This is a genomic window from Streptomyces sp. NPDC059524, assembly GCF_042749255.1.
GTDB lineage: Bacteria > Actinomycetota > Actinomycetes > Streptomycetales > Streptomycetaceae > Streptomyces > Streptomyces xanthii.
In genome coordinates this window covers 1-53,843 of the sequence record NZ_JBHYTK010000041.1, presented here as the reverse complement: position 1 = coordinate 53,843, position 53,843 = coordinate 1, and the positions used below count along the sequence as shown (strand labels likewise).

Genomic DNA, 53,843 nt, shown 5'->3' with positions numbered 1-53,843 from the left:
GATGCTGCCCAACCATCAGCCGCTGGTGGTCGCCGAGCAGTTCGGGGTCCTCGAGTCGCGGGTTGCGGGGGGGGTCGACAATGGGGGCGGGCGGGGCCGGCGGGTTACCCCCCGGGGGGGCCCCCCGCGCCGGCGGGGGGGGGAAGGGGGTGACGCCCCGGGCCGCCCCGACGGGGGCGACGGGGGCCTTCGGCGCGCCGTGGTCGGGGGCGCGCGGTGTTCAGGTGCCGAGGACGCTCAGGGGCGGGCGCGGCGTTCCGTGCCGCGTCCGTCCCTCCCCCCTTGGCCGCTCAGCTCTGGCCGGCCACCGGGTCGCCGGCCGGTACGGGCTCGGCGGGCGCGGTGGGCTTTGCGGGCCGCGCCTCGGGCTCCGGCCGCTGCTGCGGCTTCTTCTTGCCGAGGTGGTTGAAGGCGATGTTGAGGAGCACCGCCGTGATCGCGCCGGCGCAGATGCCCGTGCCGAGAATCGTCTGCGCCCAGTCCGGGAACGCGTGGTAGATGCCCGGCTGCACGACCTTGCCGTTCGCGACGACCTCGGGGGCCGCGAGCGGGATGAGGCCGACGCCGAGGGAGACCGCGGCGATCACGATGTTGGCGCCCTCGTCGAGGTGGGCGCGGGACAGGGTCCGCACGCCGCTGATCGCGATGGTGCCGAACAGCACCAGGCCCGCGCCGCCGAGCACCGGCATCGGGACGAGCGAGACGACCGCGCCGAGCACCGGGAAGACACCGAGGACGAGCAGGACGGCGCCGGCCGTGGCGACGACGAACCGGCTGCGCACCTTCGTGAGCGAGACGACGCCGATGTTCTGGGCGAACGCGCTGATGGCGAAGCCGCCGAAGAGCGAGCCGATCATCGTGCCGAGGCCGTCGATGCGCAGCCCGCTGCTGATCGTGCGGCCGTCGACGGGACGGTCGCAGATCTCGCCGACGGCGAGCATGCCGGCGGCGCTCTCCGTCATCAGGACCAGCATCATGATCGTCATCGAGATGATCCCGGCGATCTGGAACTCCGGCATGCCGAAGTGGAAAGGCGTCGGGATCGAGACCAGCGGCGCGGACTCGAACGTCTTCGTGTTCAGCATCCCGAACGGCACCGCGGCGAGCGTGCCGATCACCATTCCGAGGATCAGCGAGATCTGCCGCAGGAACCCGGTGAACAGGCGCTGCATGGCCACGATGATGACGAGGGTGAACGCGGCGAGCGCCAGGTTGGACGTGGAGCCGAAGTTCTCGGCGCCCGCCCCGCCCTGCGCCCAGCGCACCGGCACCGGCATCAGCGAGACGCCGATGAGGGTGATGACGACGCCGGTCACCAGGTGCGGGAAGAAGCGCATCAGCTTGCCGAAGAACGGGCCGATGACCAGACACACGGCACCGGCCACGAGCAGCGAGCCGAGCATCGTCTGGAGTTCGTGCCCCTTGGCCGTGTTCTGGCCGATCGCGAGGAGCGGCGCGATGCCGCCGGACGCGGCGGCGTTCACGAACGGCAGCCGGTTGCCGAGGACCTTGCCGACGCCGAGCGTCTGGGTGAGCGTGCACAGACCGGCGATGAACAGGCTCACCGAGATGAGCAGCACCTGGTTGCCCGCACTGAGACCGACCGTCGGGCCGATCACGAGAGGCGCGGCGACCACCCCGGAGTACATCGCGGCGATGTGCTGGAGCGCCGACGGAATGAGCTTTCGTGCGGGGAGTTTCTCATCCACCGGGTGACAGGGAACGTCAGCCACTTGTGGGTTAGTCATGGGGATGGCCCTTCGAACTCGTTCGCCGCCCGCCGCGACCCCGCCCGCGTCCCTGAACGCTCACGGCATCGGCCACGACAGCGGGTTGACGCCGGGACCACCCGCGGCTCGCCCGGGCGGAACCGGCAGACCTGGTTGTCCTGCACGCCTCTAACCGGCCATCTTTGAGCCACCGGAGCGACGGGGGAGCGGCCGGGCGGGGGACAGGGTTGTCGGCCGATCGGCTCTTGTGCGCAGGTGAGAGCGGTGCTAGCGCGCGCGTGTGTCCGAAGTGCGGAGGGGTCTTGACCCCTCGCGGCCCGAGCGATTAGCGTCCGGGTGCCATCGGCCCGCGCGTGACGGAACGCGCGCGGCGAACGCGCGGCAGGACGAAGGGAGGCGACCGGCGGATGAACACCTGCTCCGATCTCGGTCGTCTCGCCCAGCGCACCGCCTGGGCGCCGGGCCGCATCGCGCACGGCTGCTGACCGCCCTTCCGGCCTCCCGGGGTGCCCCTCGCGGTCCCACCCCACCCCCTCACTCCTTCCGGGTCTCCCGTCTCCACCGCCTTTCGGCACGCCGCACCCGCGTGCCCTCCCGCGCCCTTCCCTGACATCCGGCGCGCACACAGAAAGCTGCCTGGACCTTGGCGAACCACGTTCAACTCACGGTCAACGGGGCCGACATCCCGCTCGCACCGGCCCCGCCCCACACCACCGCCCTCGACCTGCTGCGCGAGCGCGGCCTCACCGGCACCAAGGAGGGCTGCGCCGAAGGAGAATGCGGCGCCTGCTCCGTGCTCGTGGCCCGCCCCGGCACCGACCGGCCCACCGACTGGGTCGCCGTCAACGCCTGCCTGATCCCGGCCGCCGCGCTCGACGGCCAGGAGATCGTCACCGCGGAAGGCCTCGCCGCGGGCGCGGCCGACGGCGAACTCCACCCGGTGCAGGAGGAGATGGCGGTCCGCGGCGGCTCCCAGTGCGGATACTGCACCCCCGGGTTCGTGTGCAGCATGGCCGCCGAGTACTACCGGCCCGACCGCTGCGCCCACCCCGCCGGGGACACCGACGCCGAGCACGGGCCGAACGGCTTCGACCTGCACGCCCTGAGCGGCAACCTGTGCCGCTGCACCGGCTACCGGCCCATCCGCGACGCCGCGTTCGCCGTCGGCGCGCCGGGCGAGGACGACACCCTGGCCCGCCGCCGCGACGAGGCGCCGCCCGCCCCCGTCGCCACCTCCTACACGCAGGGCGAGCGGACGTTCGTACGGAAGGACACGCTGGCCGACACGCTGCGGCTGCTGCGCGAACGGCCCGACGCGACGGTCGTCGCGGGATCCACCGACTGGGGCGTCGAGGTCAACATCCGCTCCCGCAGGGCCGATTACGTGATCGCCGTCGACCGGCTGCCCGAACTGCGGGAACTGCGCACCGGGTCAGGGCACGTCGAGATCGGCGCCGCCCTCACCCTCAGCGAGATCGAGCGCGGGCTCGACGGCTCCGTGCCGCTCCTCGCCGACCTGTTCCCGCAGTTCGCGTCGCGCCTCATCCGCAACGGCGCCACCCTCGGCGGCAACCTCGGCACCGGCTCGCCCATCGGCGACAGCCCGCCCGCGCTGCTCGCCCTGGAGGCGTCGGTCGTCCTCGCCGGCGCCGACGGCGAGCGCGTCGTGCCGCTCGCCGAGTACTTCACCGGCTACCGGCAGAGCGTGCGCCGCCCCGGCGAGCTGATCCGCGCCGTGCGCGTGCCGCTGCCGCTGTCGCCCGTCACCGCCTTCCACAAGATCGCCAAGCGGCGCTTCGACGACATCTCCAGCGTGGCCGTCGCCTTCGCGCTCGACGTCCGGGACGGCACCGTGCGCAAGGCCCGCATCGGCCTCGGCGGTGTGGCCGCCACCCCGATCAGGGCGCTCGCCACCGAGGCCGCCCTGGAGGGCGAGCCCTGGACGGAAGCGACCGTCGAGGCCGCCGCCCGCGTGCTGCGCGGCGAGGGCACCCCGATGAGCGACCACCGGGCCAGCGCCCTCTACCGCTCCGCGATGCTCGGCCAGAGCCTGAAGAAGCTGTACGCACAGACCACCGCGGAGGTGTCGGCATGAGCCAGTTGTCCGAGCGCCCGGAGAAGGCCGTCGTCGGGCAGTCGATGCCGCACGAGAGCGCCGTCCAGCACGTCACCGGCACCGCCCTCTACACCGACGACCTCGTCGCCCGCACCAAGGACGTGCTGCACGCCCACCCCGTCCAGGTGATGCACGCCCACGGCCGGATCACCGCCCTGCGCACCGAGCCCGCGCTCGCCGTGCCCGGCGTGGTCCGCGTCCTGACCGGGGCCGACGTGCCCGGCGTCAACGACGCCGGAATGAAGCACGACGAGCCGCTCTTCCCCGACGAGGTCATGTTCCACGGCCACGCCGTCGCCTGGGTGCTCGGCGAGACCCTGGAAGCGGCCCGGCTCGGCGCCGAGGCCGTCGAGGCCCACCTCGACGAACTGCCCTCCGTGATCACGCTGGAGGAGGCGATCGCCGCCGACAGCTTCCACGGCGCCCGGCCCGTCATGGAGACCGGCGACATCGACGCCGGATTCGCCGACTCCGCCCACGTGTTCAGCGGCGAGTTCCAGTTCTCCGACCAGGAGCACTTCTACCTGGAGACCCACGCCGCGCTCGCCCAGATCGACGAGGCCGGCCAGGTCTTCGTGCAGAGCAGCACCCAGCACCCCTCGGAGACCCAGGAGATCGTCGCGCACGTCCTCGGGCTCAGCAGCCACGAGGTGACCGTGCAGTGCCTGCGCATGGGCGGCGGCTTCGGCGGCAAGGAGATGCAGCCGCACGGCTTCGCGGCCGTCGCCGCGCTCGGCGCGAAGCTCACCGGCCGCCCCGTCCGGCTGCGCCTGACCCGCACCCAGGACCTGACCATGTCCGGCAAGCGGCACGGCTTCCACGCCCGCTGGCGCATCGGCTTCGACGCCGAGGGCCGCATCCAGGCCCTGGACGCGGGCCTCACCGCGGACGGCGGCTGGAGCCTCGACCTGTCCGAGCCGGTCGTCGCCCGCGCCCTGTGCCACATCGACAACACGTACTGGATCCCCAACGCCCGCGTCACCGGCCGCATCGCCCGTACCCACAAGGTCTCCAACACCGCCTTCCGCGGCTTCGGCGGACCCCAGGGCATGCTCGTCATCGAGGACATCATGGGCCGGTGCGCGCCGCTGCTCGGCCTCGACCCGATGGAGCTGCGCGAACGCAACTTCTACCGGCGCGGCCACACCACCCCCTACGGGCAGCCGCTCACCCAGCCCGAACGGATCGGCGCCGTCTGGGACAAGGTGCGGGAGAACGGCGCCGTCGCCGAACGGCGGCGCGAGATCGAGGCGTTCAACGCCGCGCACCCGCACACCAAGCGGGCCCTCGCCGTCACCGGGATCAAGTTCGGCATCTCCTTCAACCTCACCGCCTTCAACCAGGGCGGCGCCCTCGTGCTGATCTACAAGGACGGCTCCGTCCTGATCAACCACGGCGGCACCGAGATGGGCCAGGGCCTGCACACCAAGATGCTCCAGGTGGCCGCGACCACCCTCGGCATCCCGCTGCACAAGGTCCGGCTCGCCCCCACCCGCACCGACAAGGTGCCCAACACCTCGGCCACCGCCGCCAGCGCCGGCGCCGACCTCAACGGCGCCGCCGTCAAGAACGCCTGCGAGCAGCTGCGCGAACGCCTCCTCCAGGTGGCCGGCACCCAGCTCGGCGCGCCCGCCGCCGACGTCCGCGTCGTCGAGGGCGTCGCCCGCGCCCTCGGCAGCGACCGCGAGCTCGCCTGGGACGACCTCGTGCGCACCGCGTACCTCCAGCGGGTGCAGCTGTCGGCCGCCGGCTTCTACCGCACCGAGGGCCTGCACTGGGACGCGAAGTCGTTCCACGGCTCGCCGTTCAAGTACTTCTCGCACGGCGCGGCCGCCGCCGAGGTGGAGGTCGACGGCTTCACCGGCGCGTACCGCGTGCGGCGCGTCGACATCGTGCACGACGTCGGCGACAGCCTCTCGCCGATGATCGACATCGGGCAGGTCGAGGGCGGCTTCGTGCAGGGCGCCGGCTGGCTGACCCTCGAGGACCTGCGCTGGGACGCCGGCGACGGGCCGCACCGGGGCCGGCTCCAGACCCAGGCCGCCAGCACCTACAAGCTGCCGAGCTTCTCCGAGATGCCCGAGGAGTTCCACGTGGAGCTGCTGGAGAACGCGACCGAGGAGGGCGCCGTCTACGGCTCCAAGGCGGTCGGCGAGCCGCCGCTGATGCTCGCGTTCTCGGTGCGGGAGGCGCTGCGTGAGGCGGCCGCCGCGTTCGGTCCGCCCGGCACGCCTGTCGAACTGGCCTCGCCCGCCACGCCGGAGGCCGTGTTCTGGGCGATCGAGGCGGCCCGCGCGAGTGCGCCCCGGGCCGACCGGGCCGGCCGGGCCGAGACGGAAGCGCCGGTCGGTGCCTGACACGGCCTGGATCGCCGCGGTCGCGCGGCTGCGGGCACGCCGGGAGCCCGGCGTGCTCGTGACCGTCACGGCCGTGCGCGGTCACGCCCCGCGCGACGCCGGCGCGAAGCTCGTCGTGGGCGCCGGCGTCACCTGGGGGTCGATCGGCGGCGGCAACGTCGAGGCCGTCTCCATCGACCGGGCCCGGGAGATGATCGCCGGGGCCGCGACCGCGCCCGAACTGATCGACTTCGCCCTGAACGACAAGGTCACCAACCGGCACGGCGTCCAGTGCTGCGGCGGCACCGTGCAGGTCCTTCTCGAACCGCTGCCCGTGGTGCGGGCCGTGGCCGTCTTCGGCGTCGGCCATGTCGGCTTCGAACTGGCCAGGATCCTGGCCCGCCAGGACCTGGACCTCCACCTCGTCGACAGCCGGGCCGAACTCCTCACCGGGGAACGGCTCGCCGTGCTCACCTCCGACGCGGTCGCCCAGGTCCACACCCACCACACGCCGCTGCTGCCCGAGGAGGTCCTGGACGGACTGCCGCACGGCACACACGTCCTGATCATGACGCACGACCACGCCGAGGACGCCGCGCTGTGCGACGCCGCCCTGCGCACCGGTCACCTCGGCTCGATCGGGCTGATCGGCTCGGCCGCCAAGTGGACCCGCTTCCGCCGCCGTCTCGCCGACGAGGGCGGGCACGACGACGAGGTCATCGCCCGCATCAAGACCCCGATCGGGCTGACCGAGATCACCGGCAAGGAACCGGCGACGATCGCGGTGAGCGTCGCCGCCGATCTGCTGCGCGCCTTCGAGAACGAGGACGCGCGCACGGGGTAGGGGCCGGGGCTAGGAGCGGGTGGCGGTGCCGCACTCGCCGTCGCGCTCGGGGGAGACCACCGGCGCGCTGCGGTCGTACGGGTCCGCGGTCGGCCCGTCCGACGCCCCGGGCCCGTCGAACGTCGGGGTGAGGAAGCCGTTGTGAGTGCGGCAGCCCGCGTTCGTGGTGTGGATCATGTTGCTGTGCACGGAGAAGGTGCCGGCCTTCGTGACGACCTTCTCCGGGTTCTGCCAGTCCATGACCACCTGGCGCCGCACGATGACCCGGGTGACCTCGTCCGGGTCGCCGGCCGCGGCCACGACCGGGTACACGTACGTCACGTCCGTGGTCACCCGCAGCGCGTGGTGCGGGCCCGGCCCCTCCTCGTACGAGAGCCGGCCGCGGACTTTGACCACGTCCCCGACCAGCGACGTCCTGTCGGGGTCGAAGCGGCTGAACAGCACCAGCGGGTCGTACTTCTCGCTGGGGGAGCGCAGGGACGTCTCGATGAACTCCTGCTCCCGCGGCTGCTTCGGATTGATGTACGCGATGGCCTCGCTCGGGCGTGCGCCGCGCAGGACCTCTCGGTCGAGGCTGGAGGCGACGAGGAAGTCACGGCTGCGGTCCAGGGCCTTCGCGACCTGCGCCTCGTCCATCCAAGCCGTCGCGCGGGGCGCGGGCACCGAGATGCCGGCCGCGCCGTCGGCCCAGCGGGCGGCGGGCGAACCGCGGAACGGTTCGGCGCGCGTGCCGCGGAGGGTTCCGGTCGAGGGCGGCGGGCCCGTCGGGGGCGCCGTCTCCGCGCCGAGCGGGGTGGCGTCCGGCGCGCTTCCCGCGCCTCCCGCGCCGAACAGGTGCGTCACCCGGTCCGGGGCCAGGACCCAGAGCACCACGGCGAGCGCCGCGAGGATCCCGGCGACGTACCAGCCGGTGCGCCGTCGGGGGCGGGCCGGGCTGTACGTCCGCCAGCCCCTGCCGTTGCCGTCCTGCGCGTCCTCCTCATGGAGACGGCGGGTGACCATCCGGGCCCGCGCCGACGGCTCCTGCGGGGCGTCGCGCACGCCCTCCTCGGACTCCCTGAGGAAGCGCTCCCATTCCTCGTCCGAAACGGACGAACCACCCTGTTCCCCACCCGAGTTCACGCACTCCTCCAGTCCTTCGGCGAGGCATGATGATCGCACGGGCGCTCTGGATGCGGGTGCTCTGAGCGGGCTCGATACTGGAACCGTCGTCCCTGACCAGGGCGACGGACACGACAGCGGTACGGCACGACAGGGGGCATGTCGGTGGGGGAGACCGGGCGGGACCGTGCGGTGGAGGAGCGGGCGCTGCTGCCCGCGGCGCTGCGGGGGGTGTCGGTGCCGATCGGGGTGGTGGCCGTGCTGGTCGTCGCGGTGGTCGGCGTGCTGTACGCCGGGCACGGGCAGCCGGGGCGGGTGGACCGGTGGTTCGTGGATCCGACGGACGACACGGTGGGGCAGCCGTGGCGGGGGGTCGCGCTGGCGCTGGACTCTCTGGGGGAGCCGGTGGCGGCCGTGCTGCTGGTGGGTGCCGTCGCGGTCGGCTGCCTGGTGCGGCGGCGCCCGCGGGCGGCGGTCTTCATGGTCGCCGCGACGGTGGGTGCCGTCGTGATGGCGACGCTGCTCAAGCATGTGGTGGGCCGCACGATTCACGGGGACAGCAACCTGTCGTACCCGAGCGGGCACACGGCCTTCTTCACGGCGCTGGCGGTCGGGGTGGCGCTGGTCGTCGACGGGCGACGGGGGGTGGTCCTCGGTGCGGCGCTCGTGGCCGGCGCCGCGATGGGGTGGGCGCAGGTCGCGCTGGGGGCGCACTATCCGACGGATGTGCTGGGCGGCTGGTGCGTGGCGCTGGCGCTCACCTTCGCGCTGGCCCGCCTCATCGATGTGACCGCACGCCGTGCCTCCCGGGACGCGTCGTTCCCGGCCCCGAAGTAGGGCGGCCCTGCGGGGAGGGGCGGCGGTGGCCGGGTGCGCGTTTCGTCGTGGCCGGTCGCGCAGTTCCCCGCGCCCCTGACAACACCCGCCTCCCTCACCCCACCGTCCTCCGGTCAGCCCCCATCACCTCTGACCTCCGGCCGGTTTGGCCCACCCCAGGCTGTCCGGCCTCCGGCCGGGTCTCGCCGGCGCAGGCCCCTGGCCCGCCCCCTGCTCCCACCCACCCGCCCCCTCCGGGGGCGTCGGCCCGGCGCCCGGCCTCGGGCACGTGTTCCCGTCGTCCCGGGCTGGGATGCGCCGCAGCCCGTTGGTGCGGGACGCCTGCGCTCAGGGCCCAGCCTCTGACACAACTCCAGTGCCGGGTACGCACTCCATCCGCCCTGCATGGGCAGCACTTTGGTTTGGGGCAAGCGCTCCAGCTGCCTTGGCTCTTGGGCAGCATTCAGGCCCCGGGTACGTACCCGGTCGCGTCGACCTAGCCTTGGGCACTCTGCCGCCTGGGGCGGCACGGGGTGGGCAAGGCGGCACCCAGGTGCCGGGTGCGCGAATCGGTCGGCTTCAACTACAGCGTCGGCGCCGTAGGGGCTGAGCATCGTCGCCGACCGCTGCGCCGTCGTGGTTGCTCGCGCAGTTCCCCGCGCCCCTGACGGGGCCGAGGCCGCTGGAGCGCCCGGTGGCGGGGGCGGGTTGCAGTGCCGCGCCGTACGGGTCTAGCGCCGTCGCCGGGTGCTGCGCCGTCGTGGTTGCTCGCGCAGTTCCCCGGGCCCCTGGCGGGGCGGCTCTGCTCGGCGCCGAATCAGCGTCGCCGCAGTCCGGGACGACAGGAACTCGTGCCTGAGGCTGGGCGCCGGGCCGACGCCCCCGGAGGGGGCGGGTGGGTGGGAGAAGGGGCCAGGCAAAGGCGGGAGGCGACGGGCGCCGGGGTCGTGTCTTCGCCCCGGCGCCCGGGAGTTGTCCCGGCCGCCGCGATCAGGCCCGGCGACGGAAGACCGGTTTGACGGGGCGGCCGCCCTGCCAGGGGGTGGGGTCGCCCGCGTCCAGGGCCTTGCGATAGACCCCGCACGCGTCGGCCACGACCTCCACCGTGCGGTCGATGTCCGTCTCGTCGAGCGCGCCGCTCACCACGAAGGAGGGAGCGAGGACCCCGCCCGCCAGCAACTGACGGAGGAACAGGGTGCGGTAGGGCTGGGACGGCTGCCCGTACTCGTCGAGCGTGGCGAACACCAGGTTGCTGGCCCGGCCCCGGACGACGACGTGCTCCCCGACGCCCCGGCTCGCCGCGGCCTCCCGCACGCCGGAGGCCAGCCGCTCCCCGAGCGCGTGCAGCCGGGCCGTGACGCCCTCCTCGACGTACGTGTCCAGCACCGCCATCGCCGCCGCCAGCGCATGCGTCTCCGCGCCGTGCGTCGTGGACAGCAGGAACACCCGGTCGTGCGTGTCCCGCAGCCCGCCCCGCTCCATGAACTCCCGCCGCCCGGCGAGCGCCGACACCGCGAACCCGTTGCCCAGCGCCTTCCCGAACGTGGAGAGATCGGGCACGACCCCGTACAGGCCCTGCGCCCCCGCCTCGGACCAGCGCAACCCGGTGATCATCTCGTCGAACACCAGGAGACAGCCGTGCCGGTGGGCCAGTTCGCGCAGGCCCTCCAGGTAGCCGGGCGGCGGCTCGGCATGGCCGGCCGGTTCCAGGATCAGGCAGGCGACGTCGCCCGCGTACCGGGCGAGCACCTCTTCCGTAGCGGCCAGGTCCCCGTAGGGGAACGAGACGGTCAGGTCGGTGATCGCGGCCGGGATGCCGGCGGACATCGGCGTCGTGGCGATGAACCAGTCGTCCACGGAGAAGAAGGGGTGGTCGGCGCAGACCGCCACGCGGGTGCGGCCGGTGACGGCGCGGGCGAGGCGCACCGCCGCGGTGGTGACGTCCGAGCCGTTCTTGGCGAACTTCACCATCTCGGCCGTCGGCACGGTCGCGAGGAACCGCTCGGCGGCCTCCACCTCCAGCACGGACGGCCGGACGAAGTTGCTGCCGCGGTCCAGTTCACGGCGCACCGCCTCGGTGACCCGCGGGTGGGCGTGCCCGAGGCTCACCGAGCGCAGCCCGGACCCGTACTCGACGTACCGGTTCCCGTCGACGTCCCACACGTGCGCGCCCTTGCCGTGGCTGATCACCGGCGCGAGGTGCTCGGGGTACTGGTCGTCGCCCTTGGCGTAGGTGTGCGCGCCCCCGGGGATCAGCGCGTGCAGCCGCTCGTTCACCGCGCGCGAGCGGGGCAGTTCGAAGTCTTCGGCGTCCACGGCCCGTGTCACCGTTCCTTCCGCTGCTCGAGGACCTCGGCGAGGCCGGGCGCCTCCCGGTCACGGCGGGACATCGACGTGGCGGGCAGCGGCCAGGGGATCGCGAGTTCGGGGTCGTCGAAGGCGATCGTCACGTCCTCGGACGGATCGTGCGGACGGTCGATCCGGTACGAGGTGTCGGCGCTCTCGCTGAGCGCCTGGAAGCCGTGCGCGCAGCCCGCCGGGATGTACAGCGTCGTCTGTGTCTCGCCGGACAGTTCGAAGAACGCCCGGCCCAGGAAGGTCGGGGAGTCCTCGCGCAGGTCGACGACCACGTCGAAGATCCGCCCCGACGAGCACCGCACCAGCTTGGCCTCGCCGGCGCCCGAACGCAGGTGCATCCCGCGCAGCACGCCCCGCACCGAACGGGACACGCTGTCCTGGACGAAGGCGTGCGGGTCGAGGCCCACCGAGCGGATCACGTCCGCGTCGAAGGTGCGGCAGAAGAAGCCGCGCTCGTCGGCGTAGGGGGTGGACTCGAAGAGGAACGCGCCGGAGATCTCCGGGACTTCGGTCGCTTTCATGGAACCTCTCGCAATGTGGGGGTGGTGGTGCCGGTGGGTGAGGGCAGCAGCGCGGTCAGGGCGTCGAACTGGTCGCGCAGGTCCCGGGCGGCCGCCTCGCCCCGCTCGGCGATGGTGCGCCGCACGTCCGCCGCGTTCCTCTCCAGCTCCCGGAACTGTTCGAGCAGCCGGTCCGCGTCGACCGCGCGCGCCGGATGGCAGTACGCGCCGAGGCCCATCCGGTCCATGAGCGCCTCGCTCTTGGCCGCGTAGCTGACGGCGAGGACGGGTGTTCCGGTCTTCAGGGCGCAGATCAGGTTGTGGTAGCGGACCGCGACCACCGTGTCGGCGGCCGTCATCTCGTCCATCAGGTCGGCGAGGGAGGCCGGTTCGGCGGCCGTGACCAGTGACGAGTCCACCGCGTCGAGGATCGCGGCGACCACCGACGCGTCGCAGGTGTCGCCGGTCAGCAGCCGCACCGGCCGGCCCTCGTCGACCAGCGCGCGCACGAAGCGGATCGTGCCGTCGAGATAGCGCCGGTGGATCTCGCCGGCCCGCGCGCGGTCGTCGTCCCCGCCGTGGAAGTCCATGACGCCGAGGCAGACCGGCCCCGGCAGATCCGAGGGCGGTTTCGGCTCCGGGGCGGGCAGGGCGAACGCGAGGTCCGGGTAGACCCGGTCCCGCGCGGTGTCCACGCCCATCGCCCGCAGCGCGTCCCGGGACCGCTCGTCCCGGTACGAGCGGTAGGCGGCGAGCCGTGCCGACCAGCGCACGAGGGTCCGCGTCGACGGATTGCCGATCGGGGCGGCGCCCACGCTGACGAAGGCGACCTTCGTGCCGAGCAGCCGCCCGCTCGCGCTCAGCAGGAACAGCGCGTACGGGAATCCCCACGGCCGCAGCGGCAGAGTGGCCTCCAGGACGCCCATGCCCGGCACGATCACCACGTCGTGCCGGCGCACCCAGGCGGCGGTGCGGAACGCGTCGACGAGCTTGCCGAGTCCCTTCCCCACGATCGCCCCGGCGCGGGACGCCGTCCGGTACTCCCCGCGGTACCAGTGCAGCCGCGTCGCGGGGATCCCGAAGCGGGCCGTGACCGCCTCGGGCCCCCCGCACAGCGCGTCCACGACCGCGCCCGGATGCTCCGCGCGCAGATGTCCGAGCAGGGCCTCCAGGGACCCGTCGTTGCCGAGGTTGCCGGAGCCGAGCAGGCCGAACACCCCGACGCGCACCGGCGTCACGCCCGCCCCCCGGCCCGGCCCTCGCGCCCGGCGACCAGCTCGTCGACGGAGACGGTGAGCAGGTCGGGGTCGACCGGCGCGCGGTCCTCGACCCGCTCACCGGCACCCGGCCTGGCCCGGCTGCTCATCCAGTCGGCGAGATGGCCGTAGCAGGCCCGCCGGTCGGCCGGGGACAGCGGCGCCCGCCGGATCGCCGCGACGAACCCCCACAGGTACTCGGCGAGCAGCCGCGGCGTCGGATGCAGCGGCCCGGCCCGGCGCGGGTCCAGATTGACGCAGCGGGCCCGCTTGCCGGGGTTGGCCCGCTCGGCGCGGTGGGGATGGTCGCGGCGGAAGTACAGCAGCTCCGGCACCTGGTGGAAGCGCCCGTGCAGGGTGATCTCGGCGACGAACGTGCGGTCCGCGTGGTGGTAGCTGTCCAGCGGCTTCACCCGGCGCAGCACGTCGGCCCGGATCACCCCGTAGAAGTCGTCGCCGCCCGGCTCGAACAGCAGACTGCGGAAACGGTCCGGGGCGCTCGGCGAGCCGGTGTCGAGCGTGTACGCGTACGGCACCTTGACCCGGCCGTCGGCGTCGACGACGGCCTGGTCGGTGTGCGCGAGGATCACGTCGGGCCGCTCGTCCAGCGCGTCCACACACCGCCGCAGCAGGTCCCGCCCGTACAGGTCGTCGTGCGAGGCCCACTTGAACAGTTCGCCGCGGCACTCGGCGAACACCCGGTTGTGGTTGGGGGTCGCCCCGACGTTGCGGGGCAGCCGGAGGTAGCGGATGCGGGAGTCCTGCGCCGCGTACTTGCGGCAGATCTCCTGGGTGGCGTCGGTCGAGGCGTTGTCGGAGACGACCAGTTCGAAGTCCTCGTAGGTCTGGCCGAGCAGCGCGTCGAACGACTCGGCGAGGTACTCCTCGCCGTTGTACACGGGCAGGCCGATGCTCAGCCTGGGGTGGGGGGTCATGACGTCCTCGCTTCATGGATCTCGTGGTTCCGGTGGTGCTCGCGCAGGGCGGACCGCAGGTGCAGCCACCACACGGCCGAGCCGCTCAGCGTCGCGGCGGCGACGCCCCAGGCCGAGCCGACCGTGCCGCCGGCGGCCGCGCCGCCGAGCCCGCCGGTGACGTAACAGAGGGAGGCGAACAGCTGGCAGCGCAGGCTGCGCCGGGCCGCGCCGAGCGCGCGCAGTCCGGCCGCCGCGCCCGTGCCGAGGCCCGCGCCGGCGACGGCGAGGGTCACCGGCACGACGAGCGGGGAGGCCGACTCCCACACGTGGCCGAGGACCAGTTCGCCGAGCCGGTCCGGCATCAGCAGCAGCGCCCCGCCCCACAGGAGGGCGGCGCCGGCCTGCCCGCCGCCCAGCAGGAGGCAGAACCGGCCGAGCCGGTGCGGGGCACCGCGCAGCACCCGCGCCGCCTCGGGGACCGTGACGAGGGACAGGCCCATCAGCACGGCGAGGAACGGGCCGAGCAGCAGTTCGGCGCCGCGCACCGCGCCGACCGCGCCGACGCCGACGATCACGCCGAGCCCGTAGGCGCGCAGCTGGCTCGCGCCGCTGAGGCTCACGTTCTCGACGAGGTAGCGGTAGCCGAGGTCGCGCTGCTCGCGCAGCCAGGCGCGGGCCCGGCCGGGCCGGGGCCGGATGCCGGACTGGACGACGCCGTACGCGGCGGCCACCGCGGCGGAGGCGCCCCAGGCCACCACGAACGCGCCCACGCCGCCCACACGGTCGGCGACGACCATGGCCGGGACGAGCGCGGCGCCCCACACCAGGTCGTTGACGAACGCCTTGCGGCCCGCTCCCGCGGCGAAGAACGAGAACCGCCAGGCGTCCTGGAGCAGCAGCCCCGGCATGACGACACCGAGGCAGGCGAAGGCGGTCCCCACCCGGCCGCCGAGCGCGAGCCCGACGGCCAGGCAGGCCGCGCCGATGATGACCCCGACGCCGAGCGCCGTGCCGGTGGACCGGGCGACGGCCCCGCGCCAGGCCGCCTGAGGCACCGCGCTGAACCGCACCACGAGCGGGTCGGTGGCCAGGCCCCGGGAGACGTTCAGGACCACGCCGTACGTCACCCAGGCCAGGCTGAACACGCCGAACGCGGTGACGCCCAGCGAGCGGGCCACGTACACGCCCACCACGAAGTTGGACAGGCTGGAGGCCGCCTGGTCGGCGAGCCCCCAGGACAGCCGGCCGACGAGGGCCCGCCGCGCGGACCCGGCCCGCGGCGTCGCCCGCACCTCCTCGGCCTCCTTCTCGGCGGTCACCGGCGTCACGCCTTGAGCAGGCCGGCCGCGGCGAGCGCGTCGGCCGCGTCCGCGACGGTGGCGAAGGGCAGCCCGGACCGCTCGGCGACGTCGAGCAGATCGTGCTCGCCGTCGGAGAGGTTGAGCACCCAGAGCATCGCCATCTGGGCCTCCTTGGTGTCGCTGCGCCCGCCCAGCGCGTCGTACAGCCCGCGCCGTCCCAACTGCGGCTCGCCGTACGGGCTGAGATTGAGGTAGCGCCGGTTGCGGTCCAGGACGGCGAACGCCTCGCGGCACACGGCGAGGGTGTCCGCCATCGCCGCCGGGGACACGAAGTCCAGGTCGTCCGCCGAGGTGTGGTACTCGGGATAGCCCGCGTACGGGGTGCGGGTGAGCGAGCCGACCCCGAGGTCGAAGCCGGGCGAGCAGTACTGCCGCTCGTCGTAGCCGTACGGGGTGAACTCCCTGATCTCGTGCGGCCGTTCCGAGGCGGTCAGCACGTGCCGCAGCACCCGGTCGATCTCCGCGTCGCCGCGCCGGCTCCGCTTGTACGTGAGGTTCCCCGGGTCGCCCGCGCACGCGAGCACGAGCCCGTGCCTCACCCGCCCCACCCGCTCCCGGTTGCGGGCCAGCCAGGTGATCGCCCCGATCGTGCCGGGCGCGTACACGAACCGGTACGTGTAGTAGGGCTCGCGCTCGGCCAACTCCCGCGCCAGGAACGTCGCGACGGCGATCCCGGCCAGGTTGTCGTTGGCCAGCGACGGGTGGCAGACGTGGCAGGAGACGAGCACCTCGTCGGGGACCCGACCGGGGACCACGTGCTCGGCGTAGCTGAGATGCCCGTCCGCGAGCGTGGAGTCGATCACCACCTCGTACTCGCCGTCCGGGAGCGTGTCCAGGGTCTCCTGGGCCAGACAGAACCCCCACTCCGGCTTGTAGTAACTCGTCCGGTACGGCACCCACGTCGGGTGCTCCGGCAGGGTGTGCAGGTGCTGCTTCAGCTCGGCCAGCGGCATCCGCGCGGACACCGGCACGCTGTACCCGAGCACGTGCAGACTCGACGCGGCGAAGTCGACGACCCGTGCGCCGGTGGCGTCCGCGACGTACGCGTCACGGATGTTCCACTCCTGCGGCACCGTCCAGTCGAGCACCTGCGTCCCGGTCGGCACCTCGTGCCGGGTGAGCGGGACGTGCTCGCCGACGATGTCCAGGGTGGCGCGCACCCCGTCGCCCGTGATGCTCCGGCACAGCGGGTACATCCGCTCCACCAGCGCGTGCATCTCCTCGCCGACAGAGGTCATCCGCGCCGCCGCAGGGTGTCGTCGACGGTGCCGGCCTCGGACGCCGCGCGGAGCACGGCGAGCCGGGTGAAGCGCTCCTTGAACGCGGCCATGGTCAGCCCGTGCGTCCGGTAGGCGTCGGCCAGTTCGAGCGCGCCCCGCTTCACCGTCCACTCGCAGTCGAAGCCGGGCAGCGCGCCGCGGATCCGGGAGAAGTCCACCCGGTACGAGCGCGGGTCGGCACCGCTCTCGCCGGTGATCCGCACCTTCGCCCCGTCGACCGCCTCGGCGACCTGAGCGGCGATCTCGGCGACCGTCACGTTGTTGACCTCGCTGCCGACGTTGAACGCCCGGTCGTGCACCGCCTCGCGCGGCGCGTCCAGCGCGGCCGCGAAGGCGCGGGCGATGTCGGCGGCGTGCACCAGCGGCCGCCACGGCGTGCCGTCGGACAGGACGAGCACCTCCCCGGTCAGCAGGGCGTGGCCGACCAGGTTGTTGAGCACGATGTCGGCGCGCAGCCTGGGGGAGAACCCGAACGCGGTGGCGTTGCGCATGTAGACCGGTGTGAAGTCGGCGTCGGCCAGCGCGTGCAGGTCGTCCTCCACCCGCACCTTGGACTCCGCGTACGGGGTCACCGGACGCAGCGGCGCCTCCTCGGCGACCAGCTCGTCGCCCCCGGCGGCGCCGTAGACGGAGCAGGTCGACGCGTACAGGAAGCGCCGCACGCCCGCGTCGCGGGCCAGGCGGGCGAGCCGGACCGACGCGTGGTGGTTGATGTCGTAGGTGAGTTCGGGGGCCAGCGAGCCCAGCGGGTCGTTGGAGAGCGCGGCGAGGTGGATCACGGCGTCCACCCCGGCCACGTGCTCGGCCGTGACGTCGCGCAGGTCCACGCGGTGCCCGCGCGGGTCGGCCGGCGCCGGGCCGAGCACGCAGTCGGCGAACAGGCCGGAGTCGAGGCCGACGACCTCGTGTCCGGCGGCGGCGAGGACCGGGGCCATCACGGTGCCCAGATAGCCCTGGTGTCCGGTCAGCAGTACGCGCAAGGTGGTTCAACCCCCCAGGTTGAGAGTGAGTTTGGTGACGGCGAAGGCCTCGGCGTAGCGCGCGTGGCATTCGATGCCGCGGATCCGGGCCAGGCCCAGGAAGGCCTCCCGGTCGTACCAGGGACGGTGCCGCTGCGAGGGGTAGTGCTCCTGGAGCAGCCGGACCTTGTCCTCGGCCGTCTCCGGTGACAGCGGCTGGTACGCGGCCATGCGGCCGAGATCGCCGTCCCACTTGACGATCTCGTAGCCGAGGACCAGGTGGTCGCGGAAGGCGGTGGGGACCAGCCGGGCCAGGCCCCGGTGGTCCTGGTGCGCGTCGTCCGTGCGCGGGGCGAGGACCAGGTCCGGGTCGCCCTGCGCGCGCAGCTCCTCGACGGCGCGCTTCGCCTCGTCCCAGTGCACGGGCAGCCGGCCGTCCGGCAGCTTGTGCACGGTCAGCCGCAGGTCGGCGCCCGGGCAGAACGCGGCGAGCGCGGCCTCCTCCTCCTGCTCGCGCTCGGTGCCGCCGCCGGTGAGCACCAGTGCGTCGACCCGCAGGCCGGGGTGCGCCCGGCACAGCGTGAGGAGGGTGCCGCCGGCGCCGATCGCGAGGTCGTCGCAGTGCGCGCCGACCGCGACGATCCGCTCCAGGCGTCCGGCGCCCAGCCCGATCACGCGCCCACCCCCGCGCCGTCCCGCTCCCACACGGCCCACGGGCGCTCGCCGCGGGTGTAGGCGGCGTCGAGCGCGGCCCGCTCCTTCACGGTGTCGGTCGGCTTCCAGAACCCGCGGTGCCGGTGCGCCAGCAGACGCCCCTGCTTGGCGAGCTGGGCGCAGCCGTCGGCGACCAGGTCCCCGTTCTCCGGTATGTGGTCGAAGACCTCCTGGCGGAGCACGAAGTAGCCGCCGTTCTCCCACAGCGGCATGTCGCTGACCGCGGTGATCCCGCCGACCAGGCCGTCCTCGCCGAGGTCCACGCAGTGGAACGAGGACTGCGGCGGCACGACCATCATCGACGCGCCCGCGTCGCGCCGCTCGAAGTTCTCGATCATCCGCGGCAGCGGGGCGTCGGTGAGCACGTCCGCGTAGTTGGCGAGGAACATCTCGTCGCCGTCCAGGTGGTGGCGCACCCGGCGCAGCCGCTCGCCGATCGGCGACTCGATGCCGGTCTGCGCGAACGTGATCGTCCAGTCGGCTATGTCCGTGGAGAGCAGCTCGGTCTTCCCGCCGCGCAGCACGAAGTCGTTGGACGTCGTCTCCTCGTAGTTGAGGAAGAACTCCTTGATGTGATGGGCGCCGTAGCCGAGGCACAGGATGAACTCCTTGTGCCCGAAGTGCGCGTAGTAGCGCATGACGTGCCAGATCAGCGGGCGCGGCCCGACCATCGCCATCGGCTTGGGCACGTCGTCGCCCGCGCCGTCGCGCATCCGCATCCCGTAACCGCCGCAGAACAGAACGACCTTCATGCTGTGACCCCTCCGGGCGCGACCTCGACGATGCTCAGTTCCGGGACGGGGAAGACCAGGCGGCCTCCCCACTCGTGGACGTAGGACAGCTGCTCGACCAGTTCGTCCCGCAGGTTCCAGGGCAGGACCAGGACGTAGTCCGGCCTGTCCGCGGCGATCCGCTCGGGCGGCAGGATCGGGATGCGGGCGCCGGGGGTGAACCGGCCGTGCTTGTACGGGTTCCGGTCGACCGTGTACGGCAGCAGGTCGGGGCGGATCCCGCAGTGGTTGAGCAGGGTGTTGCCCTTGCCGGGGGCGCCGTAGCCGACGACCGTCTCGCCGCGTTCGGCGGCCCCGATCAGGAACTTCAGGAGGTCCCGGCGGACCTTGGCGACCCGGGCGGCGAACTCCGCGTACCCGGACAGCTCCTGGAGCCCGGCGGCCTTCTCCCGGGCCAGCACGTCCGCGACCCGCTCGGACGGCTCGCCCGCCGCCCCTTCCGGGCGGGCCCACAGCCGGATCGACCCGCCGTGCGTCGGCAGCAGCTCCACGTCCACGAGCGTCAGACCGCCGCTGGCGAGCGCCCTGATCGCGGACGCCACCGTGTAGTACTGGAAGTGCTCGTGGTAGATCGTGTCGTACTGGTTCTCCTCGATCAGCGTCAGCAGGTGCTGCACCTCGATCGACACCCAGCCGTCGTCCGCGACCAGCGCCCGCAGGCCCCGCGTGAAGCCGACCACGTCGGGGATGTGCGCGTACACGTTGTTCGCCACGACGAGGTCCGCCGGGCCGTGCTCCGCCCGGACCCCCGCGCCCACCTCGGGGCTGAGGAACTCCGTGAGCGTCGGCACGCCCGCCTCGCGCGCGGCGGCGCCCACGTTCACCGACGGCTCGATGCCCAGGCAGCGCACCCCCCGCTCCACCATGTGCTTCAGCAGATAGCCGTCGTTGCTCGCGACCTCCACCACGAACGAGGCGTGGCCCAGACCGAGCCGCTCGGCGGCGCCGGTCACGAAGGTGCGGGCGTGCTCCACCCAGGACGTGGAGAAGGAGGAGAAGTAGGCGTACTCCTTGAACGTCTCCTCCGGCGTGATCAGCGGCGGGATCTGCGCCAGCCAGCACTCCGAGCACACCCTCAGGTGCAACGGGTACGCCGGTTCGGCGCGGTCCAGTTCGTGCGCGGCGAGAAAGCTCTCGCACGGTGGCGTCGCGCCGAGGTCGACGACGCTCGCCATCGCCTCCGAGCCGCAGAGTCGGCATCGTGTCATCTACTGCCCCCCAGTTGTTCCGACCGTCCCGCGATCGCGGTCCGGTACTCCTCCAGCAGGCGCTCCAGGCCGACGGCGGGGCTGAAGCCCTGCTCGTAACGGCTCCGGGCCGCCCGGCCCAGCTCCCGGCCCAGATCGGGCCGGCCCGCGATCCGGCGGATCCGGGACGCCAGCGAGGCGGCGTCGCCCGGGCGGTGCAGCAGCCCGGTCACCCCGTCCTCGACCAGCTCGACGAAGGCGCCGTGCCCGGCGGCGACGACCGGGACCCCGGCCGCCATCGCCTCCACGACCACGAGGCCGAACGCCTCCAGCCACGTCGACGGCGCCACCACGGCCACCGCCCGCGCGACCGCCTTGCGGCTCTCCGCCGGATCCAGCAGACCCGCGTAGCGCACGTCGTCGCGGTCCGCCGCCCACGCGGCGACCTCGCGCTCCAGCGGCCCGGTGCCCGCGATCACGAGCGGCACGCCCACCCCGCCGTCCGCCGCCAGCTCGTCCCAGGCGGTCATCAGCAGCCGCACGCCCTTGGCCTCGGCGAGCCGCCCGAGATACAGCAGGTGCTCGCCCGCGGACGTCTCCGCGCGGCGGACCTCCGGCTCCGGCACGAAGTTGTGCTTCACCGCGATCAGTTCCGCCGGCATCCCGGCCCCCACGAGGACCTCGCGCTGCGCCTGCGAGATGCACAGGAAGCGGGTGGCGCCCGACCACCACCGGCGCCGGTTCGCCGACAGGCTGACCGCCAGAGGGACCGTCGCCAGACGGGAGCCGCGGTAGCAGCCGTGCCGCACGGCGGGCAGCGGACTCCCGCCGACGCACTCGGTGCAGGGCCGGCCGTCGCGCTGCAGCGTGCCCGGCGGGCAGACCTGCGTGTAGTTGTGCAGCGTGGCGACGCCGGGCACGCCCGCGTCCGCGCACGCGGCGAGCACCGCGGGGGACAGCAGCGGGAACACGTTGTGGACGTGCACCACGTCGGGCCGCTCCGCGCGCAGCCGCGCCGCCAGCTCCCTGCGGACCGCCGGGTTCCACGGCACGAGCAGCGGCACCGCGACCTTCCCGAGAAGGGAACGCCCCCCGATGTCGTCACTGCGCCGCTCGAACAGGTCGACCCGGTGGCCGGCCGAGCGCAGCAGCTCCACCTCCCGGTCGACGACGTTGTTCTCCCCGCTCGGCTGCGCCGAGCCGTAGCGGTTGTGCACCACCAGGACACGCATGATCAGGACACCTCCGAACGGCGGGGCGCGCGGCGTGCTGTGCGGCGCCGGGGGACGTCGGGCGACGGCACCGGCGCGGCCTGTGCGGGCACCGCCAGCAGGGAGGCGGCGACGGCCAGGTGCAGCAGGTACGGCGAGGCGTCGCCGAGGCCCGCCTCGGTGTACGAGGCGATCCCGCAGTAGCTGATGAGGAAGATCGCGCAGGCCCGCTGGAGCGACGGCGGCCGCAGCAGCGCGACGCCGCCGAGCACGAGGACGACGGCCGCGACGAGGGTCACCCCGATCAGGCCCTGCTCGTTGTAGACCGCCAGCCAGCTGTTGTCGATCGGCAGCCCGCCGAACGACTTGTCGCCGAGGCCCATCCCGAACACCTGCTCCGAGGTGGTCCGGGGCGCGGCGAGCAGCGCGTCCCAGACCTTGGCCCGGCCCGTCAGGCTGGAGAAGTTCTCCTCGGTCTGGCCGCGCAGGAACCAGGACTGGAGCGCGGAGGCGAAGGCGACGGCGCCGACCGTCGCGCACACCACCGCCCAGCCGAAGAACCGGCGGGCCGCCGCGCTCGTCAGGAAGAGCGAGCCGATCGCCAGCACGAGCCCGATGATCAGGCCGAGCGTCGCCGTGCGGGTGTGGGTCAGCGCGAGCAGCACGAGGGACGGCACGATGACGACGACCGCGCTCGCCCGGTCCGTCCTGCGGCCCAGCACCAGCAGCACCGTCAGCCCGATGATGACCGCCGCGTACTGGCCGATCTGCGGCGGGGTGAGCGGCCACAGCGCGCCGACCAGCCGGCCCCCGTACAGGTCCGGCAGGGCGGCCCCCGGTGAGACGGCGAGGCCGGCCGCGACCGAGCCGAGGACGAAGAAGTACATCCGGATGTGGTGCCGTACGAACGTCAGACCGCCGTCCCACCAGCGGCTCAGCAGCCACAGCGTGCTGACGAACAGCGCGAGGCGGGCGCAGCGGAACAGCGCGCCGAGGCCGGCCTCCAGGTTCACGCTCGCGATGACGCTCGCCACGACCAGCAGCGAGAGCAGCAGCACGTAGGCGCTGGGCCGCACGCGCAGCCGCAGGTTGACCGTGAGCGCCAGCGCGAACGCGCCGACCAGCGCCCCCATCGTGACGACCTGGATGACCGAGCGGGGCAGCGGGACGATCGTCTTCGCCCCGGCGGAGCCCAGCGTGTTGAGGACGAGGAGTCCCCACACGACCCCGACGGTGCGGGGCGCGCGTGTCGCGGCGGCGCCGTCCATCTCAGTCACCGTCCCGTACGCGCAGTGTGCTGCCCGCGTCCTGCCGGTACGGCCCCGCCTGCCACTCCTTGAAGTCGAGCGTCCGGCTCGGGTCGTGGGCGACGAAGCTCCACGGGCCGCGGTAGTCGTTGTCGTACCAGCGGTTGTGCTGCTTGCCGGTGATCGCCTCGGCGACCTTCTCGCCCTTGTACGGCGACCAGTCGGGATAGGTGCCGTAGTTGGCGAGGACGGCCATGCGGCCGCACTCCGCCTTGCACTTGACGACGTCCGGGTCGAGCAAGAAGCGGTTGTCGTGGATGTCGACCCGCTGGGTCTTCCACCGGCAGTCGGAGTACAGCGGGTCCTTCGCGATCGCGGGCCGCGCACAGCTCGAGGTCTTCGGCACCAGCAGGGTGCAGTCGCCGGACGAGGTGTTGGCCGGGCTGTTGCAGAACCGGTCCGCGTTCTCCCACAGGGTGATCCCGGACCAGTTGTCCTCCAGCACGTTCCCGTAGATCTCGATCTTGTCCGTGCGGGCCGGGACCCGGGGCTCGCCGCCCGACTCGGACAGATAGACCGTCGCGAACGGGAAGCTGTCGCCGTCGTCGGCCCGCTCGCGGCCCTCGACCCAGTTGTTGCGCCGGATCGTGTTGTTCCGGACGACCGCGTTGTAGCTCGTCTCGTAGATCAGCGCGGCGCCGTCGTTCGCCTCCAGGACGTTGTCCTCGATGCGGAAGTCGTTGTTGTTCGTGTCCGCCCACAGGCCGGTGCCCCGGTTGTCGTGCACCCAGTTGCCGCGCACGTCGGCGCCGTCCACGGCCCAGAACTTGACGCCGCCGGTGCAGCCGCAGCCCTCCCGCTTCTTCTCCCAGTCGCCCGTGTTGTTGCCGACGATCTCGTTGCCCTCGACGACCAGGCCCTTGATCCGGCCCTTCGACTTGTAGGCGTTCATGCCGTACTGGCCGTTGTCCCGCAGGCAGTTGGAGCGGACCTGCTGGCGGGCCCCGGCCATGAGACCGGCGCCGGTGTTCCGCTGGATCGTGGAGTGCTCGATCACCCACCCGTCGCCCGAGTCGTGGTTGACCACGCCCTCGTCCGGCGGCGCGACGAAGCCCTGCACGGTGAGATGGCTGATCGTCACGTCGGCGGCGGTGCCGCCGAACGCGTACTGGTTCTTCTTCCCGCCGTCGAGCACCGCGCCGGGCGCCCCCACGAAGCGGTCCCCCTTCTTCGGGATGACCTGCGCGAACCGGTCCGGGTCCAGCCGGTGCGTGCCGGGCCGCAGCCAGAACGTCGTGTTCGGCGGGCTCTTCTTCGTCTTCGCCGCCAGATCGCCGACCACCTTCGGGTCGACGGTGACCGCGCCCTCGGGAGCCTTCCCGGGCCCGTCCGCCGGGGCGGCGCACACCCGGGCCACGGTCGTGGCCGCAGTCCCCGAGGTGGTGGGCGCGCCACCCGGCTTCGCCGACGCGTCCGGCGAGCTCGTGCACCCGGCGGTGGCCGGCAGGACCAGCGCCAGCGCTGCCGCCGCCCCCGCCCAGTGCCTCCTCTTGATCGCCACGCGCCCCCCTAGCCGCGGAATCCGAGCACGGTGGTGAAACCCTCCGTGCCGTCGGTGGATCCGGTGCCGACGAGCGTCGTCGCGGGCTCCTTGCGCCCGAACCCGGCGGAGTACCAGCCGAGCGGCGGCGTGCTCTCGCCGCGGTGCGCCCGCCAGGACAGCCGCCCCGGCAGGTCGAGCACGGCGCGGCGGTCCTCGCCGTCGCGCGTCCAGGTGAGCACGGCGCGGTTCCCCTCCAGTTCGGCGGTGATCGCGGGGCCGAGGTGGAACGCGAGGCGCACGTCCCGGCGCGGGCCGCCGCACACCTCGTCGACGATCGTCAACTCCTGTGATTCCTCGTCCAGTTCGACGCTGCGCCGGTGCACGGACCCCTCGTAGCCCTCGTGCTCCGCGCACCAGCGGGACGCTGTCGCGCGCAGGACGCGGCTCGTCGCGTGCCGGGTCCACAGGAACGGGCCGCCGGACACCGACTGGTCGGCGCCGTCCAGCTCCAGCGTGTTGTGGCCGAGCGTCGAGCGGAAGTAGCTCCGCCACTCGGGCTGACCGTGGTAGCAGTACGTCCCCGGGTCGGCGAGCACGTCGACGCCCTGGTGGCGGACCTCCACCGACAGCGCGTCCGCGTGGGCGTGCGCGGCGATGGACAGGAAGCCGTGCGGCCCCCCGTCGCACCGGCACCAGATCCCGTCCGCGCCGCGCAGCACGGTGAGGCCCGCGTCAGAGAAGTGCGCCGGACGGCGGTCGGGGCGGGCCACGGCGGGCGCGCCCGGCCGCAGCAGCGCGGTGAGCAGCGGGGTGCGCACGTCGGTGCCGGTCACCTCGGGCCACCAGCCGAGGCGGCCGAACACGGTGGCGCCGGTGGTGAGCAGCGAGCCCCAGCGGCCGGTGCCCGCGCCGTCCAGGACCAGACCGTGCCCGTCGTCCGCGTCGCCCTGGCGCGGGGGCCGCAGCCGCTCGTCCACGACGGCCGCGAGCGCGTCCGTCATCCGCAGCAGCACGAGCCGCGTCGTCGCGGGGACCGCCGCGCCCGCGGCGTCCGCCTCGGCCACCGCCGCGAGGCCGAGTTCGAGGACCAGACCGTGGTACTCGGTGGCCAGCTCCCTGTTGAGCCCCGAGCCGAACGTGTTGGCCCGCAGCTGCCGGTCGAGCAGACGCAGCGCGTCGGTGCGCCACCGCACCGACTCCGGGAACCAGTCGAAGGCGCAGGCCGCGGCGGACTGCCCGGCGGCCTCCGCGATCACGTGGTTGTTCGCCGACGAGCCGCGGCTCGGGAACGACGCCAGCCAGTGCTGGTGGTGCCAGATCTGGTGCAGGGCCACCGGGTTGTGCTCGAACAGCGCGGGCGCGCCCGCCCAGCCGTCGAGCAGCCGGCGCACCCACACCCATGACAGGAGCCGGATGCCCAGCTCGATGCCGCTGACCCAGTGCACCCCGCGCAGCGGCGCGTTGCCCGCCCACCACGACCGCAGGTGCTCCGCGACGCGCTCGGCGTACCGCTCGTCGCCCGTCAGCGCGTACGCGGCGGCCAGCACCGTCAGGTACTGGTGCCGGGACGGCTCCCAGATCTGCTTGATGTCACCGACCGCGTCCTCGTCCCGGTACGGCACGTCGAACGCGTAGCCCGCGGGAGCCCGGCGCCCGGTCTTCGGGTCGTACCACCAGTCCGGGTCCGCCAGATCGTCGCGGACCACGCCGAAGAACTCGGCGTGCCCGTCCATCAGCCGGTCCGCCTCGGCGACGAGCCGCTTCACGGCGTCCGGCGCCACGTCGGCGAGCGCCCCGGCGGGCAGCACGGCGGTGAACCGGGCGCCGGACACGGCCGGGGCCTCGGGCGGCGCCGACCGCCACCGCCGACGGCGCACGGCGTCGCCGGCCCGGCCCGCGACCTCCCGCGGGTCCATCCGGGACAGCCGCCGCAGGTACCAGCCCGCGCTCATCGTCATGGCTGCCTCGCCAGCGTCACCGGGGCGCCCGCGGCCAGGCCCGTGCGCACCGCGAGGGTGGCCGCCGTCGTGGCGACGAGGGACTCCAGCGGCACCGGCATCGGCCCGCCGGAGCGCACGGCCCGGACGAACGCGGCCAGTTCGGCCTCCTGCCCCTTGTCCCGCGCCTTCGGCAGCCGCGAACTGACCCACCGCTTGCGCCCGGCTGTGCTTGTCCCGAAATACACCGAGGCCCGCACGAAGTCGTCGAGCCGCAGCACCTTGCCGTCCGCGACCAGGTCGAGGGTCTCCTTGGGGAAGCCCGGGGCGCCCGTCGTGACGTAGCTGATCGTGGCGGTCGAGCCGTCCGGGTAGCGCAGCAGCACCTGGAGGTCCTCCTCGCCGGAGGACGCCGTCGCGTACACGAACACCGGGTCGGCGCCGAGCAGCCAGCTCGCCGTGTCGACGAAGTGCCCGCCCTCGCCCGCGAACCGGGACCCCTCCGTCCCCTGGCGCAGGTACCAGCTGCCGTGGTCGAGCCGGCCCGCGTTCACCAGATAGCGCAGGCTCGCCGGGCCCGTCCGCTCGCCGAAGCGCTGCCGGGCCTCCTGGAGCAGCGGCGCGAAGCGGCGGTTGAAGCCGACCTGGAGCCGGTCGTTGCCCGACTCCTCGACCGCCTTCAGGACATCCGCCAGCTCCTCCTCGGACAGGGCGAGGGGCTTCTCCACGAACACGGCCTTGCCCGCGAGCAGTGCCCTGCGGGTCAGCTCGGCGTGCGAGCTGTGCCGTGTCACCACGAACACCGCGTCGATGTCCTTGTCGCCGAGCACGGCGTCCAGGTCCGTCGTCGCCCGGTGGAAGCCGAACTTGTGCTGCGCGTTGGCCGCGGACAGCGCCGTCGTGGTGACGACGGTCGACAGCTCGACGCCGTCGCGGCCCGCCAGGTGCGGCAGCAGCATCGACGTCGCGTAGTTGCCCGCCCCGACGAACGCCACGCGTACGGGCGTCACGGCGGCCCGCACGGGACTGTGCTTCACGGTCACGGCGGGCACGCTCACCTCCGGCGCCTCGGCCGCGTCCGCCGGGCCGGGGTACTCGAACAGCACCGCGACGGCCTTCAGCTCGCCTTCCTTCAGGCTGCGGTACGTCTCGACGGCCTCGCCGAAGCCGGCGACGTGCGAGATGAGCGGCTCCACGTCGACGGAGCCGCGGGCCATGAGGTCGAGGAAGCACGCCAGGTTGCGGCGCTCGGTCCAGCGCACGTAGCCGATCGGGTAGTCCCGCCCCTCCAGCTCGTACTCCGGGTCGTAGCGCCCCGGCCCGTAGCTGCGCGAGAAGCGGACGTCGAGCTCCTTCTCGTAGTACGCGTTCCACGGCAGGTCGAGGCGGCACTTGCCGATGTCGACGACCCGGCCGCGGTCCCGGGCCAGGCGCGCGGCCAGCTCCACCGGCTGGTTGCTGCCGCCGCCGGCCGCCAGGTACACCTGGTCCACGCCGTGCCCGTCGGTGAGTTCGGCGACGGCCGCCGTCACGGCCGCCGACTCGGGATCGCCGCAGGCCGCCGCGCCGAGCCGCTCGGCCAGCTCGCAGCGCACCGGGTCCGGGTCGACGCCGACCACGCGGACCCCGGAGGCGGTGAGCAGCTGCACCACGAGCTGCCCGATCAGGCCGAGCCCGATGACCAGGGCCGTCTCCCCGAGCTGCGGCTCGCCCTGCCGCACGCCCTGAAGGGCGATCGAACCGACGGTGCCGAACGCGGCGTGACGCGGCGCGAGACCGTCCGGCACCCGGGAGTACAGGTTCTTCGGCACCCAGTTCAGCTCGGCGTGCAGCGCGTGCTCGTTGCCCGCGCAGGCCACCAGGTCACCGACCGCCACGTCGTCGACACCCGCGCCGACCTGCTCCACCACCCCGCACAGCGAATAGCCCAGCGGCGTGTAGGAGTCCAGCTTGCCCATCACCTTGCGGTACGTCGCGGGCACCCCGTTGGTGGCCACGCTCTGCATCACCTTGGCCACCTGGTCGGGGCGCGAGCGGGCCTTGCCCACCATCGACATGCCGGCCTCGGACACCTTCATGAGCTCCGTACCGGTCGAGATCAGCGAGAAGGCGCTGCGGACCAGCACCCCGCCCGGCTTGCACCCCGGCACCGGCACGTCGAGCAGCGCCAGCTCGCCGCTCTTGTAGTTCTGCACAACCTGCTTCACTCGAAGTCCCCTTGTTTCCAGCCCAGTTGTCGAACAGTGCCCTGCGAGGTCCCGCTAAGCGGCCATGTGTGTGTCCCGCCCCGCCCCGGTGGTCGCGCTCCGGTACCAGTGCTCCAGCGTCAGTACGTGCCACAGGTGCTTGGAGTGGTCCCGCTGCCCCGAGGCGTCCTCGGCGACCAGCCGCTGCAAGGCCTCGCGGCGCAGGAACCCGGAGCGCACCAGCTCCCCGTCGTGCACCACCTCGCGCACCAGCGGCGCCAGATCGCGGCTCATCCAGGCCCGCAGCGGCGCGCTGAACAGGCCCTTGGGCCGGTACACGATCTCCCGCGGCAGGATCGAGGTCGCCGCCTCCTTGAGCACCGCCTTGCCCTGCCGGCCCACGATCTTGCGGTCGCCGGGCACCGCGAACGCCGCCCTCACGACCTCCACGTCCACGTACGGAACCCGCACCTCGGTCGACGCGGCCATGCTGGAGCGGTCCGTGTACGCCAGGTTGAGGCCCGGCAGGAACATCCGCGCGTCGCCCAGGCACATGCGGTTCACGAAGTCGTCGAGCTCGTTGTCCCGGTACACGTCCGCGTGCTCGGTCAGCACGTCCTCGACCGTCCCGGCCAGGTCCGGATCGACCAGGTCGAGCAGCTCGCCCCGGTCGTACATCGTGTAGCTGCGCCGGAACGCGGTCTCCTCCGGCAGCTCCGCGAAGGACAGGAACCGCTTCGCGAACCGCACCGAGCGCAGGCCCCGCCGGGACGTGGCGACCGGCAGCCGGTCCACGACCGCCGACACACCGCGCCGCACCGGTCGCGGCACCCGCTGGTAGCGCAGCGCCAGCAGGTTCGCCAGATGCTTGCGGTACCCGGCGAACAGCTCGTCGGCCCCCATCCCGGACAGCATCACCTTGACCCCGGCCTCCCGGGCCGCCGAGCAGATCAGATACGTGTTGATCGCGGCCGGATCACCGATCGGCTCGTCCAGGTGGTACGTCATCCGGGGCAGCAGGTCGAGCACGTCCGGCGCGATCTCGATCTCGTGCAGATCGACCCCGAACCGGGCGGCGACCTGCCGGGCGTAGCGCAGATCGTCGGGCATGGCCTCGAACCGGGCGTCCTCCGCGCGGAACCCGATCGTGTAAGCGGAGATCCCGGGCTGATGCCGGGCCGCGAGCGCGGTCAGCCAGCTGGAGTCCAGGCCCCCGGACAGGAACGTCGCCACCGGCACGTCCGAGAGCAGATGGCGCCGCGTCGACTCCTCCACGATCGCGGCCAGATCCGGGAGTTCACCGCTGCGGGCCCGTTCCTGCCCCTCGGCGGCGACCTCCTTGAGGTGCCAGTACCGGCCGCGCTCCGTGCGCCCGTCCGGCCGCACCCGCAGCCAGCTGCCCGGCGGCAGCTTCTCCGCCTCGCGGAACGCGCACCGCGAGTCCGGCACCCAGTAGTAGAGCAGCGAGGCGACGAGCGCCCCGGGATCCACCTCCAGGGAGCCGCCGGTCGCCGCGGCGAGCGCCTTCAGCTCGGAGGCGAACACGAGACCCTCGCCGCGCCGGAGCAGGAACAGCGGCTTGATGCCCAACTGGTCGCGGGCCAGCACCAGTTCACCCGTGCGCTCGTCGAAGACGCCGAACGCGAACATGCCGCGCAGCCGGGGCAGACAGTCCGTGCCCCAGCGCCGCCACGCCTCCAGGAGCACCTCGGTGTCGGAGGTGCCGCGGAACCGCACCCCGCCCGCCGCCAGCTCGGCCCGCAGCTCCGGCGCGTTGTACAGCTCGCCGTTGTACGTGAGCACGAGGCCGTCCGAGACCATCGGCTGGGCCCCGGTCTCCGACAGGTCGATGATGGACAGCCGGCGGTGCCCGAGGTGCACCTCGCCGTCACCGGCCTGATGGCTGTACCGGCCCGCACCGTCCGGGCCGCGGTGGGCGAGCGTGTCGGTGAGCCGGTCGGTCACGAGCTTCCCGTCCGGCCACCGGTACGTCCCTGCGATGCCACACATGCCTAGCGCGCCTCCTGGTCGTTGTCCGGGACCCGTGCGGCCCACATCGGCGCGGGCCGCTCGGCGCGCTCCGTGCGCCGCCGGCCCTCCCCCACAGCCCCGAGGGAGTGGGAGGTACCCCCACCGTTCTGCCGGGCCGTCCGCTCGCCGCGGCCGCGCAGCGCCGTGTGCAGCCCGTCCCACAGCGTGCCGTCGGTCCGGTCCTTCGGATCGGGGTCGACGAGCACCACACCGAGCACCGGGATCCGCTGGTCGGCGAGCTGCCGTGCCACGGTGTGCAGCCAGGCGGCGCTGCCGTGCCCGGCCCGCACCACGAGCACGGTGTGCGTGCCCAGGTGCCGCAGGTCGGTCCACGCCGTGCCGGGAGCCACGGAACCGACGCCGATGCGGCGCATCCCGTCCGGCACGTTCGCCGCCCGCTCGCCGCTCACCACGGTCGGCTCGCCCGGCTTCTGACGCCGGCTCGCGAGCTGGAGCCCCGGCTGCCCGTCGACGATGACCACGGGCCCGTCCTGCGCCAGCCGGTCGGCGAGGTCCAGGGCGATGACCGCCGTGCCGCGCGCACAGCCCAGTTCGAGCAGCGACACCGGTTCCGCCGCGTCCCGGGCCGTGCGGGCCAGGGCCGTGGTGAGCCGTTCGCGGGCCGCGCGGGTGCGGCGGCGCTGCCACCGGCGGCCCGAGCGGCGGGGCAGTTCGGCGATCACCGAGGCGCCCAGATGCGTCGCGATGTCCCGGCGCAGCACCGGCCGGTCCGCGACCACGGTGCCGACCGCGGCGAGGGCGAGACCGAGGACGAGCCCCAGGACCAGACCGATCGCGCCGTTCGTCGCGAGGGCCTTGGGCAGGGAGTGCCGCACCGCGCGCGGTGCGTCCACGATCTGCGTCCCGGCGACGAGCCGCGGCGTGCCCATGCGGGCCTCCTCGGCCCGCTGGTCGAAGTCGGCGATCCGCGAGTTGAGTTCGGCGCGGCGGGCGAACAGCGACTCCAGGCTCGCCGACGCCTTCGGGTCGCTGTCCGGGGAGCGGTCACCGATCGTCCGGTTGACCTCCTCCAGCTCGGTCCGCATGCGGTCCCGCTGGTCGGTCAGCGCCTTGGCCTCGGCCTGCGCGGTGTCCCGCATCCGCCGTACGTGGTCGGCGATGAACGCGTCGGCCAGCGCCCGGGCCCGGGCCACCGCCTGCGCGTCGGAGCCGGCCTTCACGTCGATCTGCAGGACGTTGTTGGTCAGGCCCGTGCCCCGGTAGTCCCGCAGGAAGTCCTCGGGCTTCTCCGTCGACCCGAGCTCCTTCAGGGCCGCGTTCGCGATCCGGGTGGTGCCCAGCACCTCCACGTCGGTGCGGATCAGCGTCCCGGTGTCGTTCGGCTGGTCCTCCGCGTGCGCGACCAGGACCTTCGTCGCGGCGCTCGGCGACGGCGGCAGCAGCACCGCCACCGCCGCGCCGACCAGCAGCCCGAACAGGGCCAGTGAGGCCCACAGGCGGCGGCGCCTGCGCACCGACACCACGAGCCCCTGGAGATCCAGGAGGACCGTGGTCTCGTTCGCCTCCGTCGTCGTGCTCGTCGTCACGCCGAACCTCCCGTCGCGTGGTGGCGAACCGTGAGCGCCACGGTGGCGTCGTCCGCGGGCCCCGGTCCGGCCGCCCGCGCCGGACCGCCCCGCACCGCGCCGGCGACGACGACGCCGACGACCTCGTGCCCGCCGTCCGCGCAGGCCTCGTTGATCCCCGCGAGCTCCTCCGCCGTGCGGCTGCCCGGGCTGAGCACGACGACGGCGCCGGACTCCAGATCGGCGTCCGGCACCATCGGCCGGTCCACCGCCACCTCGACCACCCGCAGCAGCGGATCGCCCTTGGCCTCGGCCGCGAGCTGTCCCGCGGCGCGGACGGCGATCTCGTCGCCGTCCGGCACGACGAGCAGCAGCCGCCGCGCGGTGGGCAGTCGGTCCCGCAGCCGGGCGCACACCCGCCGGTAGCGCACGCGCCGGCCGGCCTCGTCGCCGGAGCGCTGCGGGGCCGGCAGGTCCCAGCGGACGTCCGTGCCGAGCAGCCGCCGCGCCAGCGCCCGCGCGCCCCGTTCCCGGGGCCGCCGCGCGGGCCGTTCACCCGGTACGTCGACCGTGCCGAGGAGCACCGAGCCCAGCGCCGCGGTGATCTCCTCCTCGGTGCGCAGCCGCCGGTTGACCCGCGCCGCCGCGAGATGGCCGACGACCGCGAGCAGGAGGAACAGCAGCGCCCCGGCCGCCACGAGCTGCACCCGGGTCGGGGGCGCCTCGCTCGTCGGCCGGGCCGCGGGGCCCATGACGACCATGCCGGCCTTCTCGTTCGCCGGGTCGGCCTGGTCCAGCTTCGTCATGGCCTCTTCCAGAGAGGTCCGCAGCTTCTCCAGCGCGGTACGGGCCTGGACGCTCTCCACGGTCCGCCCGGGGTCGGCGGAGTTCGCCAGCTCCGTGATGCGGCGGTTCGTCTCGGCCACCTTCTGCCGCAGCGCCTCCGGACCGTTCGCCGGCTGGGCGTCGGCGTCGCCGCCCGCGAGCCGCGCGGAGAACTTCACGAACTGCCGGGCCATCGTGTCGGCGAGCCGCTGCGCGTGACGCGGGGTGTCGGAGGTGCCGGAGATCGTGATGATGTTGCCGTCGGCGGCCTCGGCGCTCACCCGCTTGCGCAGCTCCTCACCGCTGACGTCGGTCCAGCCGAGCTCGTCGGCGGTGCGGTCGACGACCGCCGAACTCGTCGCCACGTCCACCTGCGTCAACAGCTCCCGCTCCTCCCACTGCCCGGGCAGCAGGACGGAGGCCGCCGCCGTGTAGCGCGGCGGGAACACGACCGAGGTGCCGTAACCGACCAGCGCGCCCAGCACGGTGAGGACGGCGAGCAGCCGCCAGCGCCGCCGGAGGATCCGCCCGATGGTGACCAGGCGCAGCGTGTCGTCGTTCAACGGCGTGGCCTCCGTCCGATGCGGGGCGCGCGGCGCTTTCGGCAGGCGGCGGCGTACGCGGCGAGCAGCGAGGCCTGCGAGTTGCTCCAGGCCAGCGGGCCGCCGATCCGTTCCTGGCCGATCTTGCCCATCCGGGCCCGCTCGTCGGGGTCGTCGAGGAGCCGCTCGATCAGGCCGGCGAACGCGGACTCGTCGTCGCCGGACGCGTAGAGCGCGGCCTCACCGGCGGAGACCCGCGCCTCGCGCAGGTCGAACGAGACGATCGGCCGGCCCATCGCCATGTACTCCAGGACCTTGTTCATGGTCGACACGTCGTTGAGCGGGTTGCACGGGTCGGGGGAGAGGCAGACGTCCGCGGTGGACAGGTAGCGCACCAGGTCGGCGTCCGGGATGCGCCCGGTGAACTCCACCTGCTCGTCGAGACCGAGCTCCCGGGACAGCTCCACCATCGCGTCGAAGGCGTCGCCGGCGCCGACGAACACCGCGTGCCAGTCGGTCCGCTTCCGCTCGTCGCGCAGCTTCGCGAGCGCCCGCAGCGCGTAGTCGACCCCGTCCTGCGGGCCCATCACGCCCAGGTAGCACAGCAGATGGGGCTTGCCGCGCTTCAGCTCCGGCTCGGGCGGGACCGGCTGGAAGCGGTCGGTCTGCGGCGCGCTGCGCACCACGAACACGTCCTCGGGCCGCTGTCCGCCGCGGCGTACCGCGACGTCCCGGTACGACTCGTTGGTGGCGAGCACGATGTCGGCGGCCCGGTAGGTCAGCCGCTCCAGGCCGAGCACGGCGCGGTACAGCAGGTCCTCGCCGCGGCCGAAGCGCGAGAGGTACAGCTCGGGCACCAGGTCGTGCTGGTCGAAGACGAAGCGGGCGCCGCGCCGCTTGAGCATCAGGGCGGGCAGGAACAGCAGGTCGGGCGGGTTGCAGGCGTGCACGACGTGCACCGGGCCGACCTTGCGGGCCAGCCGCGCGGTGTGCCACAGCGCCGAGCCGTACTCGCGCAGATAGCCGGACGGTCCGCCGGTGGCCGCGCGCAGCGGGTAGCGGTGGATCCGGATCCCGTCGATCACCGCCTCCGGCTCGGTGTCGCGCTTGCTGCCCTGCGGGCAGATGACGTCGACCGTCCAGCCCGCGTCGCGCAGCGTCGTGCACTCCTGCCACACCCGCCGGTCGAAGGGCACCGAGAGGTTCTCCACGAGGATCAGCGCGCGCCGGCCGTGCCCGCCGCGCGCGGCCGCTCCCTCGTACGACGTGTCACCAGGCAAGGCCCATGTACCCCGGTTCGGCCCGGCGCGCCTCGGCGTCGGGGAGGCGGACGAGATCGACGATCGCCGGGCCGCCGCCGTGCGGCAGCGCGGCGAGGACGGCGGGATCACGGGTGCCGACGAGGCACACCTCGGCGTGCTCGAGGACCTCGTCGACGGAGTCGGCGAGGAGCTGCGCGAGGTGCGGGAGGCGGCCCTCGATGTACTCGCGGTTGGCGCCGATCAGCCGGGACAGGCTCACGTTGGCGTCGTAGATCTTCAGCTCGTAGCCCTTGCCGAACAGGCGCTCCGCGAGCTCCACGAGGGGGCTCTCGCGCAGGTCGTCGGTGCCGGGCTTGAAGGACAGCCCGAACAGGCCCACCTTGCGCTTGCCGGTGCGCTCGACCAGCTCCACCGCCCGTTGCAGGTGCGCGGAGTTGGAGGACAGCACATGGGCGAGGATCGGGACGGAGACGTCGGCCCGCTGCGCCGCGTGGACCAGGCTGCGCAGGTCCTTGGGCAGGCAGGAGCCGCCGAAGGCGAAGCCGGGCCGCAGGTAGGCGGGGCTGATGTTCAGCTTGCGGTCGGCCAGGAAGACGTCCATGACCTGGTGCGAGTCGACGCCGAGGGCCTGGCACACCGCGCCCAGCTCGTTGGCGAAGCCGATCTTGAGGCCGTGGAAGGAGTTGTCCGCGTACTTGATCGCCTCGGCGACCGGGACCTGGACGCGGAACACGTCGCCGGGCAGGCCCTTGTAGAGCTCCGCGACGGCGTCGCCGCTGGCCGGGTCGAGCTCGCCGATGACCGTCTTGGGCGGGTCGAAGAAGTCCCGCACGCTGGTGCCCTCGCGCAGGAACTCGGGGTTGACCGCGACCCCGAAGTCCACACCCGCGGTGCCGCCGACGTTCTTCTCCAGGATCGGGACGAGCAGGTCGAGGCAGGTGCCCGGGAGCATCGTGCTGCGGAACACGACCGTCTGCCGGCCCCCGCGCTCGGCGAGCGCGGCGCCGATCTCCTCGGTGACCCGCTCCAGATAGGTGGTGCACAGACTGCCGTTGGGCTCCGAGGGCGTGCCCACACAGATCAGCGATATCTCGCTGTCGCGGATCGCCTCGCGCACGTCCCGGGTGGCGCGCAGGGCGCCGGTCCGTACGACCTCGGCGGTGAGCTCGCCGATGCGTTCCTCGACGACCGGGGCGCGGCCCGCGTTGACGAGGTCGACCTTCGTCTGGTTGACGTCGACCCCGATGACCTCGTGCCCCATGCTGGCCAGGCACGCGGCCGACACACAGCCCACGTAGCCGAGCCCGAACACACTGACTCTCATGACGCGTCCTTCCCCCCAAGCAGGCCCCCTCGGCCTGCGGTCCGTACGCCGGTCGGACGGCGCCGCCGCCCCGCGCGCATCAGTAGGCCCCCTGGCCCTGGAGCACCGCCCGCAGCGTCTTCCACAAGATCACTGTGTCGAGGGCGAGCGACCAGTCCTCCACGTACCGCAGGTCGAGGCGCACGGCCTCCTCCCACGGGAGGTCACTGCGTCCGCTGATCTGCCACAGGCCGGTGAGCCCGGGTTTGACCAGCAGCCGCCGCCGGATGTCCGGTCCGTACGCCGCGGACTCCTCCGGCAGGGGAGGCCGCGGTCCGACGAGCGACATGGATCCGGTGAGCACGTTGAACAGCTGCGGGAGCTCGTCGATCGAGTACCGGCGCAGCACCGCGCCCACCCGCGTCACCCGCGGATCCCGGTGCATCTTGAACAGCAGTCCCGCGCCCTCGTTCAGCTCGGCGAGGTCCGCCCGGGCCCGGTGCGCCCCGGCGACCATGGTGCGGAACTTGAGGATGGTGAACTCCCGGCCGTCCTTGCCGACCCGGCGCTGGCGGTAGAACGCCCCGCCCCGGCTGTCGACCAGGACCAGCAGCGCGACGAGCACCATGAGCGGTGCGAACAGCAGCAGCAGGAGTGCGGCGCCCAGCCGGTCGACGACCTCCTTGACCGCCCGCCGGCCGCCGGTGAAGGTCGGCATGCTGACCCGCAGCAGGGGTATGCCGAGGACCGCGTCGACGTGCAGCCGCGGCCCCGCCACCTCCATCAGCACGGGGGCCACGACCATCTCGGTGTCGCTGCCCTCCAGGTTCCACGCCAGGCGCTGCAGCCGGTCCGGTGACCAGTGCGGGTCCGGGGTGACGGCGACGACCCGGTAGCCGCTGCGGCACACGTGCCCGGCGACGTCCGAGAGCCGGCCGACGACCGGTACGCCGTCCACCAGGTGCCCGTCGAGCCCGAGTCCGTCCGTCGTGCACACGGCGGCCACCTGCCAGCCGATGTGCGGGAATTTACGGGTGCGGTTGATCAGGTCGCGCACGGTGGCGAGGCTCCCGGCGGCGAGCACCGGGCGCAGGCATCTGCCCTCCTTGCGCTGCTTGTGCAGCCACAGGCGCAGCAGATACCGCTCGGTCATGGTGACCAGCGCGATCGCGGGGATCGCGACGAAGATCCAGAGTTTGATGTTCCGCGAGGTCAGCGCGATGCCGCCGAGGGCCAGGACGACGGTCGCCGTGAACAGCGAGCGCCCGAGCCGGCGGAACTCCTCGGCGCCCTGCCCGAGCACCGCCGGGGCCCACGCCCGGCTCACCGTGAACGAGCCGAGGACGAGGAGCCAGGTGCCGAAGGCGAGGATGCCCCACTTCTCGTGCCAGTTGGCCGCGTCCCGGGCCCCGAAGAAGTTGCCTATCGCCGCCACCACCACGGCCGTGGCCACGGTGTCGCCGGTTATCACGGTGCGGCGGTAGCGCTGTTCCCAGTCGTTCGTCGTCCGGCCGAACGCGTCGTGCGCCAGCGCGTCCCGCGCTGACGGCAACGCACTGCCGACAGTTCCCCCCTGCCACACAGAACCCCCCAGGTTCCCAGTGGTTGTGAAGTGTGCGACTAGCTCTGTACGCCCCCCGGGAGGCCCCCGCCTCCCGCATGTGACATCCCGGCTATTTCAGCGCTGCGGACAGCGCTCGGACCTATAGATCATCACTTGTCGCTTCATGTCCGAAGTGCAGAAGCAGGGTCAATCTAGACCATCGGGACGGGCTTGGTGGGGCGATGTGTGGAAAATGTGGAGAAGCTTTGAGACGGAAAATGACGCCTGTTGACCGCGGTGGCGGAACCGCGCGAAAGGGGTCTCCGTCGGGCGGGTGCCGGTGATGCGTCCCGGGTATCGCAGGATTCCAAAATGGTGTTGGACCTGCATCGCAGCAAGCTCCTAACGTTCCGGCCAGCAAGGAAAGGCATGCCTGCCGACCCCCTCTGAAAGGCGCCGCCTCGTGAACGCACCCGCCCCGCACTCCGGAACGCCCGTCGTCGCCTCGATGCGTGTCGTCCCGGTCGCCGGCCAGGACAGCATGCTGCTGAACCTCAGCGGCGCCCACGCCCCGTACTTCACCCGGAACCTGGTGATCCTCACCGACTCCGACGGTCGTACGGGCGTCGGTGAGGTCCCCGGCGGCGAGGCCATCCGCGGCACTCTCGACGAGGCGCGCGACCTGGTCGTCGGCCGGCCCGTCGGCGATCCGCAGGCCGTGCTCCGGGCGATACGCGAACGGTTCGGCGACCGGGACGCGGGCGGCCGCGGCGCGCAGACCTTCGACCTGCGCGTCACCGTCCACGCGGTCACCGCCGTCGAGGCGGCCCTGCTCGACCTCCTCGGCCAGTACCTGGAGGTGCCGGTCGCCGCCCTGCTCGGAGAGGGGGTGCAGCGCAGCAGCGTCCCCGTCCTCGGCTATCTCTTCTACGTGGGCGACCGCCGCCGCACCGACCTCCCGTACCGCGACGAGTCGGCGGCGAAGGACGACTGGGAGCGGCTGCGCAGCGAGGAGGCGCTCACCCCCGAGGCCGTCGTCGCACTCGCCGAAGCGGCACAACTGCGCTACGGATTCCAGGACTTCAAACTCAAGGGCGGCGTCCTCGACGGGTGGGCCGAGGCCGAGGCGGTCACCGCGCTCGCCGAGCGTTTCCCCGACGCGCGGATCACCCTCGACCCCAACGGAGGCTGGCCCCTCGACGAGGCCGTCGCCATCGGCCGCTCCCTGCGCGGCGTCCTCGCGTACGCCGAGGATCCGTGCGGCGCGGAGGGCGGTTACAGCGGGCGCGAGGTGATGGCCGAATTCCGCCGGGCGACCGGTCTGCGGACCGCCACGAACATGATCGCCACGGACTGGCGGCAGTTGGGCCACGCCGTGAAGGCCGACGCCGTCGACATCCCGCTCGCCGACCCCCACTTCTGGACCATGAACGGCTCGGTGCGCGTCGCCCAGCTGTGCGAGGCCTGGGGTCTGACGTGGGGTTCGCACTCCAACAACCACTTCGACGTGTCCCTCGCGATGTTCACGCACGTCGCCGCCGCCGCGCCCGGCGACATCACCGCCATCGACACCCACTGGATCTGGCAGGACGGCCAGCGCCTGACGCACGACCCGCTGCCGATCGAGGGCGGCACCATCGCCCTGCCCGAACGCCCCGGCCTGGGCGTCGAGTTGGACCTCGACCAGGTCGAGGCCGCCCATCAGCTCTACCGGTCCCTGGGGCTCGGCGGCCGGGACGACGCCGCCGGCATGCGGTACCTGATCCCCGGCTGGACCTTCGACGCCAAGCGTCCCGCCCTCGTGCGCTGACGCACCCTCACCCGCCGTCCGCGGCGCGACGCGTCACCTGACGCCGCGCCGCCGTGCGGCATGCCCGGAACCGGCCGAGCCGACCTGCCGTAGGAGAACTGAACATGCCCCTGCTCGTCGTGGCGCTCAGTGTTGTGGCGTTGCTGTTCCTGATGACCAAGGTGAGGCTCAACGGCTTCATCGCCCTGCTGCTCGTCGCCACCGTCGTCGCGGTGGTCCAGGGCATCGGACTCACCGAGATATCCGACGTCCTGGAGACCGGCATCGGGGACCAGCTCTCGGGCACCCTGCCGGTGATCGGGCTCGGCGCGATGGTCGGGCGGGTCATGGGCGACGCCGGCGCCGCCCAGCGCATCGCCACCCGGCTGACCCGGGCGTTCGGCGACCGGTGGGTGCAGGTCGCCATGGTCGTCACCGCCATGCTCATCGGCGTCACCATGTTCTACGAGGTCGCCTTCGTCATCATCGTCCCCGTCGCCTTCACCCTGGTCCGCGTCACCCGGCAGAACCTGCTGTGGATCGGCCTGCCGATGTCCATCGCCCTGTCCACGATGCACAGCTTCCTGCCCCCGCACCCCGGACCCACCGCCGTCGCCGAGATGTTCGAGGCCTCCGTCGGCAAGACGCTCTTCGTCGGCCTCTTCGTCGCCGTCCCGGCCGGCGCCCTGATCGCGCTCGTCTGGCCCCGGCTGCCGTTCGTCCGCCGCATGAACCCCTCGATCCCGACCGGGCTCGTCACCGAGCGCGTCTTCGAGGAGGACGAGCTGCCCGGCACGGGCTGGTCCCTCACCGTGGCGCTGCTCCCCGTCGTCCTCATCGCCGGCGCCGCCGTCGCCGAGATGTCCCTCGACGACCACGCCCCGGGCATGGGCGTGATCAAGTTCGCCGGTTCCCCCGAGTTCGCGCTGCTGCTCACCCTGCTGCTCGCCATGTACGTCTTCGGCCCCCGCGCCGGCCGCTCCCTGAAGGACCTCGCCACCTCCTGCGCCGACGCCGCCAAGTCGATGGCGATGATCATGCTGGTCATCGCGGCCGGCGGCGCCTACAAGAACGTCCTCGTCGAAGGCGGCATCTCCGACTACATCAAGGACACCACCGCCCACTGGTCCGTCTCCCCGCTCCTGCTGGCCTGGCTGATCGCCGTCATCCTGCGCATCGCCCTCGGCTCCGCCACGGTCGCCGTCTCCACCGCCGCCGGCATCGTGGCCCCCATGGTCGCCGGCAGCGGCACGTCCCCCGAACTGATGGTCCTGGCCGTCTCCTGCGGCTCGATCGCCTTCTCCCACGTCAACGACCCCGGCTTCTGGATGTTCAAGGAGTACTTCAACCTCTCGGTCCTGGACGCCCTCAAGGCCCGCACCACGTACACGACGGTCCTGGCGCTGCTGGGGCTGGGCGGGGTGCTGGCGCTGAACGCGGTGATGTGACCGCCGGGCTCCGCCGGCATGTGTGAAAATCCTGCATGTTCACCGTGGAGAGGGTGTGCAGGCGGTCGCACCCGGGGGAGGGGAGCCCGCATGGCCCTGCTGTCGTCGCGTCCGAAGTGGCCCACGCTTCCCGAGTACTTCCACGACTGGGCGCTGGTGGACGTGGAGACATCAGGGCTCAGGCCCGGCCGGGACCGTGTGCTGTCCCTGGCGATCCTCACCCTCGACGCGCACGGCAACCGGACGGGCGAGTTCTCCACCCTGCTCGATCCGGGCTGCGACCCGGGCCCGGTGCACGTCCACGGTCTGACCTCCGCCCGGCTCGCGGGCGCGCCCACCTTCGAGGACATCGCGCCCGAGGTGGGCGCGCTGCTGGGCGGTCGCGTCCTCGTCGCGCACAACGCGCAGTTCGACTACGACTTCCTGGCGCACGAGTTCGCCCGCGTCCGGTCCTGGGTGCCGGTCGGCCGAAGGCTGTGCACACTGGCGCTCAACCGCCTCGTCGGGCCCGCGACACCCGACCTCAAGCTCGGCACGCTCGCCGAGCACTACGGGGTGCGGCAGCTGAAGGCGCACGACGCTCAGGACGACGTACGGGTGCTCTCCGGCGTTCTGCGCGGTTCGCTGGCCGCGGCCGAGCAACTGGGCCTCGCGCTGCCCCTGTTGGAGTGCCCGCCCCGCCAGGACTACAAGCCGTACGTCCCCAAGACGCCCTGCCCGTACCGGAACCCGGGCCGGTTCACGCCCGGCGGGCCACTCGTGCAGGGCATGAAGGTCGCCATCACGGGCGAGACACGGCTGTCCCGTGAGGAACTCGTCGCCCGCTCCGTCGCGGCTGGGCTGAACGTGACGACCTCCGTCAGCGGTCAGACCGGCGTCGTCGTCACGAACGACCCGGGAGCCGGGTCCGCCAAGCTGAAGCGTGCGGTGACTGAAGGAGTGCCGCTGGTGGACGAGGCGGCCTATCTGCGCCTGCTGGAGAGCGTGCGGCCGGGGCAGACCAAAGGAACGGCGCGGCAGCGCCCCGCTGAACGACCGCCGGCGGCGGAACGCACCGCTGAGCCTGAGCCGGAGCCGGCGCCGGAGGTCCCGGCACAGCGGACCGCCGCACCGGGCCGACCCGACGCCCCCACGGACCGGCCGCTCACCGGGCGCAGGGTCCTGGTCCTCGGCGGCACCCACGACGAGGCCGCCGAGGCGCGCGTGCTCGCCGTCGCTCTGGGAGCCTCGGCGGCGGTCAACCTCTCCGCTAGCGTGACCGACGTCGTCGTTCTGCCGGGCGGCGAGGCGGACCGGCGGATGCGGCGCGTCACCGCACTCGGTCTGCCCGTCCACGACACAGCCTGGCTCCTCGCCCCCACACCGGCACCGGAGCCCGCGACCGGTTCTCGGCCGGACCCCGCGCCGGACACGTCGGCGGTCCTGGTCCGAGGCGCCGTGACCGATCTGGCCGACACCGGCACGCCGTGGACGGTATCGGCGTCGTGGCGTCAGCAGACCGCCTCGGACGTGGACGTCGTCGCCTTCGCGGTCGACGCGCAGGAACAGGTGGCAGGGGACGAGGACTTCGTCTTCTACGGTGCGCCCGAACACCCCGACGGCACCGTCCGCCTGGCCACGGACGGCCCGACGGAACAGTCCGTCACCGCCGACCTGGACCGCCTGCCCCTGGAGGTCCGGAGAGTCGTCATCGCCGCCGCCATCGACGGCGCGGCGACCTTCTCCGACGTCGGCGCGATCGAGATCACCGCCACGCGCGGCATCGGCGCGGCCCCGACGGCCCGAGCCACGCTGGACGCCGCGACCAGCGAGCGCACCATGATCCTCGCGGAGCTGTACCGCAGAGGAGAAGCCTGGCGTCTGCGCGCCGTCGGTCAGGGCTACGACCACGGCCTGGCCGACCTGGCGCGGGGCTATGGAGTCGATGTCGCCGAATGACAGCGGGCGGCCCGGCGGCCCGCCTCACAGGCCGTACCAGTCACCCGGCTCGCCGGACGCTCCTGTTCTGCCGAACGTGTGCACGATCTGCCATGCGCGAACGGTGGACAGGATGAAGTCGCCCGTGAACTCGGTCGGTTCGTTCATGATCGGGACCTCCACCTCGGTGCTCGGCGCGGTGGCGCCGTCGCCCGCGTGGAGCGAAAGGCCGCCGGACTCGTCGTACCGGTGGAGGACGGCGTGATCGTTGCGGAAACCCAGCGTCAGGCAGGGGAGGTCGGCTTCCGGCAGCCGGACTTCGAGGTAGCCCCTGCCGAGGGTGCGGAGCCGCGCGAAGCGATCCGCGAGGTCGGCGAGGGCCGAGTGCCGTTCGAGTCCGGAGAACAGGCCGGTCTCCGGCGTCGTCGCCGCCCAGATCACGCCTCCTCCGGTGAGGGACCCGGTTCTCACAACCACCCCCGCCGCTTGAAGATCACGTACAGGCTGACGCAGACCACGCCCATCAGCCCGATCGCGAACGGATACCCGAACCCCCACCCCAGCTCCGGCATGTTCTCGAAGTTCATGCCGTAGATCGTTCCGACCAGGGTGGGGGCGAAGAGGATGGCCGCCCACGCCGAGATCTTCTTGATCTCCTCGTTCTGTTCGAAGCCCGCCTCCGCCATCGCCTTCATCTCCGCGTTCTGCTGCTGCGTGACCAGCGTCGCGTTCACCGTCAGGATGTCGGCCAGGGCCTGGCGGAAGCCGTCGACGCGTTCGCTGGTGTGGGTGACGTGGTCGGCGACGTCGCGCAGGTAGCGCTGGAGTTCCTCGTCCGTGCCGTACTTGGCGAAGCCCGCCATCAGGCCGTGGAGCATGCCGACCAGGGGGCGGGTCGCGCGCTGGAACTCGACCATTTCGCGGGAGAGTTCGTAGATGCGGCGCGAGACCTCGGGGGCGCCGGAGAAGACCTCGGTCTCGATCTCGTCGATGTCGTTCTGGACGCCGTCGACGACCGGTGCGTAGCCGTCGACGACCGCGTCCAGGATCGCGTAGAGGACCGCCTCCGGGCCGAGCCGCAGCAGGTCGGGGCTGGCCTCCATGCGATGGCGGACCGCCGAGAGGTCGGGGGCCGCGCCGTGCCGGACCGTGATGAGGAAGTCGGGGCCGACGAAGACGTGCAGCTCGCCGAAGTCGACCTCCTCCGGCGCGTCGAGATAGCGGGCGGCCCGCAGGACGACGAACAGGGTCTCGCCGTAGCGCTCCAGCTTGGGGCGCTGGTGTGCTTCGAGCGCGTCCTCGACGGCGAGTTCGTGCAGGTCGAACTCGGCGGCCAGCGACTTGAGTTCGGCCTCGGTGGGGCGGGCCAGGCCGATCCACGCCATCGTGCGCGGGCGCTCCCGCAACTGGCGGTACGTGTCCGTCAGGGACTCGGGACTCGCCACCCGCACCCCGTCGCGGTACAGCGCCGCGTGCACGACGCTGTCCGCCGGTTCGCGCGGCGGCGCCGGCGCGCCGGCGGGTGCGGGGGCCGGTCGCGCCGACGGTTCCGGGGCCGGGCCGCGGCGCCAGGAGTACCGGCGCGCCCCGCCGCCGCCCTCGCCGCTTCGCCCCTGCCGTCGCGCCATGCCCGTTCCTTCCGCCACCGTCCGGTCCCGTGGCAGCGTAACGAGCGAAGGTGAAACGGCCGGGACGGCCGAGCCGAATGAGGACACCTCCTGTCCTCGATCCCCGCTACCGTCCCCGTATGACGACGAAGCCGATCACCACCCGCGCCCTGGGACGGGCCACCCTGGAGCGCCAACTCCTGCTGCGGCGCCGCCCGATGACGGTCGAGGACGCCGTGGCGCACCTCGTGGGGCTCCAGGCGCAGGAGGTGCGGGCGCCGTACGTCACGCTCGCCGCCCGGCTCGACGGGTTCACCCCGGCGGCGCTGTCCGACGCGCTGGAGGAGCGGCGCGTCGCGCGGATCGTGACCATGCGCTCGACGATCCATCTGCACACCGCTGACGACTGCATGACGCTCCGTCCCCTGGTGCAGCCGGCCCGCGCCAAGGAGCTGAACATCTTCCGCGAGGGCCTCGTCGGCGTGGACCTGGAGCGGCTGTGCGCGGTGACCCGGCCCTACGTGGAGGAGGAGCCCCGCACCCCGAAGGAGATCCGCGAGTGGCTGCTGGGCACGTGGCCCGACGCCGACCCGCAGTCCCTGTCCGCCGCCGCGCGCTGCCTCCTGCCCCTGGTCCAGGTCACCCCGCGCGCCCTGTGGCGGCGCAGCGGCGCCGTACGTCTGACGACCGCCGAGCACTGGCTGCACCGGGAGGCCGCCGAGTCCCGCGGCCCCGACGAGACGGTCCTGCGCTACCTCCGCGCGTTCGGCCCGGCTTCCGTCAGGGACTTCCAGAAGTGGGCCGGACTGACCCGCACCAAGCCCGCCTTCGAGCGGCTGCGGGACCGCCTCGTGACCTTCCGCGACGAGCACGGCGTCGAGCTGTTCGACCTGCCCGACGCGCCGCGCCCCGACGAGGACGTGCCCGCGCCGCCCCGTCTGCTCGCCGACTTCGACAACGTCCTGCTCTCGCACGCCGACCGCACCCGGGTCGTCCCCGAGGCGCACCACGGCCGCAACTGGGCGGCGAACGCGGCCTACCCGGCCTTCCTCCTCGACGGCTTCCTGGCCGGCCTGTGGACCCTGAAGGAGTCCGCCGACGGCACCCGGATCACCTTGGAGCCCTTCGGCAGCCCGACCCGCGCCCAGCGCGAGGAACTCGTCGCCGAGGCCGAGCGCACCGCCGCCGTCCTGGAGGCCCCGGGCCCCGTCACGGTGGACTTCGCAACCGTACGGAAATGACTCCCCCGCGCGAGCGGCCCGGACCGTCAGTCCGCGCGGCCCGTCGCCGCCACCGTGACCCCGAGGCCGATCAGCGCGAAGCCACCCGTGCCGCCGATCATCGACAGGCGCCGGTCGGAGCGCGCGAACCAGTTCCGCGCCGCCGACGCCGTCAGCCCCCACAGCGTGTCCGTGACCAGGCCGATGCCGATCGGGATCAGCCCGAGCAGCAGCATCTGCGCGGGCACCCGGCCGGCCGCGTGGTCCACGAACTGCGGCAGCACCGCCGCGAAGAACACGATGCCCTTCGGATTCGTCACCCCGACCAGGGCCCCGTCGAGCAGCGTGCGCAGATCACCGCGCGCGGGCCCGGCCGGGCCCTGGATGTCCGCCGCCTTCATCGCGTGCCGGTGCCGGAACGCCTGGATCCCCAGCCACACCAGATACGCCGCACCGGCCAGCTTCACCGCGAGGAACAGGGTCGCCGAGCGCTCGACGAGCGAGCCGATACCCAGCGCCACCGCCACGACCAGCAGATACGACCCGAACACATTGCCCAGCGCCGTCGCCACCGCCGTGCGCCGGCCGTGCGCGAGCGCCCTCCCGATCACGAACAGCACGCTCGGCCCCGGAATGACGATGACGAGCAGCGACATCGCCGCGAACGCCAGGATCCGATCCGTCGACACCTCGGTACATCCCTTCAGATCAGGGCAGCAGGCCCGCGCGGCGCGCGGCCACGACCGCCTCGCCCCGCGTGTGCGCCCCCAGCTTCCGCATGGCCGACCGCAGATAACCCTTCACGGTCTCCGGCCGGAGACCGAGCCGCTCGGCCGCCACCGCGTTCGTCGCGCCCGCCGCCACACAGGCGAGGACGTCCACCTCGCGCGGCGCGAGCACCACCGGCGCCTCACGGTCCACCGGTGACGCCGCCGAGGCCAGTCTGCCGCACACCGCGAGCAGTTCGGCCCGCAGCGCCGGGTCCACGATCCTCGGCGCGAGGGCCCGCAGCGCGCCGTGCGCCTCGCGGACCTCCTCCCAGGCCCCGGACCCCTCGGCCACCGGCGCCGCCGCCGCGGCCAGCAGGGTGCGCGCCTCGTCCCGTACGACGAGGGCCTGCTCCACGTCCCGCGCCGCCGCCACCGCCGCGCCGAGCGCCCGGTCGCCCAGCGGCTGGGCCGAGCGCAGCGCCCCGTACAGGACGCCGCGCACCCGGCGGTGCACGACGACCGGGACGGCGAGGACGGAGCGCAGGCCCTCGGCCTCGACCGCGCCGTCGTACTCGTGGCTGATGTGCCGCGAGTCCCGGTAGTCGGTGACCGCGCAGGCGCGGGCCAGGGTCAGCGCCTTGCCGCCCAGGCCGTTGCCCGCGACGATCGCGAGCCCGCGCAGCGCGTTCGTCGCCGCGCCGCTCAGCTCCGCGATCCGCACCTGCCCCGGGGTCGCGACGATCCCGCCGAACGCCACGGGCAGCCCCGTGCCCCGGCGCAGCCGCACCAGTGCGGCGCGTAGCTCGACCGCGTCGGCCGCCTCTGCGCTCACCGTCACCCTCCCAGGTCCTGTCCGGAGTTCCCGGTCGCGTTCACCCCCGTTCGGGGGTAGTGAGACCTGCGTCACGGATTACACGATGACGGGCACGGTCCGCAATGGCGCGGGACAAGAGCGACGGCGCGGGACAAGCGAACGACAGGAGCGCACATGACGACGGGAAACGGACCCACGGAGCAGTTCCGCACGGCCCGCGACTTCCTGCTGGAGCACGCCCGCGACTACGAGGCCGCCTACGAGGGCTTCGCCTGGCCCCGCCCCGACCGCTTCAACTGGGCCCTCGACTGGTTCGACGCGATCGCCGACGGCAACGAGAAGACCGCGCTGCACATCGTCGAGGAGGCCGGCGACGAGGCCCGCTTCTCCTTCGACACGCTGCGCCGCCGCTCGAACCAGGTCGCGAACTGGCTGCGGGCCCAAGGCGTCGGGGCCGGCGACCGCATCCTGCTGATGCTCGGCAACCAGGTCGAACTGTGGGAGGTGATGCTCGCCGCGATGAAGCTGCGCGCCGTCGTCATCCCCGCGACCCCGCTGCTCGGCCCCGCCGACCTCACCGACCGCGTCGAGCGCGGCCGCGCCCGGCACGTGATCGTGCGCCCCGAGGACGTCGCCAAGTTCGCCGAGGTGCCCGGCGACTACACCCGGATCGTCGTCGGAGCCCCGGCACCCGCCGAGGGCTGGTCCGCGTACGAGGACTCCGCCGGCGCCGACGACGCGTTCACGCCCGACGGGGAGACCCTCGCCGACGACGCCCTGCTGCTCTACTTCACGTCCGGCACGACGGCCCGCCCCAAGCTCGTCGAGCACACCCACGTCTCGTACCCGGTCGGCCACCTCGCCACCATGTACTGGATCGGCCTGCGCCCCGGCGACGTGCACCTCAACATCTCCTCGCCGGGCTGGGCCAAGCACGCCTGGTCCAACTTCTTCGCGCCGTGGAACGCCGAGGCGACCGTCTTCCTGTACAACTACACGCGCTTCGACGCCGGGAAGCTGATGGCCGCGATGGACCGCGCGGGCGTCACCTCCTTCTGCGCCCCGCCCACCGTGTGGCGCATGCTCATCCAGGCCGACCTCACCCAGCTGCGCACCCCGCCCCGCGAGGTCGTCGCCGCGGGCGAACCGCTCAACCCCGAGGTCATCGAGCAGGTCAAGCGGGCCTGGAACGTCACCATCCGGGACGGCTTCGGCCAGACCGAGACCGCGGTGCAGGTGTCCAACAGCCCCGGCCAGGTCCTCAAGTCCGGCTCCATGGGCCGACCCAGCCCCGGCTTCAAGGTCGAGCTCCTCGACCCGGTCACCGGCGCGCCCGGCGCCGACGAGGGCGAGATCAGCCTCGACCTGTCCGCCCACCCCGTCGGCCTGATGGTCGGCTACCACGGGGACCCGGAGCGCACCGCCGAGGCCATGGCAGGAGGCTTCTACCGCACCGGAGACATCGGCTCCCGCGACGCCGACGGCTACCTCACCTACGTGGGCCGCGCGGACGACGTCTTCAAGGCCAGCGACTACAAGATCAGCCCCTTCGAGCTGGAGAGCGCGCTCCTGGAGCACGAGGCGGTCGCCGAGGCGGCCGTCGTGCCCGCGCCGGACGAGCTGCGGCTCGCCGTCCCGAAGGCGTACGTCGTGCTCGCCGAGGGCTACGAGCCGGGCCCGGACACCGCGAAGCTCCTCTTCGAGCACTCCCGCGCCGTCCTCGCCCCGTACAAGCGGCTGCGCCGGATCGAGTTCGGTGAGCTGCCCAAGACCGTCTCCGGCAAGATCCGCCGGATCGAGCTGCGCGAGGCGACGGCCGCCGGGTCGTCCGCCGAGTACCGCGAGGAGGACTTCAAGTGACCGCACCCACCGCGCCCGCCGCGCTGTCCTATGCCCACGGGACCAGCGAGGTACCGCTGCTCGGCGACACCATCGGCGCCAACCTCCAGCGCGCCGTGGACGCCTTCCCGGAGCGCGAGGCGCTCGTCGACGTGCCGTCCGGGCGCCGCTGGACGTACGCGGAGCTGGGCGCCGACGTCGAACGGCTCGCCCTCGGCCTGCTCGCCCGCGGTGTCGCCAAGGGCGACCGGGTCGGCATCTGGGCGGTCAACTGCGCCGAGTGGGTCCTCGTCCAGTACGCCACCGCCCGCATCGGCGCGATCATGGTCAACATCAACCCGGCCTACCGCGCCCATGAACTCGCCTACGTCCTCAAGCAGTCCGGCATCTCGGTGCTGGTCTCCTCGACCGGGCACAAGGGCACCGACTACCGCGAGCTGGTGCGCCAGGTCGCGGGGGAGTGTCCGGCGCTGCGCGAGCGGGTGTTCATCGGCGAGGACAGCTGGGACGCGCTCGTCGCGGCGGGCGACACCGTGGACCGGGACCGGCTCACGGCCCGCGAGGCCGAGCTGAGCTGCGACGACCCGATCAACATCCAGTACACCTCGGGCACCACCGGCTTTCCCAAGGGGGCCACGCTCTCCCACCACAACATCCTGAACAACGGCTTCTGGGTGGGCGAGACCATCGCCTACACGGAGGAGGACCGGGTCTGTCTGCCGGTGCCCTTCTACCACTGCTTCGGCATGGTCATGGGCAATCTGGGCGCCACCTCGCACGGCGCGTGCATCGTCGTGCCGGCCCCCTCCTTCGAACCGGCGGCGACCCTGCGCGCGGTCCAGGACGAGCGCTGCACCTCGCTGTACGGGGTGCCCACGATGTTCATCGCCGAGCTGAACCTGCCCGACTTCGCCTCGTACGACCTGAGCAGCCTGCGCACCGGCATCATGGCGGGCTCGCCGTGCCCGGTCGAGGTCATGAAGCGGGTCGTCGCCGAGATGCACATGGCGGAGGTGTCCATCTGCTACGGCATGACGGAGACCTCCCCGGTGTCGCTGCAGACCCGACGCGACGACGACCTGGAGCGCCGCACCGGCACCGTCGGCCGGGTCCTGCCGCACATCGAGGTCAAGGTCGTCGACCCGGTCACCGGCGTCACCCTGCCGCGCGGCGAGGCCGGCGAGCTGTGCACCCGCGGCTACAGCGTGATGCTCGGCTACTGGGAGGAGCCGGAGAAGACCGCCGAGGCCGTCGACGCGGGCCGCTGGATGCACACCGGCGACCTCGCGGTGCTCCGCGAGGACGGCTACGCGCAGATCGTCGGCCGCATCAAGGACATGATCATCCGCGGCGGCGAGAACGTCTACCCGCGCGAGATCGAGGAGTTCCTCTACGCGCACCCGAGGATCGCCGACGTGCAGGTGGTGGGCGTCCCCGACGAGAAGTACGGGGAGGAGGTCCTGGCCTGCGTCATCCTGCGCGACCCGGAGCAGGGGCTCACCCTCGACGAGCTGCGCGCGTACTGCAAGGACCAGCTCGCCCACTACAAGGTGCCGAGCCGGCTGCGGATCCTCGACTCCTTCCCGATGACGGTCAGCGGCAAGGTCCGCAAGATCGAACTCCGCGAGGGCTACGGGGAGTAGCTCCCGTGCGGGCGTCGGTGCGGCGGGGCCTTCAGAGGTCCCGCCGCATGCACACCCGGGGCCAGCGGTCGAGGCCGTGCGCCGCCTCGGCCGCGCGGATCCGCACGAGCCCCTCGGTCAGCTCCGCCCGCGCGAGCACGCGGAAGCCGAGCCGCGCGTAGTACGGGGCGTTCCACGGCACGTCCCGGAACGTGGTCAGGGTGAGCGCGGGCAGCCCGCGCTCACGCGCCCGCCCAGCGGCCCGCTCGACCAGCGCCCGGCCGATCCCGCGCCGGGCGGCGTCGGGGTGCACGGTGACCTGCTCGACGTGGAGCGCGCCGTCCACGTCCTCGGCGACGAGATACGCGACCGGCGTCCCGTCGTCCCCGGCCGCGACCCAGGCCTCGCCGTGCTGCCGCAGCCGCTCCAGTTCGGCGAGCGCGGGCGGCTCGTCGTCGGCCACGCTCGTCATGCCGAGCGGGCGGAACAGCTCGCCCGCGGCCACCTCGATGTCCTGGAGCCGGGGCAGGTCGGCGCTCTCGGCGCTGCGGATGATCACCGGCCCAGTATGAAGCCGCGGCGGTGTCAGGCGCCGCCCGCGAGGAGTTCGTCCGCCGGGCTGTTCACCGGCTGCGGCACGCCCGCGAGGTCCAGGACGAACAGCGGGACACCGAGCTCGTCCGCGCGGCCGCGGGCCGCGTCCGCGTAGCCCGCCAGCGAGAAGTAGACACAGGCCGCGGACTCCGTCATGGCCTGGAGCCACAGGCACTCCACGTCGCGCAGGGTCGCGGGCCGCACCGACGGCTCGACCTGGGCGACGACCCCGCGCGCGGCGAGCCCGACGCCGGACGGCGGGCGCTGGTCGGCGCGGCGCACGTCCCCGAAGCCGAGCCAGCGCAGATAGAGGGCGGCGGCCGTGACCGCGTCGCGCGCGGTGCGGATGGCGACGGGCTGGAACGCGGCGCGGGGCGCGGGCGCGGTGCGCGGCAGCGGGATGTGGGCGGGGGCCACGGGCGCCGGGTCGCCCTGGACGGGGACGCGCAGCAGGGTGCCGCAGTCGCAGCCCAGCTCGGGGCGCGGCCAGCGGTCGTGCCGGCCGCACACCGGGCAGCGCAGGGTGACCCAGTCGTCGGCCCAGGTCCGCTCGCTCACCGGCTCCGGATCGGCGCCGCGCACCACCGGCGGCGCCACGGGAGCGCCGCAGGCGCAGGGCAGCACCGGGGGCGCGAAGAGGTGCTCGCGCCGGCAGGCCGGACATCTGACCCGCACCCGCTCGGCCATGAAACACCCCCTCCGCCCTGCTGCCCCAAGGATTCCGCTGCGGATTCCGTAGCCCTCCGCGACGACGTGAGTCTCATCATCCACCTTGACGGCCTCCGAGACCCCCCTCTACATTGCTTCCATATAGCAGAACCTAGTTTCCGCATCATGGAAGTGATGAGGGGCTGGGGCTTAGCGAAGCAGTACGAAGCAGTACGACGAAGCAGTAAACGGACTTCACAGCTCGCCGCGGGGGCGCGACGGGAGCGCGAATCCGACAGCCGGACACAGACACAGCACAAGTCGGGAGAGCACTCATGGCTCGTATGACCGCCGCCCGCGCGGCCGTTGAGATCCTCAAGCGTGAAGGCGTCAGCAACGCGTTCGGCGTGCCCGGTGCCGCCATCAACCCCTTCTACAAGGAGCTCAAGGAGAGCGGTGGCATCGACCACACGCTCGCCCGCCACGTCGAGGGCGCCTCGCACATGGCCGAGGGCTACACGCGGGCCAACCCGGGCAACATCGGTGTCTGCATCGGTACGTCCGGCCCCGCCGGCACCGACATGATCACCGGTCTGTACTCCGCGATCGGTGACTCCATCCCGATCCTGTGCATCACCGGCCAGGCGCCGAGCCACCTCCTGCACAAGGAGGACTTCCAGGCCGTCGACATCGCCACGATCGCCAAGTCCGTCTCCAAGATGGCGGTCACCGTCCTGGAGGCCGCCCAGGTCCCCGGCGTCTTCCAGCAGGCCTTCCACCTGATGCGCTCCGGCCGTCCCGGCCCGGTCCTCATCGACCTGCCGATCGACGTCCAGCAGACCGAGATCGAGTTCGACCCGGAGACCTACGAGCCGCTGCCGGTCTACAAGCCGGCCGCGACGCGGGCCCAGATCGAGAAGGCGATCAAGCTCCTCGTCGAGTCCGAGCGTCCGCTGATCGTCGCCGGCGGCGGCATCATCAACGCCGACGCCTCCGACCTGCTGGTCGAGTTCGCCGAGATCACGAACACCCCGGTCGTGCCCACCCTCATGGGCTGGGGCACCATCCCGGACGACCACGACCTGAACGCGGGCATGGTCGGTCAGCAGACCGGTCACCGCTACGGCAACGCCACGTTCCTGGAGTCGGACTTCGTCCTCGGCATCGGCAACCGCTGGGCCAACCGTCACACCGGCTACAAGCTGGACGTGTACCGCGAGGGCCGCACGTTCGTCCACGTCGACATCGAGCCGACCCAGATCGGCAAGATCTTCGCGCCGGACTACGGGATCACCTCCGACGCCAAGGCCGCCCTCGAGCTGTTCGTCGAGGTCGCCAAGGAGCTCAAGGCCGCCGGCAAGCTGCCCGACCGCTCCGCCTGGGTCGCCTCCCACCTGGAGCGCAAGGAGACCCTGCAGCGCCGCACGCACTTCGACAACATCCCCATGAAGCCGCAGCGCGTCTACGAGGAGATGAACAAGGCGTTCGGCCGCGACACGCGCTACGTCACGACCATCGGTCTGTCGCAGATCGCGGGCGCCCAGATGCTGCACGTCTACAAGCCGCGGCACTGGATCAACTGCGGCCAGGCCGGCCCGCTCGGCTGGACCATCCCGGCCGCGCTCGGCGTCGCCAAGGCCGACCCGGACACCCAGGTCGTCGCCCTCTCCGGTGACTACGACTTCCAGTTCATGATCGAGGAGCTGGCGGTCGGTGCGCAGCACCGCATCCCGTACGTCCACGTCCTGGTCAACAACGCCTACCTGGGCCTGATCCGCCAGGCCCAGATCGGCCTGGACATCAACTTCCAGGTCAACCTGGAGTTCGAGAACCAGAACAGCCCCGAGCTGGGTGTCTACGGCGTCGACCACGTCAAGGTCGCCGAGGGCCTGGGCTGCAAGGCGATCCGCGTCACCGACCCGAACGAGCTGGGCGAGGCGCTGGAGCGGGCCAAGAAGCTCGCGCAGGAGCACCAGGTGCCGGTCGTCGTCGAGGCGATCCTCGAGCGCATCACGAACATCGCGATGAGCCCCACGGCCGACATCAGCGCGGTCAAGGAGTTCGAGGAGCTCGCGACGGAGCCGGGTCACGCGCCGACGGCCATCCGTCCCCTGAAGGTCTGATCCCCAGCCCCCTCGAGGGGCCGGTGCACAGGGGTGGGGGGGGGGGGGGGGTGAGAGCGGGAGGCCAAAAGAGTGGCGCGAGGTGGGGCG

The 53,843-nt window shown here is 72.9% G+C and carries 40 protein-coding genes; 11 read left to right on the top strand and 29 right to left on the bottom strand.

All coding sequences use genetic code 11. The annotated features are described in order from the left end of the window. Positions 1 to 290: 290 nt before the first annotated feature. On the bottom strand, positions 291 to 1,748 hold the full coding sequence (locus ACFW9D_RS14655; RefSeq protein WP_384621825.1) for a nucleobase:cation symporter-2 family protein: 1,458 nt from the start codon (positions 1,746 to 1,748) through the stop codon (positions 291 to 293). 625 nt (positions 1,749 to 2,373) lie between these two features. On the opposite strand from ACFW9D_RS14655, the gene ACFW9D_RS14650 reads away from it, so the two are divergent. Genes ACFW9D_RS14650 through xdhC form a run of 3 tightly spaced genes read left to right on the top strand, consistent with a single transcriptional unit; the run spans position 2,374 to position 7,026 of the window. Further along, positions 2,374 to 3,825 carry a xanthine dehydrogenase small subunit gene (locus tag ACFW9D_RS14650; RefSeq protein WP_384621822.1) on the top strand — a complete coding sequence of 484 codons (1,452 nt, stop codon included), beginning with the start codon at positions 2,374 to 2,376 and terminating at the stop codon, positions 3,823 to 3,825. Then, entirely contained in the window at positions 3,822 to 6,203 is a 2,382-nt protein-coding gene (gene xdhB / locus ACFW9D_RS14645) for a xanthine dehydrogenase molybdopterin binding subunit (protein WP_384621819.1), read from the top strand. The genes ACFW9D_RS14650 and xdhB overlap by 4 nt, the downstream gene beginning before the upstream one ends. Further along, positions 6,196 to 7,026 (top strand): xanthine dehydrogenase accessory protein XdhC, encoded by an 831-nt coding sequence (gene xdhC / locus ACFW9D_RS14640; protein ID WP_384621816.1) that lies wholly within the window; start codon positions 6,196 to 6,198, stop codon positions 7,024 to 7,026. Before xdhB ends, xdhC begins: the two co-directional genes overlap by 8 nt. A gap of 9 nt (positions 7,027 to 7,035) precedes the next feature. Here xdhC and ACFW9D_RS14635 read toward each other — a convergent pair whose 3' ends face one another. Continuing rightward, positions 7,036 to 8,148, bottom strand: a complete 1,113-nt coding sequence (locus tag ACFW9D_RS14635; protein WP_384621813.1) for a hypothetical protein — start codon at positions 8,146 to 8,148, stop codon at positions 7,036 to 7,038. A 138-nt stretch (positions 8,149 to 8,286) separates the two neighbouring features. On the opposite strand from ACFW9D_RS14635, the gene ACFW9D_RS14630 reads away from it, so the two are divergent. Next, complete coding sequence (locus ACFW9D_RS14630; RefSeq protein ID WP_384621810.1) at positions 8,287 to 8,964, top strand: phosphatase PAP2 family protein; 678 nt, start codon at positions 8,287 to 8,289, stop codon at positions 8,962 to 8,964. Positions 8,965 to 9,933: 969 nt separating this feature from the next. Here ACFW9D_RS14630 and ACFW9D_RS14625 read toward each other — a convergent pair. The 21 genes from ACFW9D_RS14625 to ACFW9D_RS14525 all read right to left on the bottom strand — a co-directional run bounded on the left by ACFW9D_RS14625 (position 9,934) and on the right by ACFW9D_RS14525 (position 37,461). Next, positions 9,934 to 11,259 carry a glutamate-1-semialdehyde 2,1-aminomutase gene (locus ACFW9D_RS14625; RefSeq protein WP_384621807.1) on the bottom strand — a complete coding sequence of 442 codons (1,326 nt, stop codon included), beginning with the start codon at positions 11,257 to 11,259 and terminating at the stop codon, positions 9,934 to 9,936. Between the two features lie 8 nt (positions 11,260 to 11,267). After that, on the bottom strand, positions 11,268 to 11,822 hold the full coding sequence (locus ACFW9D_RS14620) for a dTDP-4-dehydrorhamnose 3,5-epimerase family protein (RefSeq protein WP_384621805.1): 555 nt from the start codon (positions 11,820 to 11,822) through the stop codon (positions 11,268 to 11,270). Then, positions 11,819 to 13,039, bottom strand: a complete 1,221-nt coding sequence (locus ACFW9D_RS14615; protein WP_384621802.1) for a polysaccharide pyruvyl transferase family protein — start codon at positions 13,037 to 13,039, stop codon at positions 11,819 to 11,821. The genes ACFW9D_RS14620 and ACFW9D_RS14615 overlap by 4 nt, the downstream gene beginning before the upstream one ends. Next, positions 13,036 to 13,992 carry a glycosyltransferase gene (locus ACFW9D_RS14610; RefSeq protein WP_188336193.1) on the bottom strand — a complete coding sequence of 319 codons (957 nt, stop codon included), beginning with the start codon at positions 13,990 to 13,992 and terminating at the stop codon, positions 13,036 to 13,038. The genes ACFW9D_RS14615 and ACFW9D_RS14610 overlap by 4 nt, the downstream gene beginning before the upstream one ends. Next, positions 13,989 to 15,302, bottom strand: coding sequence for a hypothetical protein (locus ACFW9D_RS14605; protein WP_384621799.1), 1,314 nt, complete (start codon positions 15,300 to 15,302; stop codon positions 13,989 to 13,991). Before ACFW9D_RS14605 ends, ACFW9D_RS14610 begins: the two co-directional genes overlap by 4 nt. Then, on the bottom strand, positions 15,299 to 16,573 hold the full coding sequence (locus ACFW9D_RS14600; protein WP_384621796.1) for a DUF4910 domain-containing protein: 1,275 nt from the start codon (positions 16,571 to 16,573) through the stop codon (positions 15,299 to 15,301). Before ACFW9D_RS14600 ends, ACFW9D_RS14605 begins: the two co-directional genes overlap by 4 nt. After that, a complete protein-coding gene (locus tag ACFW9D_RS14595) occupies positions 16,570 to 17,595 on the bottom strand; it encodes an NAD-dependent epimerase/dehydratase family protein (protein ID WP_384621793.1) in 1,026 nt (341 codons plus the stop codon). Before ACFW9D_RS14595 ends, ACFW9D_RS14600 begins: the two co-directional genes overlap by 4 nt. A 6-nt stretch (positions 17,596 to 17,601) precedes the next feature. Beyond that, on the bottom strand, positions 17,602 to 18,249 hold the full coding sequence (locus ACFW9D_RS14590; RefSeq protein WP_384621791.1) for a PIG-L deacetylase family protein: 648 nt from the start codon (positions 18,247 to 18,249) through the stop codon (positions 17,602 to 17,604). Continuing rightward, a complete protein-coding gene (locus ACFW9D_RS14585; RefSeq protein ID WP_384621788.1) occupies positions 18,246 to 19,040 on the bottom strand; it encodes a glucose-1-phosphate cytidylyltransferase in 795 nt (264 codons plus the stop codon). Before ACFW9D_RS14585 ends, ACFW9D_RS14590 begins: the two co-directional genes overlap by 4 nt. Then, positions 19,037 to 20,287 carry a class I SAM-dependent methyltransferase gene (locus ACFW9D_RS14580; protein WP_384621785.1) on the bottom strand — a complete coding sequence of 417 codons (1,251 nt, stop codon included), beginning with the start codon at positions 20,285 to 20,287 and terminating at the stop codon, positions 19,037 to 19,039. Before ACFW9D_RS14580 ends, ACFW9D_RS14585 begins: the two co-directional genes overlap by 4 nt. Beyond that, positions 20,284 to 21,498 carry a glycosyltransferase gene (locus tag ACFW9D_RS14575; protein ID WP_384621782.1) on the bottom strand — a complete coding sequence of 405 codons (1,215 nt, stop codon included), beginning with the start codon at positions 21,496 to 21,498 and terminating at the stop codon, positions 20,284 to 20,286. The genes ACFW9D_RS14580 and ACFW9D_RS14575 overlap by 4 nt, the downstream gene beginning before the upstream one ends. A gap of 2 nt (positions 21,499 to 21,500) precedes the next feature. Further along, positions 21,501 to 22,745: an O-antigen ligase domain-containing protein gene (locus ACFW9D_RS14570; RefSeq protein ID WP_384621779.1), complete on the bottom strand. Its 1,245-nt coding sequence runs from the start codon at positions 22,743 to 22,745 to the stop codon at positions 21,501 to 21,503. A gap of 1 nt (position 22,746) precedes the next feature. Then, positions 22,747 to 24,285 carry a right-handed parallel beta-helix repeat-containing protein gene (locus ACFW9D_RS14565; protein ID WP_384621776.1) on the bottom strand — a complete coding sequence of 513 codons (1,539 nt, stop codon included), beginning with the start codon at positions 24,283 to 24,285 and terminating at the stop codon, positions 22,747 to 22,749. Positions 24,286 to 24,293: 8 nt separating this feature from the next. Beyond that, positions 24,294 to 26,225, bottom strand: coding sequence for an alginate lyase family protein (locus ACFW9D_RS14560; protein WP_384621773.1), 1,932 nt, complete (start codon positions 26,223 to 26,225; stop codon positions 24,294 to 24,296). Beyond that, the gene (locus ACFW9D_RS14555) at positions 26,222 to 28,411 is read right to left on the bottom strand and encodes a bi-domain-containing oxidoreductase (RefSeq protein WP_384621771.1); all 2,190 of its coding nucleotides are present in this window, start codon (positions 28,409 to 28,411) and stop codon (positions 26,222 to 26,224) included. The genes ACFW9D_RS14560 and ACFW9D_RS14555 overlap by 4 nt, the downstream gene beginning before the upstream one ends. Before the next feature lie 54 nt (positions 28,412 to 28,465). Further along, positions 28,466 to 30,400, bottom strand: coding sequence for an asparagine synthase (glutamine-hydrolyzing) (gene asnB / locus ACFW9D_RS14550; RefSeq protein WP_384621768.1), 1,935 nt, complete (start codon positions 30,398 to 30,400; stop codon positions 28,466 to 28,468). A 2-nt stretch (positions 30,401 to 30,402) separates the two neighbouring features. Further along, the gene (locus tag ACFW9D_RS14545) at positions 30,403 to 31,968 is read right to left on the bottom strand and encodes a Wzz/FepE/Etk N-terminal domain-containing protein (protein WP_384621765.1); all 1,566 of its coding nucleotides are present in this window, start codon (positions 31,966 to 31,968) and stop codon (positions 30,403 to 30,405) included. Continuing rightward, complete coding sequence (locus ACFW9D_RS14540) at positions 31,965 to 33,335, bottom strand: Wzz/FepE/Etk N-terminal domain-containing protein (RefSeq protein WP_384621762.1); 1,371 nt, start codon at positions 33,333 to 33,335, stop codon at positions 31,965 to 31,967. Before ACFW9D_RS14540 ends, ACFW9D_RS14545 begins: the two co-directional genes overlap by 4 nt. Next, on the bottom strand, positions 33,332 to 34,594 hold the full coding sequence (locus tag ACFW9D_RS14535) for a glycosyltransferase family 4 protein (RefSeq protein WP_188336179.1): 1,263 nt from the start codon (positions 34,592 to 34,594) through the stop codon (positions 33,332 to 33,334). Before ACFW9D_RS14535 ends, ACFW9D_RS14540 begins: the two co-directional genes overlap by 4 nt. After that, positions 34,584 to 35,900, bottom strand: a complete 1,317-nt coding sequence (locus tag ACFW9D_RS14530) for a nucleotide sugar dehydrogenase (RefSeq protein ID WP_384621758.1) — start codon at positions 35,898 to 35,900, stop codon at positions 34,584 to 34,586. The genes ACFW9D_RS14535 and ACFW9D_RS14530 overlap by 11 nt, the downstream gene beginning before the upstream one ends. A gap of 79 nt (positions 35,901 to 35,979) precedes the next feature. Continuing rightward, on the bottom strand, positions 35,980 to 37,461 hold the full coding sequence (locus ACFW9D_RS14525; protein WP_188336177.1) for a sugar transferase: 1,482 nt from the start codon (positions 37,459 to 37,461) through the stop codon (positions 35,980 to 35,982). A gap of 424 nt (positions 37,462 to 37,885) precedes the next feature. On the opposite strand from ACFW9D_RS14525, the gene gudD reads away from it, so the two are divergent. From gudD to ACFW9D_RS14510, 3 genes are all read left to right on the top strand, one after another. Continuing rightward, positions 37,886 to 39,232 carry a glucarate dehydratase gene (gudD, locus tag ACFW9D_RS14520; protein ID WP_384621755.1) on the top strand — a complete coding sequence of 449 codons (1,347 nt, stop codon included), beginning with the start codon at positions 37,886 to 37,888 and terminating at the stop codon, positions 39,230 to 39,232. A 104-nt stretch (positions 39,233 to 39,336) separates the two neighbouring features. After that, entirely contained in the window at positions 39,337 to 40,659 is a 1,323-nt protein-coding gene (locus tag ACFW9D_RS14515; RefSeq protein WP_384621752.1) for a gluconate:H+ symporter, read from the top strand. Between the two features lie 90 nt (positions 40,660 to 40,749). Then, entirely contained in the window at positions 40,750 to 42,597 is a 1,848-nt protein-coding gene (locus tag ACFW9D_RS14510) for a TerD family protein (RefSeq protein WP_384621749.1), read from the top strand. Between the two features lie 24 nt (positions 42,598 to 42,621). Here ACFW9D_RS14510 and ACFW9D_RS14505 read toward each other — a convergent pair whose 3' ends face one another. Both ACFW9D_RS14505 and ACFW9D_RS14500 read right to left on the bottom strand, forming a co-directional pair. Continuing rightward, positions 42,622 to 43,017, bottom strand: coding sequence for a hypothetical protein (locus ACFW9D_RS14505; RefSeq protein ID WP_384621746.1), 396 nt, complete (start codon positions 43,015 to 43,017; stop codon positions 42,622 to 42,624). Between the two features lie 26 nt (positions 43,018 to 43,043). After that, a complete protein-coding gene (locus ACFW9D_RS14500; protein ID WP_188336173.1) occupies positions 43,044 to 44,204 on the bottom strand; it encodes a magnesium and cobalt transport protein CorA in 1,161 nt (386 codons plus the stop codon). Positions 44,205 to 44,323: 119 nt separating this feature from the next. Between ACFW9D_RS14500 and ACFW9D_RS14495 the strand changes: the two genes are divergently transcribed. Further along, a complete protein-coding gene (locus ACFW9D_RS14495; RefSeq protein WP_384621742.1) occupies positions 44,324 to 45,424 on the top strand; it encodes a winged helix DNA-binding domain-containing protein in 1,101 nt (366 codons plus the stop codon). 26 nt (positions 45,425 to 45,450) lie between these two features. On the opposite strand, the gene ACFW9D_RS14490 is transcribed toward ACFW9D_RS14495, so the two are convergent. Next, complete coding sequence (locus tag ACFW9D_RS14490; RefSeq protein ID WP_188341228.1) at positions 45,451 to 46,059, bottom strand: LysE family translocator; 609 nt, start codon at positions 46,057 to 46,059, stop codon at positions 45,451 to 45,453. 52 nt (positions 46,060 to 46,111) lie between these two features. Next, complete coding sequence (locus tag ACFW9D_RS14485; RefSeq protein ID WP_188336171.1) at positions 46,112 to 46,945, bottom strand: helix-turn-helix transcriptional regulator; 834 nt, start codon at positions 46,943 to 46,945, stop codon at positions 46,112 to 46,114. Positions 46,946 to 47,101: 156 nt separating this feature from the next. On the opposite strand from ACFW9D_RS14485, the gene ACFW9D_RS14480 reads away from it, so the two are divergent. Both ACFW9D_RS14480 and ACFW9D_RS14475 read left to right on the top strand, forming a co-directional pair. Next, complete coding sequence (locus ACFW9D_RS14480) at positions 47,102 to 48,787, top strand: AMP-binding protein (protein ID WP_384621739.1); 1,686 nt, start codon at positions 47,102 to 47,104, stop codon at positions 48,785 to 48,787. Beyond that, positions 48,784 to 50,409, top strand: coding sequence for an AMP-binding protein (locus tag ACFW9D_RS14475; RefSeq protein WP_384621736.1), 1,626 nt, complete (start codon positions 48,784 to 48,786; stop codon positions 50,407 to 50,409). Before ACFW9D_RS14480 ends, ACFW9D_RS14475 begins: the two co-directional genes overlap by 4 nt. 31 nt (positions 50,410 to 50,440) lie before the next feature. On the opposite strand, the gene ACFW9D_RS14470 is transcribed toward ACFW9D_RS14475, so the two are convergent. Continuing rightward, positions 50,441 to 50,947 carry a GNAT family N-acetyltransferase gene (locus ACFW9D_RS14470; RefSeq protein ID WP_188336168.1) on the bottom strand — a complete coding sequence of 169 codons (507 nt, stop codon included), beginning with the start codon at positions 50,945 to 50,947 and terminating at the stop codon, positions 50,441 to 50,443. A 26-nt stretch (positions 50,948 to 50,973) separates the two neighbouring features. Continuing rightward, positions 50,974 to 51,669 carry a hypothetical protein gene (locus tag ACFW9D_RS14465; RefSeq protein ID WP_188336167.1) on the bottom strand — a complete coding sequence of 232 codons (696 nt, stop codon included), beginning with the start codon at positions 51,667 to 51,669 and terminating at the stop codon, positions 50,974 to 50,976. A 305-nt stretch (positions 51,670 to 51,974) separates the two neighbouring features. Here ACFW9D_RS14465 and gcl point away from each other — a divergent pair, with 305 nt between their 5' ends. Continuing rightward, a complete protein-coding gene (gene gcl, locus ACFW9D_RS14460; RefSeq protein ID WP_188341227.1) occupies positions 51,975 to 53,753 on the top strand; it encodes a glyoxylate carboligase in 1,779 nt (592 codons plus the stop codon). The last annotated feature ends 90 nt before the right edge of the window (positions 53,754 to 53,843 follow it).

Coding starts and splice junctions, on each gene's coding strand:
- ACFW9D_RS14655 (WP_384621825.1), bottom strand. CDS start 1,748: ATGACTAACCCACAAGTGGCTGACGTTCCCTGTCACCCGGTGGATGAG.
- xdhB (WP_384621819.1), top strand. CDS start 3,822: ATGAGCCAGTTGTCCGAGCGCCCGGAGAAGGCCGTCGTCGGGCAGTCG.
- ACFW9D_RS14630 (WP_384621810.1), top strand. CDS start 8,287: ATGTCGGTGGGGGAGACCGGGCGGGACCGTGCGGTGGAGGAGCGGGCG.
- ACFW9D_RS14620 (WP_384621805.1), bottom strand. CDS start 11,822: ATGAAAGCGACCGAAGTCCCGGAGATCTCCGGCGCGTTCCTCTTCGAG.
- ACFW9D_RS14610 (WP_188336193.1), bottom strand. CDS start 13,992: ATGACCCCCCACCCCAGGCTGAGCATCGGCCTGCCCGTGTACAACGGC.
- ACFW9D_RS14600 (WP_384621796.1), bottom strand. CDS start 16,573: ATGACCTCTGTCGGCGAGGAGATGCACGCGCTGGTGGAGCGGATGTAC.
- ACFW9D_RS14585 (WP_384621788.1), bottom strand. CDS start 19,040: ATGAAGGTCGTTCTGTTCTGCGGCGGTTACGGGATGCGGATGCGCGAC.
- ACFW9D_RS14580 (WP_384621785.1), bottom strand. CDS start 20,287: ATGACACGATGCCGACTCTGCGGCTCGGAGGCGATGGCGAGCGTCGTC.
- ACFW9D_RS14575 (WP_384621782.1), bottom strand. CDS start 21,498: ATGCGTGTCCTGGTGGTGCACAACCGCTACGGCTCGGCGCAGCCGAGC.
- ACFW9D_RS14570 (WP_384621779.1), bottom strand. CDS start 22,745: ATGGACGGCGCCGCCGCGACACGCGCGCCCCGCACCGTCGGGGTCGTG.
- ACFW9D_RS14560 (WP_384621773.1), bottom strand. CDS start 26,225: ATGACGATGAGCGCGGGCTGGTACCTGCGGCGGCTGTCCCGGATGGAC.
- asnB (WP_384621768.1), bottom strand. CDS start 30,400: ATGTGTGGCATCGCAGGGACGTACCGGTGGCCGGACGGGAAGCTCGTG.
- ACFW9D_RS14530 (WP_384621758.1), bottom strand. CDS start 35,900: ATGAGAGTCAGTGTGTTCGGGCTCGGCTACGTGGGCTGTGTGTCGGCC.
- ACFW9D_RS14515 (WP_384621752.1), top strand. CDS start 39,337: ATGCCCCTGCTCGTCGTGGCGCTCAGTGTTGTGGCGTTGCTGTTCCTG.
- ACFW9D_RS14510 (WP_384621749.1), top strand. CDS start 40,750: ATGGCCCTGCTGTCGTCGCGTCCGAAGTGGCCCACGCTTCCCGAGTAC.
- ACFW9D_RS14500 (WP_188336173.1), bottom strand. CDS start 44,204: ATGGCGCGACGGCAGGGGCGAAGCGGCGAGGGCGGCGGCGGGGCGCGC.
- ACFW9D_RS14495 (WP_384621742.1), top strand. CDS start 44,324: ATGACGACGAAGCCGATCACCACCCGCGCCCTGGGACGGGCCACCCTG.
- ACFW9D_RS14490 (WP_188341228.1), bottom strand. CDS start 46,059: ATGTCGCTGCTCGTCATCGTCATTCCGGGGCCGAGCGTGCTGTTCGTG.
- ACFW9D_RS14480 (WP_384621739.1), top strand. CDS start 47,102: ATGACGACGGGAAACGGACCCACGGAGCAGTTCCGCACGGCCCGCGAC.
- ACFW9D_RS14465 (WP_188336167.1), bottom strand. CDS start 51,669: ATGGCCGAGCGGGTGCGGGTCAGATGTCCGGCCTGCCGGCGCGAGCAC.
- gcl (WP_188341227.1), top strand. CDS start 51,975: ATGACCGCCGCCCGCGCGGCCGTTGAGATCCTCAAGCGTGAAGGCGTC.